Origin of the sequence: Streptomyces sp. NPDC006512, assembly GCF_040611935.1 — a bacterium.
In the GTDB taxonomy this organism is placed as follows: domain Bacteria; phylum Actinomycetota; class Actinomycetes; order Streptomycetales; family Streptomycetaceae; genus Streptomyces.
The window spans coordinates 56,853-112,784 of the sequence record NZ_JBEXPG010000005.1; the positions used below are offsets into that span (position 1 = coordinate 56,853).

The window sequence follows — 55,932 nt, forward strand, 5'->3', positions numbered from 1 at the left end:
ATGTACGCGCTCAGCAGCAGGGCGGGCACTGCGGGCGCCCACAGGTACTGGAGTCCGCCGACGGCGGCGACGATCGCGCCGGCGCTGAAGGCGAGGAAGAGCAGCGCGGTGGTGCGCCGGCGGCGCGCGAGCACCTGGAGGCGCTGCTGGCGCCGCACCCGTTCGGCCTCGGCGAACCTCGGCTCGGTCCTGGTCGGGGGCACGCCGAAGGCCCGGGCGTCGGCGTCCACGGAATTCACCGTTTCCGTCGCGGCGTCCGGGTCCGCGTGGGGCTGGGGCTCCGCCTGTTCGTCACCGCGCTCACGCAGCCCCTTGGCGTAACGGCGCTCCATTCCCGCCCGGCCGGAAAGCAGCCGGATGGCAGTGGAGAAGCGTTCCGTCGGACGGGCTTCGTTCAGCTCGTCCTGCCTCCGGAGCCACATGGGCACCAAGTAGGCGGCCCAGGCCCCGACAATGACTGCGTAGATGAGGCCGCTGCTGCTCACACCCCACACCGTAGAGGGGCGCGGGCGGGGGGATCAGCCAATTGAGCCGGTGTGTCGCACGATCAGGCTGATATCACGGACTTTTTTTCCGATTCTTCGGATCAGGTTATGGGCGAATCGGCAAGAATTCGAACGCCTTTGCGATAACCGGGTTTCAGGCGTTCGCCGGGGGGCTTTCCTGCGGCCTCGTGCGGTGCCAGCGGCGCAGCAGTCCCTCCGGGACCTCCTCCAGGGTCAGCGCGTAGACGAGGTGGTCCCGCCAGGCGCCGTCGATGTGCAGGTACCGCGGCCGCAGGCCCTCCTCGCGGAAACCGAGCTTTTCCACGACGCGGCGGCTCGGACCGTTCTCCGGGCGGATGCACACCTCGATGCGGTGCAGCCCGACCTTCCCGAAGCAGTGGTCCACGGCGAGCGCGACGGCCGTCGGCATCACCCCGCGCCCGGCCACGTCCCGGTCCACCCAGTAGCCCACGTGGGCGGCGCACATCGAGCCCCAGGTGATCCCGGCGACCGTCAGCTGGCCGACGAGGCGCCCCTCGTACTCGATGACGAAGGGCAGCATCCGGCCCGCGTTGGCCTCCGCCCGCAGGTGGCGGACCATCTGCCGGTACGTCGGCCGGTGGATGACCGGGCCCCACGGCGCGGGCGGCGGGATCGTCGCCTCCCACGGCCGCAGCCATTCGCGGTTCCGCCGGTTGACCTCGCGCCAGGCGCGCTGGTCCCGGAGCTTTATCGGCCGGAGCGTGACATCGCCGTCCGCCAGTGCCACCGGCCAGGACGGGCCGTTCAGCTCGGGCTCCCGGGAGCCGGCGCGGGTCTGGGGTGGTCGCCGCCGCGGATCTGGTCGACGGCGTGCGGCAGGATCCGCGCCAGCACGGCGAGGCCGTCCTTCACCCCGCCCGTCGAGCCGGGCAGGTTCACGATCAGGGTGCGGCCGGCGACGCCCGCCAGGCCCCGGGACAGCGCGGCGGTCGGCACCTTCGCGAGGCCCTCGGCGCGGATGGCCTGCGGGATGCCGGGGATCTCGTAGTCCAGTACGCGGGCGGTGGCGTCCGGGGTCCGGTCGGTCGGCGAGATGCCCGTGCCGCCCGTGGTCAGGACGACGTCGTACCCGGCGGCCACGCCCTCGCGCAGCGCCTGTTCGACGGGATCGCCGTCCGGGACCACGCGCGGGCCGTCCACTTCGAAGCCGAGCCCCTCCAGCGCCTCGGCGAGCAGCGGGCCGCCCCGGTCGGCGTAGACGCCCTGGGAGGCACGGTTGGAGGCGGTGACCACCAGGGCGCGCGGCGCGGGCGCCGGGGCGGCGGGCCGACCCGCCGCGGTCCAGGCCTCGCCGGCCACCGGCGGCACGTGGCTGTGCACCTCGCCGCCGCGGGGGGCGTTCATCCCCGGCTCCAGTCGCCGGACTTGCCGCCGGTCTTCTCCTCCACCCGGACGTCGGTGATGACCGCGCCCTTGTCGACCGCCTTCACCATGTCGATCACGGTGAGTCCGGCGACCGCGACGGCGGTCAGCGCCTCCATCTCGACGCCCGTGCGGTCGGTCGTCTTCACGGTGGCGAGGATCTCGACGGCGTCGTCGGCGACCGAGAGGTCGACCTTCACCCCGGAGACCGCCAGCGGGTGGCACAGCGGGATCAGGTCGGGGGTCTTCTTGGCCCCCATGATCCCGGCGATCCGCGCGGTGGCGAGGGCGTCGCCCTTCGGCACGCCCTCGCCGCGCAGCAGCTCGATCACCCGGGGCGAGACGAGGACGCGTCCGCTGGCGCGGGCCGTCCGGGTGGTGACGTCCTTCGCCGAGACGTCGACCATCCGGGCCGCGCCGGCCTCGTCGATGTGGGTGAGCCTGCTCTCGGTACTCATGCTGTGCCGCTCCGCTCTGGGTCCCGGGGGACCTGTGTGGTGCGACACACGCTACCCGCCCGGGCGGGTGGTCAGCCGAGCAGGATCACTTCCAGCTCGGTGCCCGGCTCGACCGAGGTGACGTCCTCCGGTACGACGATCAGGGAGTCGGCGTGCGCCAGCGCGGCGATCAGGTGCGAGCCCGATCCGCCGACCGGGGAGACCGTGCCGGTGCCGGCGTCGTACGTGCCGCGCAGGAACTGCCTGCGGCCGGACGGGGAGCCGATCGCCTTGTCGCTGCGGAGCCCGGCGCGCACGCTCGGCCGGCTGACCTCGGAGGCGGGCAGGCCCATCAGCGCCCGGATCGCGGGGCGCACGAACAGCTCGAAGGAGACGTACGAGGACACGGGGTTGCCGGGAAGCGCGAGCAGCGGGGTGTGGTCGGGGCCGACGGTGCCGAAGCCCTGGGGCTTGCCGGGCTGCATGGCGAGCTTGCGGAAGTCGACGTTCCCGGCCTCCACGGCCGCGTCGCCGGCCGAGACGGAGGTCAGGGCCTCCTTGACGACGTCGTACGCGCCGACGCTGACGCCGCCGGTGGTGACCAGCAGGTCGGCGCGGATCAGCTGGTCCTCGATGGTGGACCGCAGGGTGTCGGCGTCGTCCGCGACGGCACCGACCCGGTAGGCGATGGCCCCGGCGTCGCGCGCGGCCGCGGCCAGCGCGAAGCTGTTGGAGTCGTAGATCGTCCCGGCGGTCAGCGCCTCACCCGGCTGGACCAGTTCGCTGCCGGTGGACAGGACGACCACCCGGGGCCGCGGCCGGACCCGGACCGTGCCGCGTCCGATGGCGGCCAGCAGGGCGATCTGCGGCGGGCCGAGGACGGTCCCGGCGGCCAGCGCCAGGTCTCCGGCCTGTACGTCGCTGCCGCGGGCCCGGACGTGCGCCCTCGCCTCGGCCGCGCGGTGGACCCGTACCTCGCCGCCCGCGCCCTCGGGAGCGGTGCTGGCCGGGGTCATCCCGGAGGCCGCGCCGCCCCCCGTGCCGCCGTCGGTCCACTCGACCGGTACGACGGCTTCCGCGCCGGGGGGCAGCGGGGCGCCGGTCATGATGCGGGCGGCCTGGCCGGGGCCGACGGTGGGCAGGTCACCGCTGCCGGCCGCCACGTCCCCGATGACCGCGAGCACCGCGGGGAACTCCTCGCTCGCACCCTGGACGTCGGCCGTGCGGACGGCGTAGCCGTCCATGGAGCTGTTGTCGAAGGGCGGGAGGGCGACGGGCACGGTGACGTCCTCGACCAGGACACAGCCCTGGGCGTCGAGCAGCTGGAGCTCGATGGGCTCCAGCGGCCGGACGGCGGCGAGTACGTCCGCGAGGTGCTCGTCCACCGACCACAGACGCTGGTGGCCGGTGTCCTGCGGTGCGGGACTGCTCAAGGTGCTACATCTCCTCCGTGACGTAACGGTGAAGCCAGGTGCGGAACTCCGGGCCGAGGTCCTCGCGCTCGCAGGCGAGTCGGACGATGGCCCGCAGGTAGTCCCCTCGGTCCCCGGTGTCGTAGCGGCGGCCGCGGAAGACCACGCCGTGCACCGGACCGCCCACGCTCTCGTCGGCGGCCAGCTTCTGCAGGGCGTCGGTGAGCTGGATCTCCCCACCGCGGCCCGGCTCGGTCTCCCGCAGTATGCCGAAGATCGCCGGGTTCAGGACGTACCGTCCGATGACCGCGTAGTTGCTGGGCGCCTCGGAGGCGTCCGGCTTCTCGACGAGACCGGTCACGCGGACGACGTCGGTGTCGTCCGTCGGCTCGACGGCGGCGCAGCCGTAGAGGTGGACGCTGGCCGGGTCGACCTCCATCAGCGCGACGACGGTGCCGCCGGTGCGTGCCTGGATGTCGACCATCTGGCGCAGCAGCGGGTCACGCGGGTCGATGAGGTCGTCGCCGAGCAGGACGGCGAAGGGTTCGCTGCCCACGTGGGGCTCGGCGCAGAGCACGGCGTGACCCAGGCCCCGCGGGTCGCCCTGGCGGACGTAGTGCATGGTCGCCAGGTCGCTGGACTCCTGGACCTTCTTCAGCCGGTCGTCGTCGCCCTTGGCGATGAGCGCCGACTCCAGCTCGTAGTTCCGGTCGAAATGGTCTTCGAGGGCCCGCTTGTTACGTCCTGTGATCATGAGTACGTCGTCCAGGCCGGCCGACACGGCCTCCTCCACGACGTACTGGATGGCCGGCTTGTCCACGACCGGGAGCATTTCCTTGGGGGTCGCCTTGGTCGCCGGGAGGAACCGAGTGCCGAGGCCCGCGGCCGGAATGACGGCCTTTTTGATCACGGGGTGCGACTGAGTCATGGGCAGAACGATAGTGGGTCCGGCCGAACACCTCGTGAGATTACGGTGAATACCTCCCGTTATGCCCGAATGAGCAAGGAATTGAGACTCAACTGTGGTAGAAAATCCGCCCGAAAACGGACCCCGGACGCCCGAGAAGGCCTCCCTGCGCCGGGAACTGCTCGCCGCCCGTCGTGCCTTGTCCCCCGAGGCGCGCCGGACGGCCGCCCGCGCGCTCGCCCGCACCGCCCTCGCGCTGCCCGAACTGGCCGGTGCGCGCACGGTGGCCGCGTACGTCTCCGTGGGCGGCGAGCCGGGCACGCGTGACCTGCTCGACGCGCTGCGGGCCGCCGGGAAGCGGGTGCTGCTGCCCCTGCTGCTGCCCGACAACGACCTCGACTGGGCGCGGTACGAGGGGCCGGACGGCCTCGCCGAGACCGCGCACCCCGGCAAGATGCGGCTGCTGGAGCCCGCCGGGCCGCGGCTCGGGCCGGACGCGGTGACCGGGGCGGACGCCGTCCTGCTGCCCGGGCTCGCGGTGGACGGGCGCGGCATGCGGCTCGGGCGCGGGGGCGGCTCGTACGACCGGGTGCTGGCGCGGCTGGAGCGGGCCGGGGTCCATCCGGCGCTGGTGGTGCTCCTCTACGACGAAGAGGTGGTCGCGCGGGTCCCGGAGGAACCGCACGACCACCCCGTCCAGGCGGTCGCCACCCCGTCGGGGGTGGTGCGCTTCGGCTAGTTCGGCTTCAGCGTCAGGGTCTCGACCGTCGCCTTGTCGACGGCCGCCTTCCCGAAGGGCCAGTCCAGGAGCTCGCCCTTGGCCCAGAGGGTCGTCTGGTCCGTGTAGTTGGAGTGGTACGCGTGGCCGGAGGCGCCGGTGAGGTTGATCCAGCGGGACTTGTCCAGGTCGTTGAGGTTCACGACCATGCGCATCGACGGGACCCAGGTGACCCCGTACCCGCTGGAGGCGTTCCAGCCGGTGGCGTTGACGGTGGCCTCGCCGCCGCCCAGGTTCCACGGGCCGCGGTTGAGGAGCCACTGCATGAAGCCGGGGCCCTCGGTGCCGATGGTCTGGTTCTTCAGCGTCAGCTGGTGCAGCCGGCCCCAGCTCCAGGTCGACTGGTCCTTGCCGAGCTTGGCGGTCAGCTCCCAGCGGGCGTCCTCCATGGCCCGCGCGAACAGCTCGTCGCGGGTGGTGGTCGCCTTGTCGGCGCGGACCGCGGGGCTCTGCCACCACGCCGACTTCTCGTCCTTGACCAGCCTGCGGACCACCTCGAACCAGCGGTCGCCGCCGTCGGGCTGCGCCGAGTCGGGGCCGCGGGTGCCGCATTCGCGGACCAGCTCGGCGAGGTCGTCGGCGGGGCCGCGGGTCTCGTCACGGACGTTCACGCAGCTGCCCTCGACCCGCAGCTCCTTGGGCATCTTGTCGCCGAAGGCCAGCTTGAGGATGTTGCGCCAGACCGCGTTGAAGTACGCGGCGGCGGCCGAGTCGGGCTCCTGGGTGTAGTTCCAGCCCTCCAGCAGCTTCTGCGCCGAGCGCACGTCCGGGTCCGAGACCTGGATCTTCGCCAGCATCGGGGTCAGCAGCGCGGCGATCTCACTGCTGTTGTCCATCTGCATGGTGCGCATGTCGTCGGTGGAGATCTTGCCGCTGTCCTTGATCTTCGCCTCGATGAGGTCGTTGATCCGCTGGCTGCGGGCGCCGTAGCCCCAGTCGGTGGTCAGCAGGTGCGGGTACTTGCCCGCGCCGGTGCCGCTCTCCGTGACCGCCTGGTTCGCGGTGACGACGTAGCCGCGCGCCGGGTTGAGCTCCCACGGCATCTCGTTCTGCGGGATGTAGCCCGCGTTGCCGTCCTTGCCGCCCTTCCAGGCGTACTTGGGGTCCCAGCCGGGGGCGGGCATGCGGCCGTCGCCCTGGGTGCGGATCGGGATGCGGCCCGGGGCCTGGTAGCCGATGTTGCCGTTGGCGCCCTTGTTGTCGGCGTAGATCAGGTTCTGGGACGGGACCTCGAAGTCCGCGGCGGCCGCCCGGAAGCTGTTGAAGTCCTTGGCCCGGTTGAGCTTGAAGACCGCGTCCATCGACTTGCCGGGGTCCAGGGCGGTCCAGCGCAGGGCGATCGCGTAGCCGTCGCCCCGGTCGGGGGCGGAGCTGGGCACGGGGGCGCGGGAGCCGACGGTGCCGAGTTCGTCGCTGCGGTCGGAGATCAGCGGTCCGTTGTTGGTGGAGCGGACGGTGATCTTCTTGCTGGGGCCGCCCGCGACCTTGATGACCTCGTCGCGGACGGTGAAGGGCTGCGTCTTGTTGTCGAAGACGTAGCCGTCGGTCCGCACCTGCTCCAGGTAGAGGTCGGTGACGTCGGCGCCCAGGTTGGTCATGCCCCAGGCGATGTCGGCGTTGTGGCCGATGACCACGCCCGGCATGCCGGAGAAGGTGTAGCCCGCCACGTCGTACTGGCACTGGGGCGAGGCCGCCCGGCAGTGCAGGCCCATCTGGTACCAGACCGAGGGCAGCTGCGGGGAGAGGTGCGGGTCGTTCGCGAGGAGGGGCTTGCCGGTGGTCGTGTACTTGCCCGAGATGACCCAGGAGTTCGAACCGATGCCGCTGCCGTTGGGGCCGAGGATGGCCGGGATCTCGTCCAGGGTCTTGGAGAGGGCGGTCAGCTGCGTGCGCAGGCCGACGCTCGCGCCCTGGGCGGTGGCGTTGCCGGCGAGCCCGGTGGGGGTGCCGCCGTGGGGGGCGGCCTGCGAGCCGGTGCCGGTACCCGTGCCGGTTCCGGTGCCGGTACCCGTGCCGGCGCCGTTGGACGTGCCGGTTCCGGTGCCCGTCCCGGTGCCGGTGCCCGTACCCGTGCCGGTGCCCGTACCCCCGGTTCCCGTGCCCGTGCCCGTGGCCGGGGTGCCCTGGGGGGCGAACTTGCCGCCCGCGACCGTGCCGCCCTCGACGATCGGCTTGTTCCGGTCGAAGGGGTACGGCGGGTAGAGCTCGTCGATCTGCGCCTGCGACAGCTTGTTCGCCATCAGCGAGCGGTCGATCTCGTCCTGCATGTTGCCGCGCAGGTCCCAGGCCATCGCCTTGAGCCAGGCCACCGAGTCCACCGGCGACCACTGCTCCGGCGCGTAGCCCTCGCTCAGCTTGAGGGTCGCGTGCTCGACGGAGAGGTCCTTGCCGGACTTCCCCTTCAGGTACGCGTTGACCCCGTCGGCGTAGGCCTGGAGGTACTTCTTCGTCTCGGGCGAGAGCTTGGTGTCGTACTCGGCCTGCGCGACCTGCCGCCAGCCCAGCGTGCGCAGGAAGGCGTCCGTCTCCACCTGCCCGGAGCCGAACATCTCGGAGAGACGGCCGGAGGTCATGTGGCGGCGTACGTCCATCTCCCAGAACCGGTCCTGGGCGTGCACGAAGCCCTGGGCGCGGAAGAGGTCCTCGTCGTTGTCGGCGTAGAGCTGGGGGATCCCGTGCTCGTCGCGCTTCACGTCGACGGTCCCGGTCAGGCCTGGAACCTTCAGGGAGCCGGTCGTCTGCGGGAACGAGGCGCGCACGGTGTCCGCGCTCCAGTACGCGCCGTAGCCGAGGCCCGCCAAGAGCGCCAGGACCATGACGAGCACGAGCAGGCGTGCGCGTCGTCCCTTCTTCTTGACGGAAGGTCCGGATTCGTTGGCGGGCATCGCTGTCCTTAGAGGGGCAGGGTGGTCCTGGGAGTACTGGGAGCAACCATAGGCGCAGACCCGGGTGCGTTGATCCGCCAGGGGTCGAGGGGCTGCCCGGCCCGACCGGGATGTCCGGTCCCGGGTGCCGAGGACAAGGCCGGTGCGGCGTTTCACAATGTGAGGAGCGCGTTAAGGAAGCGTCAAAGATTAGGTAAGGTAACGAAGTACTTGCCGAACGCGCCCTCGGGAGGAACGATCCGCCGGGCGGCGCCTTGAGGAAGGGCCGCCCGCTGACTGTCCACACGCTCAATGAGCTCCTGCTGGTCTGCTCGCTCGTGCTGCTCGTCGCGGTCGCGGCGGTACGCGTCTCCTCGCGAAGCGGTCTCCCCAGCCTGCTCATCTACCTCGGCATAGGCGTCGCGATAGGCCAGGACGGCATCGGCAACGTCGTTTTCGACAACGCCGAGCTGACGCAGGTCATCGGCTACGCCGCGCTCGTCGTGATCCTCGCCGAGGGCGGTCTGGGCACCAAGTGGAAAGAGATCAAACCCGCGCTGCCGGCCGCGGTCATGCTGTCGCTCGTGGGCGTCGCGATCAGCGTGGGCGTCACGGCGGCGGGCGCGCACTACCTGGTCGGGCTGGAGTGGCGCCAGGCCCTGCTGATCGGCGCGGTCGTCTCCTCGACCGACGCGGCGGCCGTCTTCTCCGTCCTGCGGAAGGTCCCCCTCCCCTCCCGGATCACGGGTGTGCTGGAGGCCGAGTCCGGCTTCAACGACGCTCCCGTCGTCATCCTGGTGGTGGCCTTCGCGACGGTCGGGCCCGTGGACGAGTGGTACGTCCTGATCGGCAAGATCGCGCTGGAGCTGGCGATCGGCGCCGCCATCGGCCTCACGGTGGGCTTCCTCGGCTCGTACGGGCTGCGGCACGTGGCCCTGCCCGCCTCGGGCCTCTACCCGATCGCGGTGATGGCCATCGCGATCACGGCGTACGCGGCCGGCGCGATGGCCCACGGCTCCGGCTTCCTCGCGGTGTACCTGGCCGCGATGGTGCTCGGGAACTCCAAGCTGCCGCACTGGCCGGCGACGCGGGGGTTCGCGGACGGACTCGGCTGGATCGCGCAGATCGGCATGTTCGTGCTGCTGGGCCTGCTGGTCACCCCGCACGAGCTGGTCCACGACTTCTGGCCCGCCGTGATCATCGGCCTGGTGCTGACGATGGTGGCGCGGCCCCTGGAGGTCTTCGTCAGCCTGCTGCCCTTCCGGATCCCCTGGCAGGAGCAGGCCCTGATGTCGTGGGCGGGGCTGCGCGGTGCGGTCCCCATCATCCTGGCGACCATTCCCATGGTGTCCGGGATCGAGGGCAGCGACCGGGTCTTCAACATCGTCTTCGTCCTCGTCGTCGTCTACACCCTGGTGCAGGGACCGACGCTGCCGTGGCTGGCGCGCAAGCTGGAGCTCGGCGACACCGACGAGGCCGCCTCGGACCTCGGGATCGAGTCGGCGCCGCTGGAGAAGCTGCGCGGGCACCTGCTGTCCTTCTCGATCCCGCCCGCCTCGCGCATGCACGGCGTGGAGGTCGGCGAGCTGCGACTGCCCGCGGGGGCCTCCGTGACCCTCGTGGTCCGGGACGCGAAGAGCTTCGTACCGGCGCCGTCGACCGTGCTGCGGCGCGGGGACGACCTGCTGGTGGTCGCCACGGACCCGGTGCGGGACGCGGCGGAGGCGCGGCTGCGGGCGGTCGCGCGCGGGGGCAAGCTCGCGGGGTGGCTCGGAACCGGCGGCGCGACGTCACTCTAGGTGGCGGAGGGTGTCCGGAGCGGCCGCGCGCGTGACCGTTTTGACTTAGAGTGACGTTCTAATTCACACGGTTTCGGTGGCGTGTGCCCGCCCTTGCCCCCATATCGGTGGCAGGGGAATGCGAAATTCCAGTTAATCGCAGGTGAAGACACGAGTTGTCACCGTAATCACAGGGCGTGGTAGCGGATTCCCCTGTACGATGAAGGCACAACAGATCGAACCAACTCTGCCTGACGCAGAGCTGGCGCGACCGCAAAGCGGCCGTGGCTCCCTCCCGCAGTGGGCGCCCAGGTATCACTCGGTTCTGCGCAAGAGGACAGCTCTCGGGGCTCCCACATGTACGGGTGCGGCCGCTCACAAAGCGGCCCATCGTCCGCAGACGGGGAGTTCTACCAGGCAGCGGAAAGGCCAGGCCGTGACATCCGCGGTCACGACCGACAAGTCCGCACGACCCGGCTACGGGCAGCTCCTTCGCACGCCCGGTGCCCTCTCCTTCGTCCTCCCCGGCTTCGCCGCGCGCCTGCCCTTCGGCATGCTGACCATCAGCATCCTGCTGCTCGTCCAGCACGCCACCGGCTCCTACGGCTCCGCGGGCATCGTCGCCGCCGTCACCGGCGTCTCCATGGCCCTGTTCGCCCCGGTCATGGGCAAGTTCACCGACCGCCGCGGCCAGAGCGCCGTCCTCGTGCCGGTCGTGCTCCTGCACGCCGCCGCCGTGAGCGCGCTGACCGCGCTGGCCCTGATCGGCACCCCGCTGTGGGTGCTCGCGCTGGCCGCCGTCCCGGCCGGCGCCTCCGTCCCGCAGGTCGGACCCATGGTCCGGGCCCGCTGGGCGGCCAAGCTGGAGGGCTCCCCGCTGCTGCCGACCGCGGCCGCGTTCGAGTCCGTCACCGACGAGTTCACCTTCGTCGTCGGACCCGTCCTCGCCACCGCGCTGTGCACCGGCGTCCACCCGGCGGCCGGTCTGGCCACCGAGGCGGCCCTGACCCTGCTCGGCGGCCTGTTCTTCGCCGCCCAGCGCTCCACCGAGCCGAAGGCGGCCCCCGCCCTCGCGAACGGCGAGAAGCACGCCTCCGCGCTGTCGTTCCCGGGCCTGCGCGTCCTGATCGTCGCGTTCATCGGCATCGGCGCCGTCTTCGGCGGCATGCAGGTCTCCCTCGCCGCCTTCTCCAACGAGATCGGCAACCCCGGCGCCAACGGCCTGCTCTACGGCGTCTTCGCCGCCGGCAACATGACCGCCGGCATCGCGATGGGCGCCATCGCCTGGAAGATCGGCCCGCGCCGCCGCCTGATCCTCGGCTACATCGGCCTGACCGCCGCCGCCTCCGTCCTGTGGGCCGCCCACTCGGTGATCCTGCTGGGCGCGCTCGGCCTGGTCGTCGGCCTGTGCATCGCCCCCGCGCTGATCACCGGCTACACCATGATCGAGCAGCTCATCCCGGCCGCCTCGCGCACCGAGGCCTTCACCTGGCTGACCGGCGCGGTCGCCTTCGGCCAGGCCGGCGCCGTGACCCTGGCCGGCCGCCTGACGGACGCGCACGGGTCCTCGTACGGCTTCCTCGTGCCGCTCGTGGCCACCGCGCTCGCGCTGGCGACGCTGCTGGCGCTGCGTGCGAAGCTGGCCCCGCAGGCCCCGAGCCGGATCGTGAACTCGTCCTCGGCCGCCGTGCCGGCGGCCGCCGCGCCCGTCACCCGTAATCGGGTGAACGAGCGTGGGATCGGTCACCGCACGCCGGTGACGGTGGACTGATCCGCCGGAATACGTCACCATGGAGCGTCGTTAGCACTCATTGAGTGAGAGTGCCAGGAGGAAATTCGTGCCGACCTACCAGTACCAGTGCACCGAGTGCGGTGAGGGCCTTGAGGCCGTGCAGAAGTTCACCGATGACGCGCTGACCGTGTGCCCGAGCTGTGACGGACGCCTGAAGAAGGTGTTCTCCGCGGTCGGCATCGTCTTCAAGGGCTCCGGTTTCTACCGGAACGACAGCCGCGGCGCCTCGTCGAGCAGCACCCCTGCCTCGAAGCCGGCGTCCACGTCGTCCACGACGACGTCCACCGCTGCCGCCGCCCCTGCCGCTTCGTCCTCCTCGACGTCGTCCAGCACGGGCAGCAGCTCCAGCTCGGCTGCCTGACCCCGTACGTTCCGCCGCAAGGCCCCGCCGCCCACCACGGGCGGCGGGGCCTTGCGCGTACCCGGTTAGGGTGACGGCATGGCGAACGCAGAGATCGGTGTAATCGGCGGATCGGGCTTCTACTCCTTCCTGGAGGACGTCTCCGAGATCCAGGTGGAGACCCCGTACGGGCCCCCGAGCGACTCCCTGTACCTGGGCGAGCTGGGCGGCCGCCAGGTGGCGTTCCTGCCCCGGCACGGGCGCAGCCACACCGTGCCCCCGCACAAGATCAACTACCGGGCCAACCTGTGGGCCCTGCGCTCGGTCGGCGTCCGCCAGGTACTGGGCCCCTGCGCGGTGGGCGGCCTGCGGGCGGAGTACGGGCCGGGCACGCTGCTCGTCCCCGACCAGCTGGTGGACCGTACGAAGTCCCGCGCCCAGACCTTCTTCGACGGGGAGCCGCTGCCCGACGGGTCCGTCCCCAACGTCGTGCACACCACCTTCGCCGACCCGTACTGCCCCGTCGGGCGCTCCGTGGCCCTGGCGGCGGCGCGGGGACGGGACTGGGAGCCGGTGGACGGCGGCACCATGGTCGTCGTCGAGGGGCCGCGGTTCTCGACGCGCGCCGAGTCCCGGTGGCACGCGGCGGCCGGCTGGTCGGTGGTCGGCATGACCGGGCACCCCGAGGCGGTCCTCGCCCGCGAGCTGGGGCTCTGCTACACGTCGATGGCGCTGGTCACGGACCTGGACGCGGGCGCCGAGACGGGCGAGGGCGTGTCCCACACCGAGGTCCTGAGGGTGTTCGGCGAGAACGTGGGACGGCTCCGCGAGGTCCTCTTCGACGCGGTGGCGGCGCTGCCGGCGACCGAGTCCCGGGACTGCCTGTGCACCCACGCCCACGACGGGTGGGACCTGGGCATCGAACTGCCGTAGGGCGGGGCGGGAGACCCGGTCGAGGGCCGGTCGAGACCCGGCACGGGACCGCCCGGCGGCCGGCTCCGGCGGGCTCCGGGGTGACCGGCCGGGCGGGATCGCGCGTCCCGTGCGGAGGAATTCCGCGGGAGGTGTCACGTTCCGCGGGGCTCGCTTGTCCCTCTGGCGAAGGGGGCACCAAGCCCCCCCCCGACCGGAAGAGGCCGATCATGCCGCGCATCTCGCTCACCCCGCCGCGCACGCTCCTCGTGCGGATCGCCGCCTGGTACTCCCGCCGCACCTACGGCAAGGAGCTCGACCCCGGCCTGGCGTACGGCCACAACCCGCGCGTGCTGTTCGCGTACGTCCGCCTCGAACAGCGGGCGGCGAAGTGGAACAAGCTCGACGCAGGGCTGAAGCACCTCGCGGTGATGGCCGCCGCCGCGCGGGTCAACTGCTCCTGGTGCATGGACTTCGGCTACTGGGAGGGCCGGGAGCTGGGCCTGTCGCCGGAGAAGATCGAACGGGTGCCGCGCTGGCGGGAGGCCGGCGCCCGCGAGGCGTTCACCGGGGTGGAGCTGCTCGTCATGGAGTACGCCGAGGCCATGACCGAGACCGAGCCGACGGTCACCGACGGGCTGGCGGCGCAGCTGATCGCCCGGCTCGGTGAGGAGGCGTTCGTAGAACTGACCGCCGTGGTCGCCCTGGAGAACTTCCGCTCGCGGGTGAACAGCGCCTTCGGGCTGACCAGCCAGGGATTCGCCGAGGCCTGCACGGTGCCGTCCAGGCCCTGACGCCCCGGGCTCCGGTGGCCGGACGGTTCGGGGCCACTCGTGCGGGTGACCGCGTTGTCCACAACCTGGGGACGGTCCACAGGCGGGAGCGGGATCCGGGGCGGCGGCGGATCGTGAGGGGTGTCCGGGCACCGGCCCGGACTGCGGAACACGACCAGTTCGGCGGTGCCCACCATGTCCAGGACCTCTCCTCCTTCTCCTTCGGCTCCTTCCTCTCGGCTCTCTCCCTCGTTCCCTGATTCGCCCTCCGCGTGTCCCCCCGCGCGCCCCGTTCCCCTCTTCCCCCCGCTGCGGGTGGGGCGGAGCGGGGGCCGGCTGCGCCGCGCGGTACGGCGCCGGCGGCGTGCCGCGTCGGCCGCACTGGCCGTGGTGGCGGCCGCCCTGGCGGTCGGCGGGACGGAGGCGCGGGCCGCCCGGGGAGCACCTCCTCCCGAGGTGAAACCGCCTCCGGCGGTGGTGCGCATGGTGTCGGCTCCGGTGCGCATCGCGGACGGGGCCACGGTGGGGCTGCTGCGGCCCGGGGACCGGGTGGACGTGGTCGCCGCGGAACGCACGGGGCCGCCGCGGCTGGTGGCGGCCGGGGCGCGGGTGGCCGAAGTCCCGCGTACGGAAGGGGAGGTGGGGGAAGGCGGGGCCCTGGTGGTGCTGTCCGTGCCCCGGGAGACCGCGCGGGAACTCGTCGGTGCGGGCACGGTGACGAAGCTGGCGGTGACGTTGTGCTGAATCGCACGGACGAGCAGTCAAGTCACCGCGAGGAGGGCAGCGATTGGACACGCCCGGCCTTGACTGCCGTAGCTTTCGGAACCGTTGGCTCCGTGTTCCGTAGATGCGAAGAAAGGCTCAGTGGTGAGCGAGAAGAAGAAGGAGAGCGTCCTGGCGGGCTTCAAGGCCTTCCTGATGCGCGGCAACGTGGTCGACCTGGCGGTGGCCGTCGTCATCGGCGCCGCGTTCACGAACATCGTGAACTCACTGGTGAAGGGCATCATCAGCCCGGTGATCGGTGCCATCGGCACGAAGAACCTGGACGTCTACAAGTCCTGCATCAAGAACCCGTGCGGCGTCGGGGCGGACGGCCAGCCGACGGGGGTGGAGATCCTCTGGGGTTCGGTCCTCAACGCCACGCTGACCTTCCTGATCACCGCGGCCGTCGTGTACTTCCTGATGGTGCTGCCGATGGCGAAGTACCTCGCCAAGCAGGAGGCGCGCCGCAAGGCCAAGGAGGGCGTGCAGGAGACCATGGAGATCACCGAGCTGGAGGTCCTCAAGGAGATCCGGGACACCCTGGTCGCGCAGCGCGCGGCGAACGGCGGGGGCGCCCCCGGGGCGCCGGGGTCGCGCGACGCCTTCTGACCGCCCCGGCGGATCAGATGTGGTGCGGGGGCTTCTCGTCGAGGAAGCGGGCCAGGTCGGCCGCGCTTCCGCCGGCGGGGGCCCGCTCTCCCCAGCCGCGGTCCGTGTCGTCCGAGGACTGCTGGTCCAGCGGGTCGTCGAAGACCAGCCGGGGCCTGGGCTTGGCCGGCAGCGCCCCGGTTTCGGGCTGCGGGGGCTGCGGTTCGGAGGCGGGGGCGGTGCTCATGCCTCAAGGGTACGGCCGTCCCGGCTGCGGGCCCCGCTCCTGCCCCCGCCTCCCGCGCCGGTCAGCTGGGGGCTTCCGCGCCCTTGCGGGCGTAGAACCACCAGCACACGGCGAGGCAGGTGGCGTAGAAGCCGATGAACAGCCACAGCGCGTGCGGGACCGCCATGGCGGCGAACATCGCGGGGATGAAGAAGAAGCCGTAGGCGGCGATGGCGGAGGAGAAGCCGGTCACGGCTCCCGACTCCATCTCGGACTGCTTCAGCGCGGCCGCCTGCGCTTCGGGGCCCTTCCCCTCGGCCTCGCGCATGTGCTGGTCACGGAAGATCACCGGGATCTGCCGGAAGGTGGAGCCGTTGCCCAGCCCGGAGAAGGCGAAGGCCGCCAGGAAGCCGATGAAGAAGGCCCAGAAGCTGCCCTGGTCGCCGCCGGCCGGAAGCGCGAAGACCACGACGACCAGGGACGCCGCCATGCCGACGAAGGACAGCATGGTCACCCTGGCGCCGCCCATCTTGTCGGAGAGCCAGCCGCCGGCCCAGCGCATGAGCGCGCCGATGAAGGGGCCGATCCAGGCATAGGTGGTGGCCTGGTAGCCCTGGGACTCGAAGTTGTTCTTGATCAGCAGGGGCAGGCCCGCGGCGAACCCGATGAAGGAACCGAAGGTGCCCACGTAGAGCCAGGTCATCAGCCAGTTGTGCTTGCGCTTGAAGATGATCTTCTGCTGGCTGAAGGGGGCCGAGGCCACCCTGAGGTCGTTCATCAGGAACCAGGCGAGCAGCGCCATGATCACCAGAAGGGGCACCCAGAGGAAGGCGCCGTTCTGGAGCCAGATGTCGGTGTCCTTCTTCGCGTCGTGCTGCGGGCCGCCCGCCGGGGCGCCCAGTACGGCGGCGGTGACCACCAGCGGGGCCACCAGCTGGACCACGCTGACGCCCAGGTTGCCGAGGCCTCCGTTGAGGCCGTTGGCGCTGCCCTTCTCCCGTTTGGGGAAGAAGAAGCCGATGTTCGCCATCGAAGAGGCGAAGTTCGCGCCGCCGATGCCGCAGACGGCCGCGATGAGCACCAGCTCCCAGTAGGGGGTGCCGCTGTCCTGGAGCGCGAAGCCCAGCCACAGCATGGGGGCGACCAGGATGACCGTGCTGAAGGCGGTGAACCTGCGCTCGCCGAAGATCGGTCCGATGAAGGTGTACAGGATCCGGAAGGTGCCGCCGGTGATGCCGGGGATGGCGGTCAGCCAGAACAACTGCGACTTGGAGAAGGCGAAGCCGACGTCGTTCAGCTTGACCACGGTCACCGACCAGACCTGCCAGACCACGAAGCCGAGCATCAGCGCCGGGATCGACACCCACAGGTTGCGCTGGGCGACCTTGCGGCCGGTGGACTGCCAGAAGCCTTCGTCCTCGGGACGCCAGTCCCCGATGGTGGCACCCGGCTTGTAGGTCTCCGCGCGGTGCGAACGCACCGCGGACGGGGTGGGCGTGGGTATGGACATGGTCATCGGTCCTTCGGGTCGAGGAGCCACAGGCCGATCACGACCAGGAAGGACAGGACGAGGAATCCCGCCCCCCACCAGGCCGTGCCGGTGTTTCCCTTCATCCACTCGTTGACGGTCACGGTCAGCGCCCAGAGCTGTCCGATCACGACGGTGAGTGCCAGGGCCAGCCGTGCGTTGAGCTTCGAGGAGCGCTCCGGCTCCTGTTCGGTGCCGGCCCCGGGGCCGGGGCCGGTGTGCCGGATCCGCGGGTCTCCGTATCCGCTGGTGGAGCGGATCTGCGGATACCGCTCGCGCACGGGCCGGTTCAGCCGGGGCTCGGCGCTGCCGGGCCGGTACGCGGGACGGGGAGGCAGCTGCGCGTCGCTCACGTCCGCCTGCTCTCGGTCGAGGTGGCACGGTCCGCCACGGGACAGCCCAGGCGCTGGGCCATCTCCGGACGGGACTCGCCGATCTGCCGGCACAGGGCTTCCTGGGCCTGTTCCCCCGACCGGACGGTGGCGACGGCCCAGACGCTGCCGTCGGCCTGCTCGGTCAGGAGGATCCTGGGGAGGGGGCGTGGCGGCGGTCCGGCCGTCACCTCGCCGGTGCGGGCGTCGAAGACGCCTTCGTGGCAGGGGCAGTACAGCTCCCCGGCGGGGCCGCGGTCCTCGCGCCAGAGGACGCCGCAGGCCAGGTGGGTGCAGACGGCGGAGTAGCCGACGAGGCTGCCGTCGGACAGCCGGACGGCCAGGGCTCGGTCCTCCTCGCCGGGGAACCGGAAGGCCACGGACTGTCCCGGGGGCAGGTCGTCGGCGACCTTCTTGGCCTCGGGCAGCCGCTCGCTGTCCCCGTGCCGGTGCAGGATGCCGGCGGCGACGCCGACCCCGCCGATGGCCAGGCCCCCGGAGACGGTGGCGACGATGCGCAGGTAGTCGCGGCGGGTGGTGAGGGAGTCGGCGCTGATCCGGTCGCGCAGCCGGTCGGCCGCGGCGTCGCCGTCCGAGTCGGGACCCGTTCCGGGTGCGGGCTGTTCGGTCACGCTCATCGGACATCCACTCCGTTGATCTCGACGACGGGCAGGCCGCCGGGAACGGGCCACTGGACCTTGTCGGCGGGTACGACCATCGCGACGCCCGTGCTGACCATGACGTCGCCGAAGACGAAGGAGTCGGCGACCTGCACGCCGGGACGCTCGGCCTGGAGCTCCTCGAGGGTTCCGTAGAAGAGGGCCCCGGTCGGGCAGACGGTGGCGCACATGGGGGCCAGGCCGTAGGCGGTGCGGTCGTAGCAGAGGTTGCACTTCATCTGGAGCTTCGCCTGGAGGTCGATCTTCGGAACTCCGAAGGGGCAGGCGTTGACGCAGTTGGCGCAGCCGATGCAGCGGGTGGTGTCGGCCTGCTGGACCACACCGTCGGCGGTGACCAGGATCGCGTCGGCCGGGCAGACCTCGGCGCAGGGGGCGACCGGATCCTCGCAGTGCATGCAGACGGTCGGGAGGGAGGCGACGGACATGCCGGGGTCGGTGTAGTCCAGGTGGATCATCGACTTGCCTCGGTGCGAATCGCATTCGCGGCAGGCGGAGACGCAGGCCTGGCACCCGATGCAGCGGCCCGGGTCGATGAAGATCGTGCGGCCCATCATGGCGCGTCAGCTCCTCTCGCCCGTGCCACGGCCCTGGGAGGACGTGGGGGGCTGGGCGTCGGTGCGTGAGACCTGCGTTTCCGGATAGGCCTGGTGGCCGGGGGCCGTGGGCGGCGCCGGAACCTCGTCGACCCGCTCCGCGGCCTCGATCCGGGCGGCGCACACCTTGTACTCGGGGATCTTGGACCGGGGATCGAGGGCGTCGATGGTCAGGGCGTTCGCGGCCGTCGGGACGGGCCAGTGATAGGGGATGAAGACCGTGTCGGGGCGGATGGCCTCGGTGACCAGGGCCGGGAAGACCTCGCTGCCCCGCCGGGTGACGACCCGGACCGGGTCGCCGTTGCGGAAGCCGTGCGAGGGGTGGACCTCCACCCAGGGCCGCGGGGTCTGTTCCACCAGGGCGCCCAGGCGGCGCGTCTGGTTCCCGGAGAGGAAGTGCGCGACGGTACGGCCGGTGGTCAGGGAGAGGGGGTACTCCTCGGTGTAGGGGTCCATCGGCGCGTGCCACTCGACGACCTGGAGGTGGACCTTGCCGTCGGGGTGGTAGGTCTTGCCGCCCTCGAACAGCCGGGGCGTGCCCGGGTGGTCGGTGGAGGGGCAGGGCCACATGATGCCGCCGGTCTCCTCCAGGCGCTCGTAGGTGATGCCGTAGTAGTCGTTGACGGTGCCGGCGGAGGCGACGCGCAGTTCCTCGAACACCTCGCGGGAGCCGGCGAAGTCGAACTTGTCGCCGACGCCGAGGCGGCGGGCGAGTTCGCACATCACCCAGGTGTCGGTGCGCACTCCGGCGGGGGGCTCCTGCGCCTTGTTGTGCTTGACGACGCGGGCCTCGGTGTTGGCCATGACGCCCTCGTCCTCCGCCCAGACGGTGACGGGGAAGACGACGTGGGCGTTGGTGGCGGTCTCGGAGAGGAAGAAGTCGAACTGGGCGTGGAATTCGAGGGTGTCGTAGCCGTCCTTGACCGCGCCGTAGTTGGGCAGGGACACGAACGGGTTGTTGCAGATCCCGATCAGGCCCCGGATCTCCTGGCGCTGCATCTGCCAGACCATTTCCATCATGGAGGTTCCGGCGGGCGGCAGTTCGGACTCCTCGATGCCCCAGATCGCGCAGATCTGGCGGCGGTGCTCCTCGTTCATGATGGAGCGGCCGCCGGGCAGCAGGTCGGACTTCTGGCCGTGCTCGCGGCCGCCCTGGCCGTTGCCCTGGCCGGTGATGGTTCCGTAGCCGGCGCCCGGCTTGCCGAGGTTCCCGGTGGCGACGCACAGGTTGATGATGGAGAGGCAGTTCTCGACGCCCTGCGAGTGGTGTTCGACGCCCCGCGCGTGGAAGGCCATGGCGCTCGCCGCCCGGCCGAACGTGCGGGCGACCTGGACGATCTGCTCTTCGGGGATCCCGCAGATCGCGGCGGACCGGGCGGGCGGGTAGTCCTGGACGTTCTCGCGGACCTCCTCCCAGCCGGTGGTGTGGGCGGCGAGGTAGTCCTCGTCGGCGAGTCCCTCGGCGACGATGACGTGCAGGACGGCGTTGAAGAAGGCGGAGTCGGTGCCGGGCTTGAGGGCGACGTGGATGTCGGCGGTGCGGGCGATGGCGGTCTCGCGCGGGTCGACGACGATCAGCGAGGCGCCCCGGTCCCGGGCGCCCCACACGTACTGGGTCATCACGGGGAAGCACTCCCCCACGTTGGACCCCGCGATCAGCAGGCAGTCGGTGAGGAGGATGTCCGAGAAGGGGTTTGCGGCCCGGTCGATGCCGAAGGCGAGCTTGTTGGCTCCGGCCGCGCTGACCATGCAGAGACGGCCGTTGTAGTCGACGTGCCGGGTCTTGAGGGCGACCCGGCCGAACTTGCCGACGAGGTAGGTCTTCTCGGAGTAGAGGCTGGCGCCGCCGAGGAGCCCGAAGGCGTCGTTGCCGTGGGCGCCCTGGATCCGGCGGACCTCGGAGACGGTGAAGTCGAGGGCCTCGTCCCAGGAGCACTCGCGGAACTCCTCGTCGCGGGAGCGGCGCATGAGCGGGGCCGTCAGCCGGTCGGGGTGGTTGACCTGCTGGTAGGCGTTGATGCCCTTGGGGCACAGCCGCATCCGGTTGATGTCGTGGTTGCGGGGCTCCACGCCGAAGACCTTGCCGCCCCTGTCCACGCGCAGGTACATGCCGCACTGCACGCCGCAGAAGCAGCAGTGGGTGGGGACGAGCGTCTCGCCGTTCTGGTCGGCGTGCCACTGGTCGGCGGGGATGCCGCCGGCGTCGCGGAAGTTGCGGGTGCCGGGCGGGGCGATGGACGGGTCGAGCGGCAGCGGCGCCGTCTTGGCGGGGTCCGTCGCGGTCACTTGAAGCCCTTCTTGACGTGGGTCAGGTAGGCGTTGCCGCGCAGCACCCGCTTGCAGCGCGGGCAGTACTCGGCCCAGGCGTCGAAGCCGAGCTTCAGGTCCTGCATCGTGCCGCGCAGGTTCTCCACGTACGGGGTGGTGTCGATGGGCTCGCCGCAGCGCTTGCAGGCGAAGACCTGCTCGTCCTGGCGGGCGGTGTACTTGAAGAGCTGCATGCCGACGGCGGCCGGCCGCTGCACGATGTGGAAGAACTTGCCGAAGGGGATGTAGATGAGGGTGAAGACCACCGACACCATGTGCAGGATCGCCAGGAACTCGTAGCCGCCGCCGTGCAGGAAGATCGACGAGAAGGTCAGCAGCAGCCCGGTCACCGAGATGACGATCAGGCAGATCAGCGGGAGCAGGTCGTAGGCGAAGCGCTGGCCGGTGATGGCCCCGCGGTCCTTCATGCGGCGCCACAGGAAGTACGAGGCCCCGGGGATGACGAGGACGGCGGCGATGTCCAGGCCGTGGAACATCAGCCAGCCCAGGACGTTCAGCGAGTCGAAGCCGAGGACCTTGAACCCCCAGACCCGCATCTCGTACCCGGGCCCGGAGCCGCTGTCGGCGGTGAAGGTGAACCAGCCCCAGGTCAGGGGGAAGGTGATCGCGGCGGCCAGCAGGCAGCCCCAGAAGATCAGCTGGTGTGCGGCCCAGCGGCCGCGCGAGCGGGCGCCGAGGAACTTCTGGAAGCCGAGGTAGGTGGCGATCATCTTCGGCAGGGCCGTGGGCGCCTTCTTGAAGTTGGCCGCCGAGAAGAAGCTGCCGAAGCCCTTCTTGAAGAGGCGCCGCGCGCCGGGCGCCGAGACCCAGACCGTGTACCGGTAGGCCACGCCGAAGGCCAGGAACACGGTCGCGACGGCGTACGGCAGCAGGGCGGAGTCGAAGTCCCGCAGGAGGCGGCTGCCGAGCACGATCGCGGCGATGAGCAGCAGCGAGACGACGACTCCGGCCAGGGTGGCCCGTGCGGTGACGGGCCGTCCGGCCGGAGGCGGGGGCTCCGGGGGGCCGGGCGGGGGTGGCGGGGCGTCGGCGAGTACTTCCGTGGGCTCGGACACAGCACCACGCTAGGCGGTTCGTACCGTTTCAGCCCGTTGTGCCGGATCTTCGGCTACTCCGAACGGGGTCACACGGCCGTCAGGCCGTGCGCGGCGAAGACGGCCTTCGCCCCGGCGACCTGCCCGGCGGTCGGCGAGGGGGTGTCGTGCAGGGTGAACGGCATGCCCAGGGCGTCCCACTTGCCCTCGCCCAGCTTGTGGAAGGGCAGGACGTCGACCCGCGACACGTTGCCGAGCGTCGCGGCGAAGGCGGCGACGCCCTCGATGTTCTCCCGCGCGTCGGTGAGCCCGGGCACCAGGACGAACCGCAGGTGGACCTCCTTGCCGAGGTCGGCGAGTCGGCGGGCGAAGTCCAGGGTGGGCTCCAGCGGGCGTCCGGTGACCTTGCGGTACGTCTCGCGGTCCCAGGACTTGATGTCGAGCAGGACCAGGTCGACGTCGCGCAGGAGGGCGTCGGTGGCGCGGGCTCCGAGGAAGCCGGAGGTGTCGAGGGCGGTGTGGAGGCCGAGGTCGTTCTTCATCCGGTGCAGCAGCTCGCCGGCGAAGACGGGCTGGAGCAGGGGTTCGCCGCCGGAGACGGTGGCGCCGCCCCCGGAGGCCGAGATGAACCGTGTGTACTTGCGGGCCTCGGCGATGATCTCGTCGGCCGAGGTGCGCTTGCCGTTGCGCATCCGCATGGTGTCGGGGTTGTGGCAGTACAGGCAGGTGAGCGGGCAGCCGGAGAGGAAGGTCACGAAGCGGGTCCCGGGGCCGTCGACGCCGGTGGACAGGTCCCAGGAGTGCACCGATCCCTCGCTCGGCCGCCGGGTCGCGGCGGCGGCCGGGGTGCGGCCGGCGCCGGCGAATGCGGCGGCGGCCGGGCCGACGGGGATGCTCGTACCGAAGAGGACGCTCATGGCAGGTGCTCCAGTGATCCGGTGTCTGTACGTGGGACGGCGCGGTCGGCCTAGAGGGAGCCGTGGAAGGTGCGGTTCAGCACGTCGAGCTGCTGGTCCCGCGTGAGGCGGACGAAGTTCACCGCGTAGCCGCTGACGCGGATGGTCAGCTGCGGGTAGTTCTCCGGGTGCTCCATCGCGTCCATGAGCGTGTCGCGGTTGAGGACGTTCACGTTCATGTGGAAGCCGTCGCTGGCCATGTAGCCGTCGAGGACGCCCGCCAGGTTCCTGATCCGCTCCTCGGGGGTGCGGCCGAGGCCGTCGGGGGTGACGGTGTTGGTCAGCGAGATGCCGTCCTCGGCGTCCTCGTAGGGGAGCTTGGCGACCGACAGTGCCGAGGTGACGTAGCCGTGGGTGTCGCGGCCGTTCATCGGGTTGGCGCCCGGGGAGAAGGGTTCGCCGGCGCGGCGTCCGTCCGGTGTGTTGCCGGTCTTCTTGCCGTAGACGACGTTCGAGGTGATCGTCAGCACGGACTGGGTGTGCTCGGCGCCCCGGTACGTCTCGTGCTTGCGCACCTTCTTCATGAACTCCTCGACGAGCCAGACGGCGATGTCGTCGACGCGGTCGTCGTTGTTGCCATAGGCGGGGTAGGCGCCGTCGACGACGTAGTCGGTGGCCAGGCCGGTCTCGTCGCGGACGGCCGTGACCCGGGCGTGCTTGATCGCGGAGAGGGAGTCGGCCGCGACCGACAGTCCGGCGATGCCGCAGGCCATGGTGCGGCGGACGTCGCGGTCGTGGAGGGCCATCTCGATGCGCTCGTAGGCGTACCGGTCGTGCATGTAGTGGATGACGTTCAGGGCGTGGACGTAGGTGGCGGCGAGCCATTCCATCTGCTCGTCGAACTTCGCCATGACCTGGTCGTAGTCCAGTACCTCGGAGGTGAGGGCGCCGGTCTCGGGGCCCACCTGGGCGCCGGACTTCTCGTCCCGGCCGCCGTTGATGGCGTAGAGCAGGGTCTTGGCGAGGTTCACGCGGGCACCGAAGAACTGCATCTGCTTGCCGACGGGCATCGCCGAGACGCAGCAGGCGATGGCGGTGTCGTCGCCGAAGCGCGGGAGCATCAGCTCGTCGGACTCGTACTGCACCGAGGAGGTGTCGATCGAGACGCGGGCGCAGAACTCCTTGAAGCCCTGCGGCAGTCGCGGGGACCAGAAGACCGTCATGTTCGGCTCGGGGGCCGGGCCGAGGTTGTAGAGGGTCTGGAGGTAGCGGAAGGAGGTCTTCGTGACCAGCGGACGGCCGTCCTCGCCCATGCCGGCGATCGACTCGGTGACCCAGGTGGGGTCCCCGCTGAACAGCTCGTCGTACTCCGGGGTGCGCAGGAAGCGGACGATGCGGAGCTTGATGATGAAGTCGTCGACCAGTTCCTGGGCCTGCTCCTCGGTGAGGAGGCCGGAGTTGATGTCGCGCTGGAGGTAGACGTCGACGAAGGTGGAGGTGCGGCCCAGCGACATGGCCGCGCCGTTCTGCTCCTTCACGGCGGACAGGTAGGCGAAGTACAGCCACTGGATGGCCTCACGGCCGGTGGAGGCGGGGCGGGAGACGTCGTATCCGTAGGCGGCGGCCATCGCCTTGAGTTCGGCGAGCGCGCGGATCTGCTCGGAGAGCTCCTCGCGCAGGCGGATCGTCTCCTCCAGTGAACGGGGGCCCGCCGGGAGGGCGTTCAGCTCCTCCTTCTCCTCCTTCTTGAAGGCGATGAGGCGGTCGACGCCGTACAGGGCCACGCGGCGGTAGTCGCCGATGATGCGGCCCCGGCCGTAGGCGTCCGGGAGTCCCGTGACGATGCCGGCCTTGCGGGCGGCGCGGATCTCGGGGGTGTAGGCGTCGAAGACACCGGCGTTGTGGGTCTTGCGGTATTCGGTGAAGACCTTCTCCAGGTCCTCGGAGACCGGGTAGCCGTAGGTCTCCAGCGCGCCGGCGACCATGCGCCAGCCTCCGTACGGCATGATCGCGCGCTTGAGCGGGGCGTCCGTCTGGAGGCCGACGATCAGGTCCTTGTCGCGGTCGATCCAGCCGGGGGCGTGCGCGGTGATCGACGACGGGATGTCGTGCGCGATGTCGTAGACGCCCCTCTCGCGCTCCTCGGGGAACTTGTCCGTGATGGCCTTCCACACGGCGGTGGTGCGCTCGGTGGGGCCGGCGAGGAAGCTGTCGTCACCCTCGTACGGCGTGTAGTTCTGCTGGATGAAGTCGCGGACGTCTATGGCGTCGCGCCACAGACCGCCCTTGAAGCCGTCCCAGGCCTCGGCGTTCTTCGTGGTTTCCGCAGGGGTGGCAGTCATGGCCGGCACCTTCTTGAGTCGCCTCGTTGCTTGTGTCCATTGCACGCCTTTTGATCGATCATTTGGCGCCGCGTTGGTCCCGAGCTGGGGCCCGAAGGTCCCTCCCTGGGGGGCGGCCGGGCCTACACATGTGGCTTGACCTGGTGTTTCCGTAGGGTCGAAGGTCCGTCGTGCGCTTGTGAACGTATTCACAAGAATCTTCTGACCGGGTCGCCGGAGGCCCGATAAGTCAGATGATCCGCACCAGGGCGAAGCCTGTGGATACGGCGACGCACGTCGTGACGAGCCCCGGCAGCATGAAGGAGCCGTTCACCGCGGGCCACGCGGCGATCAGGGGGTCCGGGATGCCGAGGGCCGGACCCGGCGGCATCAGGGCCTTGGCGGTGGTGGCCTGGCCGAAGGGCAGGGCGGAGAGGAGGAGCAGCATGACCGGGGAGAACCAGGGGTGGGTCCGCGCCACGCCGCCGAGGGCGCCGGTGATCCGGGCCTTGTCGGCCCCGATGAAGGACAGGACGACGACGGCCGCGGTCCCGCCGAGGAAGAGGTACGCGGACCAGCGCGCCCGCGGCGGCGCCGGCCGCGGGCCGGTTCCGGCGGGGGCGGGGGGCTCGATCTCGCCCGAGGCCGGCATCCGCAGGCACCCGGGATCCTGGTGGAGGTCCCGGCCGGTCCGGGCCTGCACAGTGGCCGCCACGAGGACGCCCGGCAGGGTCGCGGGCGGGCGCGACGAAGCCGACGCGGCGGGGGTTGCGCCGGAGCGTGCGATCGGCCCGGCCGACCAGGAAGTCGATGGCGCCCGCCGCTTCCCTCGCGGCGGGCGCCATGATCACCGCCAGGATGATCGGCATGGCGTCGACGATGCCGGGGGTGCCGGCGGGCGCCACCCCCGGAGCAGGTGGCCGGGACGAACACCCCGACGGCCTCCCACAGCCCCATGGCGACCCTTCCCTTGCGGGAGCCGCGCTCTAGCTGGGGGCTTCCGCACCCTTGCGGGCGTAGAACCACCAGGCGACGACCACGCAGCTGGCGTAGAAGGCCACGAAGCCCCACATCGCGCTGGTGACCGCGAAGTTGGCGAACATCGCCGGGATGAAGAAGAAGCCGTAGGCCGCGATGGCGGCGGTGAAGCCGGTCACCGCACCCGACTCGATCTCCGCCTGCTTCAGGGCCGCCGCGTACTGCTCCGTGCCCTCCGTCAGGCCCTTCAGGTGCTGGCTCCGGAAGATCACCGGGATCTGGCGGAAGGTCGACCCGTTGCCGATGCCCGAGAAGAAGAACGCCGCCAGGAAGCAGAGGAAGAAGCCGGGGAAGGAGCCCGGACCGGAGCCGGCCGGCAGGAAGGTGATCACTCCGATGATCGAGGCGGCCATGCCGACGAAGGAAAGGATCGTCACCCGGGCGCCGCCCAGCTTGTCGGCGATCCAGCCCCCCGCCCAGCGTGCCAGGGCGCCCAGGGCCGGGCCCATCCAGGCGTAGGTCGCGACCGAGTAGTCCGGGAAGGTGGTCTTGATGAGCAGCGGCAGCGCGGCGGCGAAGCCGATGAAGGAGCCGAAGGTGCCGACGTAGAGCCAGGTCATCAGCCAGTTGTGCTTGCGCTTGAAGATGATCTTCTGCTGGCTGAAGGGGGTGGAGGCGACCTTCAGGTCGTTCTGACCGAACCAGGCGACCGCCGCGAGCACGATGAGGACCGGGACCCACACGAACGCGGCGTTCTGGAGGTACAGCTCCGAGCCGTCGGCCTTCTTCTGGCCCGCGCCGATCGCCAGGACCGAGGAGGTGATCAGGATCGGCGTGAGCAGCTGCACCACCGAAACGCCCAGGTTGCCCAGGCCGCCGTTGATGCCGGTGGCGTTGCCCTTCTCCCGCTTCGGGTAGAAGAAGCCGATGTTGGCCAGCGAGGAGGAGAAGTTGGCGCCTCCGATGCCGCAGAGCGCGGCGATCGCGACCATCGTGGTGTAGGAGGTGTCCGGGTTCTGCACCGCGAAGCCGAGCCACAGCAGCGGGACGATCAGCACCACCGTCGAGAGCGCCGTGAAGCGGCGCTGCCCGATCATCGGGCCGAGGAAGGTGTAGAAGATGCGGGCGGTACCTCCGGTGATGCCCGGGACGGCGGTCAGCCAGAACAGCTGCGACTGGGAGAAGCCGAAGCCGACGTCCTTCAGGTTCGTCGCGGTGATGCTCCACACCTGCCAGACCACGAAGGCCACCAGCAGCGCCGGCACGGCGATCCAGAGGTTGCGCGTCGCGACCTTCTTGCCGGTGGTGCGCCAGAAGGAGGGATCCTCCGGCGTCCACTCGGTGATGGTGCGGCCCGGGCGGTACTGCGCCGGATCGGCCGACACCTCTGGCGCTTGCTGCGTGGCGGAGCTCATGGCGTGGTCCTGAACGTCGAGAAGGGTCCTGACCTATCCAGGTTCATCCGCCGGGCGCGTCCCGCGTCAGGGGCGAACGTCGTGTGGGCGACAGGACAAGGTCCCGCCGCCCCCAGTGCGTTCGTCGCCCTCCGGGAGGCCGGGCACGACCGGGTCGCGGTGACCGCGCACCCGCCGCCCGGCCGGCCGCGGATCGCCCGGCCGGTGCCGGACCGGTACGGGCCCCAGGAGTCCGCCCGGGGTACCCGCGTGCCGCGGGCCGCGCGCCTCGCCTGCCAGGGCGCCCGGCTTTGCTGTCCTGGGCGGTATGACGACGTACGTACCGATGACCGCCCGCAGCCGCCACGAGGACCATCGGGCGGCGACCCCGCTGGAGCTGTTCTTCGACCTGTGCTTCGTCGTCGCGATCGCCCAGGCCGGGGCGCGACTGGTACACGCCCTCGCGGAGGGGCATCCGGGGACCGGCGTGATCGGCTACTTCTTCGTCTTCTTCGGCGTGTGGTGGGCGTGGATGAACTTCACGTGGTTCGCCTCCGCCTACGACTGCGACGACGTGCCGTACCGGATCGCCACGCTCGTGCAGATCGCCGGTGTCCTCGTCTACGCGGCGGGCGTGAGCCGCGCCTTCGACGACAACGACTGGGTGGTGGCCGTCGTCGGCTACCTCATCATGCGCGTCGCGCTCACCGCCCAGTGGCTGCGGGCCGGGGCGGGCGAGAGCGGCCCGGCACGGACGGCGGCGTTCACGTACGCGGCGGGACTGGTGGTGTGCCAGGCGGGCTGGGTGGGGCTGCTGTTCGCCCCGGACGACTCGAAGCGCTGGCTGTTCGTGGTGCTGCTGTTCGCCGAGCTGCTCGTCCCGGTGGTGGCGGAGCGCCACCACCAGACGCCCTGGCACGCCCACCACATCGTGGAGCGGTACGGCCTGTTCACCATCATCGTGCTCGGCGAGACCATCGCCGCGAGCACCGTGGCCGTGAAGTCGGCGCTCGACGAGCACGAGGCCCTGGGCGAGCTGCTGCCCATCGCCGCGGGCGGACTACTGATCGTCTTCGCCGCCTGGTGGATCTACTTCGCGGTGCCGATGCACACGCGGCTGAACTCCAACCGCCAGGCGATCCCGTGGGGCTACGGCCACCTGCTGGTCTTCGGCGCGGGTGCGGCGATCGGCGCGGGCATCGAGGTCGCGGTCGAGCACGCCGTCGGCAAGGCGCACATCTCGCAGGTGGCGGCCAACGCCGCCGTCACCGTCCCGTCCGCGCTGTTCCTGATGATGGTGTGGGCGCTGCACTCGCGGCACTTCAAGCGCGGCCTCGCCCAGCAGCTGGTGCTGCCGCTCTCCGCCGTCGCACTCCTCGCCTGCACCTGGGCGGGCCCGTACGCGGTCCTCTACGCGGGCCTGGTCGCGACGCTCACGGTGGCGGTCGGCCAGACCCTGGCAGTCCACGGCCCGGGAGCCCGTACCGCGACCGGGTGAACGGCGCCCGACCCGTCACTCCCGCGCCCCCGGACCCGTTCAGCAGCTCAGCGCAACGGCGACAGGAAGAGACGGACCATGACACTCCCCCCACAACGCCACGCGGACGGCACCGGCCCCGGAGCGGAGCTCGCCGACCCGGGGTTCTGGCAGCTCCCACCGGAGCGGCGGCTGGCGGCCTTCGCCCGGCTGCGCGCCCTGGAATCGCCGGTGTTCGTGCCCGAAGGGGCCGGCCACTGGGCCCTCGTACGGCACGCGGACGTGCAGGAGGCGAGCCGCCTGCCCAAGGTGTTCGCGAGCGCGCCCGGAGTCACGACGCCCGAGCCCGCCCGGTGGGTGCGGGCCCTGTTCGGGGACTCCATGGTCAACCTGGACGGGCCGGACCACGCGCAGCTGCGGAAGATCGTGCAGCGGGCCTTCACGCCCCGGCTGCTGGCGGCCGCGGAGGAGGACATCCATGCGGTGGCGGCCCGCATCGTGGACGACGTACTGGCCGAAGAGCCGGACGAGTTCGTCTCGGCGGTGGCCTCGCGGCTCCCGCTGGAGGTCATCTGCAACATGATGGGGATCCCGGAGCGCTACCGGGCGGAGATCGCCGACCGGGTCAACCACGCCTCGGAGAACATCGGTGTGGAGCGCGGCCTGGCGGCCCGGCTGCGGATGCCCGGGCGCGGCCTCCGCGCCCTGGCGCGGATGCAGCGGATGGTCGCGGGCATCGGCCGGGAGCGGCGCAGGCACCCGACGGACGACCTGATCTCGGCGCTGGTCACCGCGAACGTGGACGGCCAGGCGCTCGGCGCCCGCCAGCTCGGCGCGTTCTTCTCGCTGTTGATGGTGGCCGGGGTGGAGACCACCCGCAACGCCATCACCCACGGCCTGACCCTGCTGACCGACTTCCCGGAGCAACGGGACCTGCTGCTCTCGGACTTCGAGAAGTACGCCGACGGCGCGGTGGACGAGATGATCCGGCACTCGACGCCCATCATCCAGTTCCGCCGGACGGTCGCCGCCGAACACACGCTGGGCGGGCACCTGTTCACGCCCGGCGACAAGGTGGTGCTGTACTACGCGGCCGCCAACCGCGACGAGGCGGTCTTCCCGGACCCCGACGCCTTCGACATCACCCGCTCCCCCAACCCCCACCTGGGCTTCGGCGGCGGCGGACCGCACTTCTGCCTGGGCGCGCACCTGGCGCGGGTGGAGATGAAGGCACTGTTCCGCGAGCTGCTCACCCGCCCCGTGGGCCTGCGGGCGGTGGGCCTCCCCGATCTGGCGGGGTCCAGCTTCGACAACCGGGTCCGTTCGCTGCGGTTCGCCTTCGAACGGCCCTGACCGGCGGCCCTGACCTCCGGCGGGCCGGGACCGGCGGCCCGGAGCGGCGGAACCGGCCACCGGGCAGGCTGGGAGCCCGGCGGCCGGAGCGGGTGGCGGCGCCGCCGTCCCCGCGGGCACCACCGCCCCCGCGGGCGGCGCTGCTGCGAGTGGCCGCCGCGGGCGCTACTTCTGCAGGCTCTGCACGGTGACGACGCAGTGGGCGCTGCTGGTGAGCACCTCCTCGTCACCGGCGAACGCCTGGAGGACCTCCGCGGTGACGGGCTTGCCGGGGACCGCCTCGGGCCAGGCGCGGGTGGCGAAGAGGAAGTACGCCTGCCCGCTCTCGTTGGCCGCGTCCACCCACTCCGGCGGGGCGGTGCAGGTCGCGTTCAGCCCCGGCATGGTCAGCGCGATCTGGTTGTCCGCGAGGAGGACCTTGACGTCGAACTTGTGCGGGTTGCGGGTGCCGTCCATGACCACGTCCCCGATGGGCAGGCCGATCTCCTCCAGCAGCCCGCGGGCGGCCGCCTCGCCGGCCTCCCGGCCCTGGGGGCCGTCGCCCAGCGTGTAGGCGAGGAGGTACGGGATGTCGTGCCCTTCGGAGGGGTCGCCGATCCAGGCGAGCACCGAAAGGGTGCCGAGGTGGGACCGGTCGATTTCGGCTTGCGTTGAAGTCATGCGCCGCACCTTAGTGCTCCGCCACCCGGCCCTTTCACGGCCTTTCACCCGGGCGGGCTAGACCGCCCAGAAACCCCCTCCGGAATTCGGCAGCATGTTCGCGTCCTGGTACTGGACCCGTACGACGCGCGCGTTTTCCGGGATTTCGAACACGACCCATCCCTCGGCCCGCTCACCGACCGAGAGGGAATCGAAGACGAGGGGTTTGCCGGTCGTCAGTTCACCGGTGCGCACCACCGGGTAACGCTTTCCCGCGCTGTCGTGCGCCCACATGCGCCCGAGCGCCCCGTACGAGGCTCCGCCGACGTTGACGAACGACATCGAGGCGGCCACCCAGCGCTTCCCCGCGGGCGGCACGAAGTTCGGCTCGACGCTGACCGCCGGGTCGACGTACGCGGCGAGGACCACCTGGAGGTGGCGGCCCACCTCGCGCCCTTGCACCCGTACGGGGTCACCCACATGGGCTTCCTTCACGGCGGCCGGCACCGCCCCCTGCGCGGGTGCGGCCGGGTCTTCGTCGGCGCCGGGCGCGCCGTCGTCGACCGGGACGGCGGGCGCCGCGGCGGGGGCCAGCACGGGCGCCTCGGCGGTGCCGGAGCAGGCCGTGGCACCGAGGAGCAGGAGCGGGAGGAGGGCGGCGGCCGCGAGGGCGGGAGCGGAATGGCTGCGCATACGGGATCCCTTCGGGGATCTTCGGGGGACTTATTCCGGTCAGTCTCACGCGCCCGAGCGGGCAATTGCACACACCGACACGGGCGCGGGGAGCGAGTTGCCCGCCAACTGCCAGCACAATACGTTCCGACGGAATGCCAACACCCTCGTCCACCTGGAGGAAGAATGCGTACGATCGGCAGCCGGCTGGCCCTCACGGCCTTCTCCGCACTGGCCGTCACGGCCGTCATGGCCGTGCCCGCGGAGGCCACCGTTTTCCATCAGGAGATTTCCGTACGGTCGGATGCTCACATCGCCGAGGACGGCCGGGTCATCCTTTCCGGGTCCTACCGCTGCGAGGCCGCGTCACCCGTGGGGGCGGTCCAGATCAAGGCCACGGTGATCCAGGAGGGCGTCCGCCTGACGATGGGCGGCGGCGAGGCCCTGTGCGACGGCCACGAGCACCCGTGGCGGGCCGAGAGCAAGCCGGGCCGCACCTGGGGCGTGCACGGGGGCGGGGCACGGGCGGAGGGCCGCCTGGAGGAGATCCACTTCGGCGGCGGGATGCTGCCGCGGGCCGTCGACACGGTCGCCGAGGACGCCCGCGACGTCACGGTGTACGACCACCGCCGCTAGCGCCGTGGGGGCCCTCCGGTCCGGTAGCTGCCGCTGCCGGCCTCCGGGCGCCCCGGGCAGGTGCTCCCGTACCGCGGCGGGCCCGCGCCTACCTGCATTCGGGCGCGACGCCCGTCATCGACATGAACGCCACCGTCTGGCACCCGGGGTCCGCGTGCGGACGCCCCGTCGTCCAGTCCACGACCGTGGGGACCCCGGCCGCCAGGAGCAGCGCCGCCAGGAGCGCGGTGACCGCGCCCCGGTTCAGGCGGCGCACAGCGGGTTCCGTCGGGAAGCCTTCAAGACCGTCCGTTCCATGGCCGCATCATCACCCCGCACCCCGCCCGCCACAACCCGGGGTAGGCGGCCGGTCACCCTCCGGCGCGACGCACCCCTCCCACGTCGAACTCGCACCAGACGGCCTTGCCGTCCCCGCGGGACTCCACCCCCCAGTGCGTGGCCAGCGCGTCCACCAGCAGCAGCCCGCGCCCCGTGGTGGCCGCCTCGCCCGGGCTGCGCCGGCGCGGCCACACGCTGGAGCGGTCCTTGACCCAGAGCCGGATCCGCCGGACCGGCTCCGGCAGCACCTCCATCGTCAGCACCGCGCCGCCGTCCGTGTGCAGCAGGGCGTTGACCAGCAGTTCCCCCGCCGCGAGTTCCACGTCGTCGGCGAGCTCGGCCATGCCCCAGTCCCGCAGGGCCTGCCGCAGGGCGTAGCGGGCCTCCGAGAGCCCTTCGGGGTCGGCCTGGTGGACGTACTGGTGAATGCGGGGCGCGCGGTGCGTGCCCGGGTCCGGGGCGCGCCGCAGCACGAGCAGGGCCACGTCGTCCCCGGAGCCCCAGCGCTCCCAGAGCCGGTCCGAGAGGTGGTCGGCGAGCGCCCCCGCCCCCTGCGGGCCGCTGCGCACCGCGTGGGCGAGGGCCTCCATGCCCTGGGTGATGGCGGTACCGGGCTCCTCGACCAGGCCGTCCGTGCACAGCACGAGGGTCTCCCCGGGGACCAGGTCGAGACGCGTCTCGGGGAACTCCTCCTGCGCGAAGACCGAGGCGAGCCCGAGCGGCAGGCCGCCGCGCACGTTGGGCCAGCCGGTACGCCCGTCCGTGTGCCGGATCAGCGGGCCGAGGTGGCCCGCGCGCACGGCCCGTACGCCACCGGTCTCCAGGTCCACCTGTGCGTACATGCAGGTGGCGAAGCGTTCGGTGTCGAGCTCGGCGAGGAAGCGCGAGGCCCGCGCCAGCACGGTCGACGGCGAATGCCCCTCGCCCGCGTAGGCGCGCAGCGCGATCCGCAGCTGGCCCATGATGGCCGCCGCGTGCGTGTCGTGGCCCTGGACGTCACCCACGACGATCCCGACGCGGTCGCGGGGCAGCGCGATCACGTCGTACCAGTCCCCGCCGACCTCCCGCCCGCTCCAGGCGGAGTGGTAGCGGACCGCGATCTCCCCGCCGGTGATCTCCGGGATCCGGCGGGGCAGCATGGCGGCCTGGAGGCCCGTCGCGAACTCCCGCTCCTGGTCGAAGAGCAGCGCCCGCTGGAGGGACTGGGCGACGATGCCGGCCAGGCCGAGGCACAGGTTGCGCTCCTCGGGACTGAACTCGCTGCGCCGCCGGTAGAAGAGCACGAGTCCGCCGATGGCCTTGGCCTGGGCGATCAGGGGGAGGTAGGCGGCCGCGTCGTAGCGGATCCGGTTCAGGTAGTCGGCCAGCAGCGGGAACTCGTCGGCGAGCTCGGTGAGCGAGGTGACGAAACGCGCCGTGCGGGTGATCACCGCCCGGGACAGCGGAAGCGATCCGTCCAGCCGGGTGAAGCGCCGCTCGCTGAGGATCTCCAGCGTTTCCCCGCTCAACGCGATGATCTTGATGGCGCCGTTCTCGACCAGCCCCAGGGCCAGCCCGTCGGCGCCGAGCCGCTCCAGCGCGCCCGCGCCGGTCAGCGCGGCCGTGACGTCGTCGACCGTCACCGCCCGCGACAGTGCCTCCGTGGTGCGCTGCACGATGGTGGCCTGCTGGGCGCGCGCCGTCTCCAGCTTGCGCAGCACCGTGGCGTGGGCGAGCTCGGCCGTCGCGTCCCGGACGATGCCGACGATCCGCCGGGGGCGGCCGTCCGGGTCGCGCAGTACCCGGCCCTGGGTGTGCGTCCACTGGTCGACGCCGTCGCGCCGCTGCACCGTGAAGTAGGAGCCGTACGTCTCCCCGCCGCCGTCCAGGACCCCGAGCACGGTGTCCCCGAGGCGCGCCGCTTCGTCGGGCGGGATCCTCAGCCCGAGGCCCTCCGGGGTCCGGTCGAACTCCTCCGGCTCCAGGTCGAAGACGACCAGTCCGGCCTCGTCGAGCGTCAGCGTCCCGGTGCCCAGGTCCCACTCGAAGCTGCCCATGCCGTTCAGGGCGAGCCGCTCGCCCGGCCCGGTCAGGGGACTCTCCCGGCCCTGCTCGGATCTGTCGCGCTCCGCCGCTGCCAAGAGACACACCACCTAACGGCCGGGCCAGCACGGCTGGGAGATCAGCCGCTCCCATTCCTCGTCAGGATGCCCCGGAAGGGTGCGTCCGGCCTCCCGCCACCGCTTGACGAGGGAGAGGTAGATCGCGCACGGGTCCCCGGCCGGAAAGGCTCCGGATCCGCGGGGCTGCGGCTGGGGCGCGGCGGCCGTGGACCCGTACGCCGGAGCCCCGTAGGCCGGTGCCCCGTACGCCGGAGCCCCGTACGCCGGAGCCCCGTAGGGGCCGGGCGCGGCCGTCCTGGCCGGGGGCTGTTCGCCGCGGCTGGCGGGGATGCGCACCCAGCCACGGCCGCCCTGTGCTCGCTCCGCTCCCATCGCGGACCCCTCTCAGGTGGATCTCAGCGCAGATACGTCTTCGGATGACCGGCGGCCGCCCGGTCGGACCGGGCGCCGCCCGTGGAGCCCGGCAGCGGACCCCGGGCGCCGAGACGCCTGCGGACTCCTTTCACCAGTCTCCCCGCCGTGAACCCCGCACCGTGCACGAATCGCATGGAAGGGCCGAATGAGGGAGCCGTCAGCAGTCCCGCGAAGAACAGTCCGGGCCAGGAGGACTCGAAGCCGGCGCTCAGCTCCGGCGTCCCGCCGTCCGCCACGGTCTCCAGCGCGGCCCGCAGCCGGGCGTCGAGGAGCTCCAGCCGCCGCAGGTCCGGCGCGAACCCGGTCGCCGCGATGACGTGCGCCGCGTCCAGTACGACGGACTCCCCCGCGGCGGTGGTCAGACCGAGCCGGGTCCGCCCGCCGACCGCCGCGGCCGCCCGCTGCAACCGGTGTCCCAGCAGCGCCGGCACCCGCCGCTCGAAGCGCTCCCGCAGCCACCAGGCCCCGGCGGGCCCGAGCGCCGTGGCCGCGATCCGCTCCCGCGTCGGCGCGGGCAGCCGCCGCACGGCCCAGGGCAGCTCCGACCACACCCAGCTGCGCCAGCCCGTGCCGAGTCCGCTGTGCGGTTCGCGCAGGGCCCGCAGCAGCGGCCGCTCCAGCGGCTGCGGGACGGTGTTCCAGTTCAGCCGGGCGCGCCGGGCCACCAGACACGGCCGGGCGCCCGCCTCCGCGAGCAGCGCGGCCGTCTCCAGGGCGGCCTGCCCGGCCCCGAGCACGGCCACGTCGAGGCCGGCGAAGCGCGCCAGGTCGCGGTGGTCGCTGCTGTGCGACACGTGCCCGGGCGGCAGCTCCCGCAGGATCTCGGGGTACCGGGTGAAGGGCATCACCCCGACCGCTACGGCCACCGTCCGGGCCAGCAGCGGGGGCCCCTCGGCCGTGCGGATCAGGAAGCCCTCCCCCTGCGGGGTGACCTCGGTGACGGTCACCTCCTCCACCTCGGGCGCGGCCTGCCGGGCGAACCAGAGCCCGTACGCGCTGAAGGTGCCGATCGGCAGCGGGCCGCCGTGCTCGGCCGTCACGCCGAGCCCGGCGCAGTAGTCGGCCAGGGTGTGGCGCCCGCCGGGCGCGGAGAGGTTGGAGGACCAGGGCTCCGACTTGAGGAACATCCCCTCGGGCATGTGGTCCCGCCAGGACGCCATGGGCCGCCCCAGCACGCGCACCCCGAGCCCGGCCGCGGCCGCGTGCGCGGCGATCGACAGCCCGTACGGTCCCGCGCCGACCACCACGAGGTCGTCCACCCGCGTCACGGCCCCTCCTCCGATCCGATCGTCACCAACCCGGCCCGGCCCCCCGTGGGGGCGGACCCTCCCCTCACCGGGTCACCAGCTCGTCCGGCTCCGCCGAGGTCTCGGGCGGGGCCGGCCGGGACGTACCGGACGCCGGGGGCTGCGCCCGCTGCCGGGGGGCCCGGACGGCGGCGCGGGCCGTACGCCGGCCCTGGGCCGGGACGCCCCGCAGGGCGCGGGCGCCCTTGCCGATCCCGCGTCCCAGGAAGGCGCCGAGCATCGCCAGGAACGGCCCGAGGTCGTCGGCGGCGAACCAGGCCGCCTCTGTCCGCCCCCGCTCCCCCTTCGGCGCCACCCGCACCGGCCCGCGCCGCGCGGCCCCGCCGACGGGAGCCCGTACGGGAGCCCGCCGCCCGGCGCCTTCGGCCGGCCCGGCCGGGGTGCCGGCCCCGGGGTCCGCCACCGGGGCCTCCGCCGCCGCCTCCGGACGCCGCCCGCCCGGCAGCAGCGGCGCCTCCGCGGCCCCGACGGCCGCCCCGGAGCCGCCGACACCGCCGGAATCCCTGCCTCCGCGCCGTCGCGGCAGCGACCGCCCCCGTACGGCCGCGAGCAGCGCGTAGTTCTCCGCGACGAAGACCCGGCCCGGGCCGCCGACGGGCTCCGGTACCCGCTGGCCCGTCAGGTCCAGGTACATCGCCTGGACCACGTCGAGCCCGGAGTCGTCCGTGAAGAGCCTGAACTGCGCGCCGGGGCGCGGGTTGAAGTCCACGAGCCGGAAGCAGCCCCCCTCGTCCCGCCGGAAGTCGAGGTCGAGGATGCCCTGGTAGCCGAGCCGGTCCGCGAGCCGCAGCCCCGCCTCCTCGACGGCCGGGTCCGGCAGCCAGCGGCCCACCGCCGTCAGCCCCGTGCGCACCGGCCACGACAGCTCCTTGCGGCCCGACCCCGCGATGAGCGGGTGCCCGCCCCGGGCGAAGGCGCCGTGGAAGAACCAGTCGGTGTCCGGTCCGGCCGGCAGGAACCGCTGGAGCAGCAGCCGGCTCCCCGCCTCCGCCGACCGCTCGTACAGCCCCCGCGCCTCGGCGGTGGTGTGCACGAGCGTGGTGCTGCGCAGCCCGGCGCCCGCGGGCAGCAGCCACGGCCGGCTCCACTTCGCCACCACCGGCAGGCCGAGCCGCCAGGTGGCCTCCGCCGCCTCGGCCCCGCTCGCCGGGATCACGGTCTCCGGGTGCGGGACGTCCCAGCGCGCGCACAGCCGCGACAGTTCGGCCTTGTCGGCCACCCGCGCTGGCAGGCCGTCGGGCTGATGGGGGATCCGGAAACGGTCCGTCAGCACCGGGGCCAGCCGCGACACCGCGATGGCGCTCAGGTCGTCCATGGCGACGAGCACGGCGGGCCTGCCGATCCGCTCCGACACCCCGGCGAGGCATTCCAGCAACGCGTCCGGCGCCTCGGGGTCGACGCCCCCGTCCGGACCGGGATGGGTGGCGCGCAGGTAACGCGAACGCCCCATGGGACCTCCCCCGGCCTCGACGACTGCATGGACCTCCACGCCCTTGCGCCCCAGGGATCTGACGGCGCCGAGGGTTCCGTGGTGGAACGGATTCCGATCGAGTCTGAGCAGAACTGCGGGCACATGGTTGGCGAACGCGTGCATGGAAACGGTGTCTTTCACCTAGTCGGACCAAGCGGGATGGATGCGCACCTGCGAATGGCCTACGCAGCGGCCACCGGACAGGCCATTCGTCAGATGTGATGCCTAACGTCTTTGGTAAGCACACCGGTTCAGGAAAGCTCGGGAGACGCCATGCCCAGACCACGCCGCCGACTGGCGAGCACCTGCATCGGTACGGTCACGGCCGGACTGCTCGCCACCGGAGCCGCCCTGGCGGCACCTGACGAGGAGTCGGCCAACGGCTCCGACATCGCGATGGGCGCCTATCTCGACTACGGGCCGCCGGGAGTGGCCAGGATCCCGTTCCTGTCGCGCTGGCTGGGCGGCAAGGAGATCCGGGTCGGTCACACCTATCTGCCCGGTGACGTGTGGGCGGGCATCGAGGGCAACGTGAGCTTCCTGGACGACTGGGCCGACTGGCGCAAGGCCGAGGACGACCGGATGTTCGTGCTGAACGTGCCCATGCAGGCGCGCAACGAGAGCCGGGTGCCCGACTCCCAGGTGGCCCGGCTGATCCGGGCGGGCGCGGCCGGCGAGTACGACGGCCACTTCCACAAGCTCGCCGAGCGGCTGGTGGCCCTGGGCGTACCGGACACGGTCATCGTCCTCGGCTGGGAGATGAACGGCACCACCTACACGCACCGCTGCGGACCCGACCCGGAGAACTGGAAGGCGTACTGGCAGCGCGTCGTCAAGACGATGCGCGCCGTGCCCGGGCAGGAGTTCAAGTTCGACTTCGCCCCCAACCGGGGCACGGACGCGATCGGCTGGACCAAGTGCTACCCGGGCGACGACTGGGTCGACGTCATCGGGATGGACTCGTACGACCAGGGTCCCGGCCGGAACTTCGACGAGCAGATCACCCAGCCCTACGGGCTCCAGCAGCACGTCGACTTCGCGAAAGCACACGGCAAGGAGATCTCGTACCCGGAATGGGGCCTGTTCCGCAACGGGGACAACCCGGAGTACGTGCGGCGCATGCTGAAGTGGATCGAGCAGCACAAGCCGCTCTACCACACCATCACCGACTACTGCCCGCACGGCGTGTGGCAGTGCAAGGCGAACCCGGAGTCCTCCCGGGTGTTCCGCGAGGCACTGACCCCCGAAGTGCCGGGCCCGGTGATCCCGACGCCTGTGGTCCCCACGCCGGTGGTCCCGACCCCGGTCGTACCCACCCCGCAGGTGCCGACTCCCGAGGTCCCGACCCCGCAGGTGCCCACGCCCCAGGTCCCGACCCCCGAGGTCCCGACCCCGGCCGTACCCACCCCCGCCGTGCCCACGCCCGCCGTACCCGCGCCGGAAGTCCCGACTCCGGTCCCGAGCCCCGACGTCCCGAGCCCGGCGGTCCCGAGCCCGGCGGTCCCGAGTCCGGTCCCGGGCCCCGTGGAGCCGTCGCCCGTCGACCCCGCTCCCGTGGAGCCGAGCCCCGCGGTCCCGAGCCCGGCGGTCCCGAGCCCCGTGGACCCCGGCCCCGTCGTGCCCAGCCCCGTCGTGCCGAAGCCGGACGTCTCCGTCCCGCCGGTGCTGCCCCCGGTCCCCTCCCCGGAGGTCCCGTCCCCGGACGTCTCGGTGCCGCCCGTGCTCCCGCCGGTGCCGTCCCCCGAGGTCTCCGTGCCCGTGCCCGTACCCTCGCCGCTGACGCCCAGTCCGCAGGCGCCCCGGCCCCAGCCCCAGCCGCCGAGGCCGCCCGTCAACAGCAGCCAGTGGTGCGTGCCGCTCAACTTCGGCGAGTGGCTGTCCAAGCTGGTCGGCGGCCAGGCGGTCTGCATCAAGCTGGACTGGGGCAAGGACAACGGCTTCTGGCCCTTCTAGCCCCCGCCCCCGTCCCCCGCGCGGCGAGCGCACCGGCACGGTCACCGGACCCGGAGTTCGTTGATCCGTGCCCGCCAGTCCCGCGCGGCCGGCAGGGCCTCCCGCAGCGCGTCCACCGCCCGCTCGCGCCCCGTCACCTGCGACTCGTGCAGCCGCAGCAGGGGGGCGAGCGCGGCCGTGGCCATCAGGAGCCGCTGGTTGACCACCGTGTCGGGGCGCCAGTGGTTCTTGTACGGCTCGCTGCCGCGCAGGAAACTCACCACGGACCGGCCCTCGGCGAGGGCCCGGCCGGTCTCGTAGCGCAGCAGCAGCGTCGCCACGTCGACCTTCCGCTCGCGCAGGTCCGGATCGGCCCCGTACAGGTAGCCGCCGCTCAGCCCGGCGGACAGCAGCGTGACGTTCGCCGCCACCACCTTCCCGTCCAGCCGGAACTCGGTCAGCCGGCCTTCCCCGGTCCGCACCATGCGCCGCGTGGCCCGGGTCAGGTGCTCGGCGAACCGCGGCTTCACGTGCTCGGGGGTCACCCCGCGGCCGCGCCACTGCTTCTCGTGCAGCCGCAGCAGCGTGCGTACGGCCTGCGGCACCTCCGGCTCGGTGACCTCGTGCTCCTCGATCCCGGCGGCGTCGGTCTTGCGGAGCTTCGCCCGCACCCGCTGGGCGCCGGAGGCCGGCATCCGCTTGACCAGTTCGTCGAAGGGCAGCGCCGGCAGCTCCATGCAGGTCGAGTCGGCGAGCTTGCTGCGCACCCCCGGCCACGCCTCGTACAGCGCCTCGGCTGCGGCCCCGGGCCGGACCTCGCGCAGGTCGACGACCGCTGCCCGGGCGGCCCGGTGCAGCCCGCGGGCCAGCGCCGGGACGACCTGCCCGGCGTGCCCGGCGGCCACGAGGACGTCCGAGTAGTCGGTGATCGGACCGCCGAGCGGCACCAGCCGCGGCAGCGGCCGGTGCACGAGCATCAGCGGGGCCGCCCCCACCAGTTCCTCGCCGCGCCGCACGAGCACGGTCCGTAGCCGGCCCTCCTTCCCGTACGACAGCCACCACGAGTGCAGCCAGGCGTGGCTCTGGAAGGGGGTGGCGGTGGGACAGTCCCGGAAGAGCCGGTTCCACGGCTCTTCCAGGGCGGCGAACTGCCGGGGGTCGCGGCACAGCGTCACCGACAGGGCCCCCGCGGAGCCCTCCTTCATCGCGCGGGCTCCTTCTCCTTGGTCTCGGTGTGCTCGCCCTGCGCGGGCAGGGAGGCGTACTCCTCCACGACCGGCTGCGTCTCCAGGCCCTCCTCGCCCCGGGCCCGCCGGGCGGGACGGGCGGGCCGGGCCAGCAGCCACAGGCCGCCCAGCAGACCGCCCGCGCACAGCCCGACGGCGCCACTGACCGGGGCGGACGGCGAGGCCGGGTCGGCGGGGGCGACGGCCTGGTTGAACAGCAGCAGCTGCACGCCGGTGTTCTTGGCGGCCTGGTTGCTGCTCAGCGACAGCGCGTCGGCGACGGCGTTGGCGATGTCGGCGGCCTCGCTCGGGCTCTTGGAGGTCCCGGTGATGGCGATCATCGGGGACTCGGGGGAGGTCTCCGCCCGCACCTGGGTCCGCAGCCGCGCGGCGTCGATGCCCGCGCGGGGCTGGGCGTAGGCGAGGGTGGAGCTGCTGGTGGCGATGCGGGCGTACGCCTGGGCGAAGCCGAGCGCGGTGGCCGGTTCGGTGGTGTCGTCCGGGACGGCGACGACGTAGCTGGTGGCGGCGTACTCGGGGGCCTTCAGCACCCCGTACGCCCCGCCGGCGGCCAGCCCGAGCAGGGCGCAGGCGGGCAACGGCCACCACGCGGGCGGCCGCAGGGTGCGGCGCTTCTTCTCCGAGCGGTGGTCGGACTTCTTCTGGTCGGCGGTGTCGGCCATGTGCGGTGCTCACTTCCTGGGTGGAGGGGAGTGCGACGGTCCCGGCCGTTCCCCTGGCCGGGGGTGTGGGGTCGGATCAGCCGTTGCCGGCGGGCGCGGAGCCCGGTACGGCGGTGGTGGCGGCGCCGGGGACGGGTGCCGCCAGGGCCAGGGCGTAGACGTCGAGCAGGCGGCTCGCGCTGCCGGCGATGTCGTAGCGGCGCACGACGGGCGGCGGCGGCAGCCGGCGCGCGCCCGCCTCCATGTGCCCGCGCAGGGCGGCGACCAGTTCCTCGGTGCCCGGGCCGATGCGCCGCGCGCCCGGGGCCTGGGTGGCGGGGAGGTCGTCGATGGCCGGGCAGGTGACGTGCAGGACCGGGAGTCCGGCGGCGAGCGCCTCGACCACGGCGAGCCCGAACGCCTCCTCCCGCGAGGGCGACACGAAGACGTCCATGGCGGCCAGCAGGGCGGGGATGCCGGGGGTGCGTCCGTCGGGGCTGTCGCCCAGCGGGTCCCGCTCCCCCAGCAGGTGGATCCGGCTCTGCGCGCCCAGTTCGGCGGCCAGCGTCCGCAGCGCGGCCCGCTCCGGCCCGTCCCCGGCCAGCAGCAGGTGCGCCCCGGGCAGTGCGGCGACGGCCCGTACGAGGACGTCGAACCGCTTTCCCGGCACCAGCCGGCCGACCCCGCCGACGACGAAGGCCCGTTCGGGCAGCCCGGTCCGGGCCCGGGTGGAGCGGCGTACACCGGCGTCGAAGCGGAAGCGGACGGCCTCGATGCCGTTCGGTACGACGTGGATCCGGGGCGCGGGCACCCCCCACCCCTCCAGCCGGGCCGCCACCGTGTCGGAGACGGCCACGGTGGCCGCGCCGAGCCGCTCGCTGGCCAGGTACAGGGCCCGTACCCCGGCGGACAGCGGCCGGCCCTCGATCTCGGCCTCGCCGAGGGAGTGTTCGGTGGCCACCGTGGCCCGCACGCCCGCGAGCCGGGCCGCGAGGCGCCCGTAGACGCAGGCCCGGTAGAGGTGGGTGTGGACCAGGTCGTAGCGGCCGCGCCGGATGAACTTCACCAGCCTCGGCAGCGCGCCGAGGTCGCGGTTGCCGCTCATCCCCAGGTGAACGACCCGGACCCCGTCGGCGCGCAGCCCCTCGGCGACCTGTCCGGGGTTGGTCAGCGTCAGCACGTCGCAGTGCATCGGCATGTGCCGCAGCAGCAGCCGCAGTTGCTGTTCGGCCCCGCCGACGCCGAGCCCGGTGATGATGTGGAGCGCCTTGACGGTGTTCACGGGAGCACCACCCGGCGCAGCTCGCGCAGCCGGTGGCGGAGCTGCTTGACGCGCAGCCGGGCGCCGCCGTCGGCCTGGCTGACGTGGGTGCGGGGCAGGGCGTGCGGGCCGGTGAGCCGCCCGGGGACGATGGCGCAGGCGTACGCGTAGCCGGCGGCCCGGGCCGCTTCGGCGACGCGGGCGTCGACGTGCCCGTACGGGTAGCAGAACCCGGCGGGGAGGGTGCCGGTCAGCTCGCGCAGCAGGTCGCGGCTGCCCCGGAGTTCCTGCTGGAGGACGTCGTCGGGGGCGGCGGTGAGGTCCTGGTGGAGCAGCCCGTGGGAGCCGATCTCCTGTCCGGCGGCGGCCGCTTCGCGGATGCCCTCGGCGGTGAGGAGGGCCTTGCGCGGGCCGAGCGGGTCCCACACGTTGTCCACGCCGAGCCGGCCCGGCAGGACGAACAGGGTGGCGGTGCAGTCGTAGCGGCGCAGCAGTGGCAGGGCCCGGGTCAGGAAGTCGGTGTACCCGTCGTCGAAGGTGAGGCCGACCAGTCCGCGCCCGCGCCCGGCGGCGCGGGCCCTCAGCAGCTCGCCCACGGACACCCCGCGCAGCCCGCGGGCGCGCAGCCACAGCAGCTGCGCTTCCAGGGCGGCGGGGGTGACGGTGATGCCGTACGGGTCCTCGGCGGGGTCGGTGAACTCGGCGACCGAGTGGTACATCAGGACCCACGGCGATGCGGTCCTGCGGGTGGGGCCCACCACGGCGGGGGGCGCCGTGTCGGTGTCAGCGGACATTGCGGAACCTCTGGGTGAGCTGGGAGGAGAGCTGGGAGAGCTGTGCGGGCAGGGCGGTGACCTCGAGGGCCCGTATGGCCATCCCGGTCGCCCCGAACATGGCCGGGACCAGCAGGCAGCCGAGTGCGGCGCTCAGCAGCGGGTCGGGGATCATCGGCCCGGCGAGCCAGCCGGTGCCGCACGCCGCGGCGGCCGCGACCGCGAGCCGGCCGATGCTGACGGCGACGCGGCGGAAGTGGATGGAGATGATCCGGGAGCCGAGTCCGGTGAGGAGCAGGGCGGCGGTGGTGGTGATCCCGGCGGCGTTGGCGGCGGCGATGCCGTAGGTGCCCCACCAGCCGACGGCGAGGGCTCCGGCGACGACGTTGACGAGCAGCCCGGCGCCCATCGCGAGCGCCGGGAACCAGGTGGGCCGGGCGGTCGAGAAGAAGGGCCGGGACAGGGCTCCGACGAGGCAGTGGCCGAGGAGTCCGAGGCCGTAGACCCGCATGACGGACGCGGTGGCGAGGGTGTCCTGGTGGGTGAAGGCGCCGCGTTCGAACAGGACCTGGATGATCTGCGGGGCGTAGCCGATGACGAGCGCGGTTCCCATGAGGACGGCGAGGGAGGCCAGGGCTAGGTCCTGTTCCACGCGGCGCCGGGCCTTCTCCCGTTCGCCGCCGGCCATGGCCTGGGCGACGACCGGGAAGGTGACGGTGCAGATCATCAGGGACAGCACCATCGGCATCTGCGCGACCTTCTGCGCGTAGTTGAGGTGCGAGATGGCGCCGGAGGGCAGGGAGGCGGCGAGGAACCGTTCGACGAGGACCTGGGACTGCCGGAACACCGCGAAGAAGATCACGGGCGCGATGACCCCGAAGGCGATGAGGGTGGGGCGGTCGCGGTCGCGCTGGCTGCGGGGCGCGGACTTGGTCCGGCGCGGCCCGAAGCCCACGTTCCGGATGAACGCGGGCAGTTGGACGAGCACCATCAGCAGTCCGCCGACGGCGACCCCGGCGGCGGCGGCCCGCACCCCCCACAGGGCGTGCAGGGCGACCATGGTGCCGATGATCCCGACGTTGTACGAGACGTAGATCGCGGCGGGTGGCAGGAAGGAGCGGTGGGCGCGCAGGGCGGCGCTGAAGTACCCGGCGATGCCGAAGGAGATGACGGTGAGCGCGGTCAGCCGGGTGCATTCGACGGCCAGTCCGGGGTCGGGCAGGCCGGGGGCGAGCAGCCCGACGACGAGCGGCGCGGCCACGACGAGGACGGAGGCCACGGCCGCCAGGAGCACGACGAGGCGCGGCAGGGTCGCTCCGACGAGCAGCCGTACGGGGTCCTGGTCGCGGGCCTCCCTGCGGGTCAGGCCGGCCCGGCTGGCCGCGCGCCGGGCCAGGGCGTGGCTGAAGGCGGGCACCATGAGCAGGGCCATGGCGTCCTCGATGAGCAGCGTCGAGGCCATCTCGGGGACGGTCCAGGCGATCAGGAAGGCGTCGCTGTCGTGTCCGGCGCCGAAGAGGTGCGCGATGGTCTGGTCCCGTACGAGGCCGAAGACGGCCCCGGCGGCGGTGAGTCCGGCGGTGACCGCGGCGGCCTTGGCGAGGAACCGGCCGAGCGGGGCGGGCGCGGGCCCGCCGCCGGGTGTCCCGCCGCCGGGTGTCCCGGGTCCGGACGGGCCCGGACCGGACGGACCGGGGCCGGGCGCGCCACCGCCGGGCGGGCCGGCGTCCGTGCCGCCGGTCCCGCCCCCGCCGCGCCGGGTCATCGCGGGCCGGGAGTCCGCGGCGCGTGCGGGGCCGGCGAGCACCGGCCTGCGGGGAGCGGGACCGGCGGCGCGCAGGCGCGCGTCGGCCGGACCGCCGCGCGGGTCCGCGGGAGCGCCCTGGCCCCGGACCCGGCCCGCCCCGGCGGGGCCGGTGCCGGGCGCGGCGGGATCCGGGGCGGGGGTGTCGCGCCCGCCCCGGGTGTCGGCGGGTCCGGCGAGCACGGGCCCGCGGGCCGGGCCGCCGCGCGGGGCTCCCGCCACGAACCCGGGGTCGGGCGGGGCCGGTCCGGGGTCCGGTTCCGGCCCGGCCGGAGCGTCGGGAGGTCCGGGCGGGGCGGGCGGCGCCGGGCGCGGCGGACGGCCCGAAGCCGCGGCGACTTCGGTCGCCGCGGCCGCGGGCCGCCGCCAGGGCGTCGTGTCCGTCACCGGGTGGCCGAACCCTCGGGGATCCGCCCGGCGGGGGTGTCCGCCCGGTCGCCCGGGGAGGGCAGCGCCCACCAGGCGGCGAGTCCGATGATCACTCCGGTCAGGACGGTGGAGGGGCCGCCGATGTCCGCGTAGAGGAAGTCGGTCAGCTGCCAGAAGAGGAGGCCGACCGCGACGAGCCCGCAGTCGCGGATCCGGCTGCCGGAGGCGCACCGGCGCAGGCCCGCGACGAGCAGCACGGCCCAGCCGCCCGCGAGCGCGGTGAGCCCGATCAGCCCCTGTTCGCTGAGGATCAGCAGGTACATGTTGTGCGGGGACAGCAGTGGCTGGCGGATGTACGCCTGCCCGGCGCCGGCGGTGTCGCTGCCGGAGGACAGTCCCAGCGAGGAGTGTCCGTCGCGGTGGGCGGGGAAGCCCTTGAGGCCCACGCCGGCGGCGGGCCGTTCGCGCCACATCGAACCGGCGGCCGCCCACATCGTGTAGCGGTCGGTCACCGACTGGTCGGGGGCGCTGGAGACCTGGGTGATCGAGGTCAGCCGCTCGGCCACCATCTCGGAGCCGACCCCGAGGCCGCCGACCAGCACGACTCCGGCGGCGGCCAGCGCCACCAGCACCTTCAGCGCCCGCCGGATCCCGGCCAGCACCATCACCAGTACGGCCGCGCCGAGGGTGGCGATCCACGCGCCCCGGCTGAACGACAGCACCAGCGGCACCACGAGCACCAGCGCCGAGGCCCCGGCGATCCGCCGCACCCGCCTCGGGAGCCCGGGCGCGAGGGCGGCGGCGGTCGCGACGACCAGCCCGTAGGCGACCACCGTGGCCATGCCCATGACGTCACCGGGGCCGAAGGTGCCGACGGCGCGGACGTCCTCGCCCTGGTACGAGGCACCGGTGTGGGTCGCGTACTGCACGACCCCCACCGCGCCCTGCACCAGCGCGAGGACGACGAAGCAGCCGGCGGCGAGCCGGAACTCCCGCGCGTCGCGCACCAGCAGCACCACGGCCGCCGGGACCAGTACGAACACCTGGAGGTAGCGGACGAAGCCCGGCAGGGCCGCGTACGGGTCACCGGCGGTCACCGTCGCCACCGCCAGCCCCACCGCCGGGATGCCGAGGACGAGCACGCCCAGCGGGCTCAGCGCCCGCACCCGGCCGCGCAGGGCCTGCACCCCGCAGACGAGGGCGAGGAGCAGCGAGGCGGCGTCGGCGGGGCCGACCTTCCCGGAGGCGGTCGCGTCGCCGGCCGGGAGGGGGGCGAGGAGGAACAGCACGGTCGCGGCGAGCGGCAGCAGCGGCCAGTGCCGGCGCAGGGTGCCCGGCAGGCCGGGGACCCTGAGGGCGGCGGTTGCGGCGAGGCTCATGTTCAGCTCCCTCCGAGCCGGAAGCGGAAGAAGGAGGCGGCGGTGCGGGCCAGGATCCACAGGTCCTGCCACAGCGACCAGGTGTCGATGTAGTGGTTGTCGAAGCGGGCCCGGTCCTCGATGGAGGTGTCGCCGCGCAGGCCGTTGATCTGGGCGAGCCCGGTGATCCCGACGGGCATCCGGTGGCGGGCCTCGTAGCCGGGGTGGACGCTGCTGAACTTGGCGACGAAGAAGGGCCGTTCGGGCCGCGGACCGACCAGGCTCATGTCACCCCGTACGACGTTCCACAGCTGCGGGAGCTCGTCCAGGGAGGACTTGCGCAGGAAGGAGCCGACGGGGCTCATGCCGCGGTCCCCGGCGACGGTCCAGCGGGTCGCGGACTCGTGCTCGTCGGCACGCAGGGTGCGGAACTTCAGCAGGGTGAAGGGGCGCCCGTACAGGCCGACCCGTTCCTGACGGAAGATCACGCCGGGTCCGTCGGAGAGCCGTACGGCCAGCGCGCAGGCACCCATGACGGGGGCGGCCGCCAGGAGCGCGAGGGCGGCGAGGGAGGAGTCGATGGCGCGCTTGGCGTGGCGCTCCAGCGGCCGGGAGGGGCGCGGCAGCAACGGCTGTACGGCGTACCCCCACAGCTGGTCGGCGGGCTGCGCGACCCGCATGCCGGTGACCTTGGCGGTCCCGGCGGGGTCGGCGAGCCAGAGCCGGCAGCCGTGGTCGTGGAAGAGCCGGACCAGGGAGGCGGTGCGCTCGTCGGCCTCGGGGGGCCGGGTGAACACGGCGTGCCGGACCGAGTTCTGGATGACGGCGCGGCGGATGTCCTCGTGGGTGGCGAGCAGCGGCAGCGCACCGTTGTCCGCGTCCGCGGCGGGGCCGGTGTCGGCGATGCCGACGGGCCGCAGCCCGTACTCGGGACGGCCGTGCAGGGCGGCGGCGACCGCTCCGGCTCCCGCGCCGGGGCCGACGACGAGCGCGGAGACGGGCCGTCGTACGGCGGTGCGGCGGCGGAGCTGGTTGACGAATCCGCGTCCCGCGCAGGCCAGGACGACCTGGAGGCAGACGGCGCCGAGGAGGGCGCTCCAGCCGAGGGCGCGCCCCGGCAGGGCGGCGGCGAGGACGGCGGCGGCCCCGCACCACAGCACGGCGGCCCGCCCGGCCAGCGCGGGCAGTTCGAGCAGGGCGGAGGGGGCGAGCCGGGGCCGGTAGAGCCCGGCCTGCGCGTGCAGGGCGGTGTGGGCGGCGGCGAGCAGGACGACGGCGGGGACTGCCGCGCCGGAGGGCAGTTCGAGCGCGGGGGCGGCGGCCGCGGTGGCCACGACGGCCAGCGCGTCCACGGTCACCAGCGGGACGACCCCCTGGCGGCGGCGGACCCGCTGCGGGCGGACGGCGGGCCGCGCCCGTTCGGCCCGGGGTCCGCGCGGAGGGTGGATGGCGGTCACGGAACGGCGGGCTTCCGCCGGCGGCGCGGGCGCGAAGGCGCTGCCGCCGGCGGGCCCCGTGCCGCCCTGCCCGCTGTGCCGGGCGGGTGCGCTGTCCATCGTCATCGGCTGATGCGCTCCTGGTTCAAGGGCCGGGGCCTGCCCAGCAGTTCGTGGTACAGGCCGGTGACCGCGTCCGTGGTCCGCCGCACGTCGAAGCCGGTCCGGGCGTGCTGCCGGGCCTGCTCCCCGAGTTCGGCGAGCAGCCGCGGTTCGGCGAGGAGCCGTCCCAGGGCCTTGGCCAGCGCCGTCGGGTCCTCCGGCGGCACCAGGCAGAGCCGTCCCTGGCCGGACGGCAGGCTCTCCCGTGCACCGCTGACGTCGGAGACCAGGACCGGGCGGCCACAGGCCATGGCTTCGAGCGGGGCGAGCGCCATGCCTTCCCACCGCGACGGCAGTACAACGAGATCGGCGGCCCGAAGCCACGGTCGGATGTCGGAGGCGGCCCCCGCGAAGAACACCCCGGGCGGGGCCGCGCGGCGCAGCCGCTCGGTGTCGGGGCCGTCCCCGACGAGGGCCAGCCGGGCGTCCGGAACGGTGCCCAGCAGCTCCGGCCAGGCCCGGAGCAGGACGTCCTGGCCCTTCTGCGGGCAGAGCCGGCCGACGCAGACGGCGAGCGGCCCGTCCCCGCGGAAGGCGGCGGGCAGCGGGAGCCCGGCCCGCGCCTCGGCCCGGTCGTGTTCCGGGTCGGGGTGGCCGGGGCCGAAGTGGCCGAGGTCGACGCCGTTGCGGATCACCGACCAGTGGGCGGCGATGCCCTCGGACTCCCCCGCCCGGCGCTCGGACTCGCTGACGCAGAGCACCCGGTCGGCCCAGCGGGCCCCGAAGCGTTCCCAGCGCAGCGCGAGCGCGGCGGTGGCGCCGCCGACGGCGTCGAAGGACCAGGCGTGCGGCTGGAACACCGTGGGCAGGGAGCCCCGTACGGCGAGCCGGCCGGCGAGCCCCGCCTTGGCGCTGTGGGCATGCAGCAGGTCGGGGCGGACGTGGCGGATCAGCCGGGCGGCGCCGAGGACTTCGGCGGGCAGTCCGGGGCCGGGGGCCCGCCCGGCACGCCAGGTGAGCACCTCGGCCCCGGCTCCGCGGGCGTCGTCGGCGAGCCGCCCGCCGCGCGGGCAGGCCACGACGACGCGCAGCCCGGCGGCGGCCTGCGCCCGTACGAGGTCGGTGACGACCCGGGCGACGCCGCCGTCGACGGGCTGCACGAGGTGCAGGACGGTGAAGGCAGAACCGGAAGGTGCTGGTGAAGACGGTGCTGATGGCACGTGGAGTGGTCTCCTGCGTTCAGCGGCGCGCGTCTGTCTGAACGAAGAGCACACCGAGGAATTGACCCTGGCTTTCGCCTGTGAACTTGAAACTCAGGCTGCGGGCACCACCGGACAGGGCGGGGCTCAGATCGAACACGTCCGCGTCGTATCCGAGATTGTTGATGTGTTCGGGCTGTCGCACGAACGAGGGACGTCCGAATTCCGTGATCGTGGAATTCATAACATCATTAAAAGGATTTTCTGCATCACTGAGACTGACCCGACGGCCACTGTCGGCCGTCACCGTGAGTGAGTCCCCCAGTGTCCCGCGGTCCCCGTCGTACGCGACCACCCCGGCCCGCCCGGCGGACCCGGCCGGCGCGTCCAGCCCGGTGATCTCCACCGTCTCCCCGGCCGCCTCGCCGCCCCCGGCCAGCAGCCCCTCGAAGCCGTCCCACAGCGAGATCCGCCGGAGCGGCTCCTGCGGGTGCTCGTAGGCGACCACCAGCGTCCACCCGCCCCAGGCGCCCACCTCCGAGTGCCCCATGGCGATGTTCAGCTGGGCGACGGTCCACAGGCCCGCGCCGCCCTTGCGCACCAGCGGGGTCACGTCGGCCGAGGCCTGGTAGGCGTCACTGCCGTCGTCGCTGCGGTGCCCGATCACGGTGTCGGCGAGCACCGCCTTGTACGCGCCGCCCGGCTCGGCGACGAGCACCCGGCCGTTGTCCTGCGGCGGCTTCTGCTCGCCGACCCGCAGGTTCCCGCCCCAGTAGAGGCGGGCGTACGAGACCTTCGCGCCCTGCGGGACCTTGAGCTCGGCGCGGGTGGAGTTGTAGGTGTCGGGGTCCTTGTCGACCTCGCTGTAGAACATCTCGAAGTCGCTGTTGACCCCGGCCGCGCCCCGCTTGACCTCGGCGCACGGTTCGGCCTGCGGAGCCTCCTCCCGACGGCAGCTGATGCCCGAGTTCGAGGCCCGGACGAGCCCGCCGTGCTGGACGGCCTGATAACGCTGGGTGAAGGGGACCCGGGGCAATTCGCGCGGTCCGGCGGGAGCCACCGCCTCCGCCGCGGGGGCGTAAGCGGAAAGTGTGAGGCAGGACAGCAGGCCGAGTGTGCCGAGGATTCTGCGGGAGGAACCCATGTCCCTGTCTCCATTTTCGATCAAGGGGACAAAACAGGAGTGAACTTTGTCAGAAATCAGGCTGGAAATCACGTCGGACTCGCTCGTACGGCCTTTTGGGCGATGGCACGCACCCTCGTCGCGGGCGGGTCGTTATGGCCGTGCGCCGTCGTTCGAACGGATAAGGAAATCGCGCCCCCGGACCGCCGCGCGGCCCGCCCCCCGGACCGTCCCGCGGACCGCCGCGGCGCCCCGTCCGGCGGCCCGCGCGGGAACGCCTGAGCGTCAACCGTCCGGCCCGAAACGTCGGCATCCGGGTGAAGTCACGCAACCCGGGCCGGGGCGGGCCCGTTGTTCCGGGTGCTCCAGTACCGGGCAATCCTGCAAAAAAGGGACGAAAATGATCAAGAAGTTTGTGGCTGGCGCAGCGGTTGCCGCCTCCGTCGTGGGTCTGGGTGCCGCGATGGCCCCGCAGGCGATGGCGATCGGGAACGACAACGGCATCAACACCGTCAACGGCAACGGCGCCTCGCAGATCTACGGCAACCAGGCCACGTACGGCAACATGAGCCCGCAGATGGCGCTCATCCAGGGCTCGTTCAACAAGCCCTGCATCGCCCTGCCGGCCAAGGCCAACGTGCAGTCGGTCCTCGCCCTCGTCAACGTCGGCGTCCAGGACATCCCGGTCCTGTCCAGCCCGCAGAACCAGCAGTGCACCGAGAACTCCACCCAGGCCAAGGGCGACGAGGCTCTCTCGCACATCCTCGACAACATCCCGATCCTCTCGGGCAACGTCTCCAACGGCAGCTGACCACAGCCGGAGCCCCGCCCCGGCGAGGCCGTCGCACCCTCGGGTCGCGGCGGCCTCGCCGCGTGTCAGGGCCATCGAATTCCGGAAGAAATCGGCCCGGAATTCCGCCCACGAACACCGGGGGCAACGGAGTGAATTCCCCGACGCCCCCCGCATATCTCCGGTTTCTTTTCCCGGAGCCGCTCGTTGTTATTTGTGCAGTGGATACGCCCCTGCGGGAAGGATTGAAATCAAATGAAGTACAAGAAGGCAGTGGTGCTGGCCGCCGGCGCGCTGATGGCCGCAGGTGTCGCCTCGCCCGCCATGGCCGACGCGGGGGCCGCGGGCCAGGCCGTCGGTTCCCCCGGTGTCCTCTCCGGCAACCTGGTCCAGGTCCCGGTGCACGTCCCGGTGAACGTCTGCGGCAACACCGTCAACGTGATCGCGCTGCTGAACCCGGCGTTCGGCAACACCTGCGTCAACGCCTGACGAAGCGCCTGAGCCCGCGAGGGCGAACCTCCTCGGAGTGGCCTCGGAGTGCACGGCGGTGCACTCCGGGGCCACCTTCGATTCAGCACCGGCCCCAGCGCCGGTAGACAGGGAAGGACCCATGCGACAGGTACTGAGCCGACAGGTACTGGGCAAGGGGATGCTCACGGCGGCGGCCGCCTCCAGCCTGCTGTCGATCGCGACCGGCGCGGCCTACGCGCATCCCGGGTCGACGGCCGAGGCCTCGCATTCACCGGGCGTGCTGTCCGGCAACAGCGTCTCGGTACCGGTCACCTTCGCCCCGAACGTGTGCGGCAACAGCGTGGACGGGGGCGCCGCCCTCAACCCCGCGATGGGCAACACCTGCGCCACCACGACCGGCTCCGGCGTCGACCACGACTACGAGCGCTACCTGAGCCCCGAGCACGCCGAGGCCTTCGAGCGCTACCTCGACGGGCGCGGCGGCGGCCGGCACGCGCTGCCCGCCCAGCGCCAGGAGGAGGAACGCCGCTACGAGGTCCCCCGCGCGCACGCCCCCCGGCACGCGGCGCCCCGGCACGAGGAGCCCCCCCGCCACGACGGCTACGGCGATTCCGGCGAGGAGGAGCAGCAGCAGCCGGTCGAGGAGGAGTGCGACGACCACCCCGCGGGTCCCCCGCCGCCGCACGCCGAGCAGCCGGTCCCCCACCCGGCGCCCCCGGCACCGAAGCCCGAGCCCAAGCCGGAGCCCCTGCCCGAGCCCTTGCCCGAGGTTCCCGAGGCGGAGGTCCCCGAGCCGCAGCCGGTGCCGCTCCCCGCTCCGGAGCCCGTCCCGGCCCCGGAACAGGAGGCCCCGCAGCCCGAGCCGCAGCCCCAGCCGCTCCCGGCCCCGGAGCCCGCGCCCGAGCCCGTCCAGGAGCCGGCTCCCGCGCCGCCCGTCGCGGAGGAGGGCCCCGGCGGACCGCCGCACGGCAGCCAGCCCGTGGAGCACCCCGCTCCGGCGCCCGTCCCCGTACCGGAGGAGGTACGGCCCGGCGACCAGCCCCCTGCCGCCCCCGACGGTGACGTCCCGGTGCACCTGCCGCCCGTACCGGCGCCGGCGCCCGCTCCGGCGCCCGTCCCCGCACCGGACCGGCCGGCTCCGGCGCCCGCCGTCCCCGCGCCGGCCCACGCGGCCGCGCCGGAGCTGGCCGCCACCGGCGCCGGTCAGCCGGCCGCCGCTGCGGCCCTCGCCTCGGCCCTGATCCTGGGCGGCGCGATTCTGTACCGGAGGTCCCGGGTCTCCTGACCGGGAATGACGGTAATCAGAAGAAATATCGGCCGGAGAATCCCTCGTCGGATTCTCCGGCCGTCGTCATGCCGCGAAGCCCGGCGTTTCCGCAGCGGCCGGTAATCGTTACCCAGGTCGAAAGCGGCGCGACGGTCGCCGCCGGCCCCTCCGCCCACGAAAAGAAGAGGATTTCGATAATGAAGCTCAAGCAGGTCGCCGCTGTCGTCGTCGGCTCCGTCGCCGCCCTCGGCGCCGCGGCTCCCGCCTTCGCCGCCGACGCCCCGGCGTCGATGCCCCCCATGAGCGCGACGAGCGGACTGTCGGACGCGCTGAACGCCGTCGGCCCCGTCACCGAGGCGCTCCCCCAGACAGTGGGCAACGGCCTCGCCGAGCAGGGCCAGTCCGTCGACAAGGTCTTCGGGACCGTCCAGACGCTCAACAAGGCCCGCAACGACCTGCCCGGCCAGGTGCTGGAGGTCGCGAACGTCGCCCCCCAGGCGTCCCCGGAACTGCTCGGCGGTGTGAAGCTCAACGGCGGCGCCCACTGAGCGGCCGCCGACACGACTGTGGGCGCCACCGGCGAGGCCGGGGGCGCCCACAGTCATGTGTGCCGACTGCGACGAACGTCAGTCGTTGACGCAGATGTTGCCGAACGCCGGGTTCAGCAGGCCGATCACGTTGACGGAGTTACCGCAGACGTTGACCGGGATGTGGACCGGAACCTGAGCCAGGTTGCCCGAGAGGACACCGGGGGAACCCACGGCCGCGCCCTCGGCCGACGAGTCGGCGACGGCGGAGCCGGCGGCACCGGCCGCGGCGAGACCAGCGGTGGCCAGGACCAGGGCGGCCTTCTTGGCAGCAGCAGAGTTCATGGGAAGTGCACCTTCTGTTCGATGTCCTGCCCCGATGCCGGGGCTCACACCGAGCGAAACGGTCCAGCGGCCCGGACGACACGGCTGCGCAGCCGATCAGACCTGTTCAGCCCAATAGTCGTAACTGCTAGTGGATCGGAATGTCGGGGATCGCCGGAATCTCCGGGATCGCCGGGACCAGTCCGTCCGTCGGGGGGACGGCCGGGGTGGTGACGGGGAGCTGCGGAAGCTGGGGGAGCTGCGGGATCGCCGGGAGGCCGGGGATCGCGGGGATCTCCGGGAGGGCGGGGAGCTTCGGCAGCTCGATCGGCGGCAGTGTCACCCCGGGCAGGAGCGCCTGGAGGGACTTGAGGAGATCGGCCAGGGTCGTGCCGATACCGGCCAGGAGGTCGTCGATCGGGCCGGCCGCGGCACGCGACTCCAGGCTTTCGATCTGTTCCTGCACGGCCTCCACCTTCTTCGTGAGGCCGGCAGCGCCCTCGCCGTCCGCGGCGACCGCGGGGGCAGCCGCGCCGGACAGTATGACGAGGGCGAGGGCCGACGGGACGAGGACGCGGAAGCGGGACGGCTTGGTGCGCTGCATGGAGATTCCTTCGGAGTGGTCGCAGAAGCGGACCCGAGCGATCCGCCTCCTCCTCACCCACCGTGCGAACACCTTCTACGGTCCGCAACCGGACGGCGGGCACCCGGGTGGGCCCGGTGGCTGCGTACGGGCTTCGCGCAGGCGTCCGGGACGGCCTCACCCGCCTCGGGGAAAAGCGGCGCCCGAACGGGCCGTTTGAGTGAAGGAGCGGAACCAAGCCCGCGAGCGGGAGTTGACCAGGGAGCTCCGCTAACGGGCACTCGTGCGACAAAAGGACCAATGATGCTCAAGAAGATCATGACCGCCGCCGCGGTCTCCGCCGTTGCCGTCGGCGCTGGCGCTGCGGCCGCGGCCCCGGCCATGGCCATCGGCAACGACAACGGGATCAACACCGTCAACGGCAACGGTGCCTCCCAGATCTACGGCAACCAGAAGACCCACGGCGACCAGAGCCCGCAGCTCGGCCTCGTCCAGGGCACGCTGAACAAGCCCTGCATCGGCCTGCCGGCCAAGGTCAACGCCCAGTCGATCCTGGCCCTGATCAACGTCGGCGTCCAGGACATCAACGTCCTGTCCAACCCGCAGAACCAGCAGTGCACCGAGAACTCCACCCAGGCCAAGGGTGACGAGCCGCTCTCGCACATCCTCAGCAACATCCCGGTCCTCTCGGGCAACCTCTCGGCCGGCAGCTGATCCACACCCCTCCGGCCGGGCCCCCCGGTGCCCGTGGAGCA

General features: G+C 72.7%; 53 protein-coding genes and 2 pseudogenes (1 of these 55 cut by a window edge). 17 read left to right on the top strand and 38 right to left on the bottom strand.

Going from position 1 to position 55,932, the window contains the following annotated elements; all coding sequences use genetic code 11:
• The 6 genes from ABZZ17_RS05090 to galU form a co-directional block, all read right to left on the bottom strand.
• A protein-coding gene (locus ABZZ17_RS05090) for a hypothetical protein (RefSeq protein ID WP_356872120.1) crosses the window boundary here: on the bottom strand, positions 1-485 show its 5' end (the start). It extends 589 nt beyond the left edge of the window; only the first 485 of its 1,074 coding nucleotides appear in the window; the start codon lies at positions 483-485; its stop codon lies beyond the left edge, outside the window.
• Between the two features lie 154 nt (positions 486-639).
• On the bottom strand, positions 640-1,254 hold the full coding sequence (locus ABZZ17_RS05095) for a GNAT family protein (protein WP_356872122.1): 615 nt from the start codon (positions 1,252-1,254) through the stop codon (positions 640-642).
• Between the two features lie 17 nt (positions 1,255-1,271).
• Positions 1,272-1,871 (bottom strand): MogA/MoaB family molybdenum cofactor biosynthesis protein, encoded by a 600-nt coding sequence (locus ABZZ17_RS05100; protein ID WP_356872124.1) that lies wholly within the window; start codon positions 1,869-1,871, stop codon positions 1,272-1,274.
• Positions 1,868-2,347 (bottom strand): cyclic pyranopterin monophosphate synthase MoaC, encoded by a 480-nt coding sequence (gene moaC / locus ABZZ17_RS05105; protein WP_281207673.1) that lies wholly within the window; start codon positions 2,345-2,347, stop codon positions 1,868-1,870. Before moaC ends, ABZZ17_RS05100 begins: the two co-directional genes overlap by 4 nt.
• 71 nt (positions 2,348-2,418) lie before the next feature.
• Positions 2,419-3,759: a gephyrin-like molybdotransferase Glp gene (gene glp / locus ABZZ17_RS05110; protein ID WP_356872126.1), complete on the bottom strand. Its 1,341-nt coding sequence runs from the start codon at positions 3,757-3,759 to the stop codon at positions 2,419-2,421.
• A 4-nt stretch (positions 3,760-3,763) separates the two neighbouring features.
• Complete coding sequence (gene galU, locus ABZZ17_RS05115) at positions 3,764-4,666, bottom strand: UTP--glucose-1-phosphate uridylyltransferase GalU (RefSeq protein WP_356872128.1); 903 nt, start codon at positions 4,664-4,666, stop codon at positions 3,764-3,766.
• 94 nt (positions 4,667-4,760) lie between these two features.
• Between galU and ABZZ17_RS05120 the strand changes: the two genes are divergently transcribed.
• Entirely contained in the window at positions 4,761-5,384 is a 624-nt protein-coding gene (locus ABZZ17_RS05120) for a 5-formyltetrahydrofolate cyclo-ligase (RefSeq protein WP_356872130.1), read from the top strand.
• On the opposite strand, the gene ABZZ17_RS05125 is transcribed toward ABZZ17_RS05120, so the two are convergent.
• Positions 5,381-8,308, bottom strand: coding sequence for a penicillin acylase family protein (locus ABZZ17_RS05125; protein ID WP_356872132.1), 2,928 nt, complete (start codon positions 8,306-8,308; stop codon positions 5,381-5,383). The genes ABZZ17_RS05120 and ABZZ17_RS05125 overlap by 4 nt on opposite strands.
• Before the next feature lie 317 nt (positions 8,309-8,625).
• On the opposite strand from ABZZ17_RS05125, the gene ABZZ17_RS05130 reads away from it, so the two are divergent.
• From ABZZ17_RS05130 to mscL, 7 genes are all read left to right on the top strand, one after another.
• Positions 8,626-10,086, top strand: coding sequence for a potassium/proton antiporter (locus tag ABZZ17_RS05130; protein ID WP_356872450.1), 1,461 nt, complete (start codon positions 8,626-8,628; stop codon positions 10,084-10,086).
• Between the two features lie 415 nt (positions 10,087-10,501).
• Positions 10,502-11,836 carry an MFS transporter gene (locus ABZZ17_RS05135; protein ID WP_356872134.1) on the top strand — a complete coding sequence of 445 codons (1,335 nt, stop codon included), beginning with the start codon at positions 10,502-10,504 and terminating at the stop codon, positions 11,834-11,836.
• Positions 11,837-11,903: 67 nt separating this feature from the next.
• A complete protein-coding gene (locus tag ABZZ17_RS05140; protein ID WP_356872136.1) occupies positions 11,904-12,218 on the top strand; it encodes an FmdB family zinc ribbon protein in 315 nt (104 codons plus the stop codon).
• 78 nt (positions 12,219-12,296) lie between these two features.
• Positions 12,297-13,130: an S-methyl-5'-thioadenosine phosphorylase gene (locus ABZZ17_RS05145; RefSeq protein ID WP_356872138.1), complete on the top strand. Its 834-nt coding sequence runs from the start codon at positions 12,297-12,299 to the stop codon at positions 13,128-13,130.
• 209 nt (positions 13,131-13,339) lie between these two features.
• Positions 13,340-13,903 carry a carboxymuconolactone decarboxylase family protein gene (locus ABZZ17_RS05150; protein ID WP_356872140.1) on the top strand — a complete coding sequence of 188 codons (564 nt, stop codon included), beginning with the start codon at positions 13,340-13,342 and terminating at the stop codon, positions 13,901-13,903.
• Between the two features lie 462 nt (positions 13,904-14,365).
• Positions 14,366-14,626, top strand: coding sequence for a hypothetical protein (locus ABZZ17_RS05155; protein ID WP_356872142.1), 261 nt, complete (start codon positions 14,366-14,368; stop codon positions 14,624-14,626).
• Between the two features lie 120 nt (positions 14,627-14,746).
• A complete protein-coding gene (gene mscL / locus ABZZ17_RS05160) occupies positions 14,747-15,253 on the top strand; it encodes a large conductance mechanosensitive channel protein MscL (protein WP_356872144.1) in 507 nt (168 codons plus the stop codon).
• A 13-nt stretch (positions 15,254-15,266) separates the two neighbouring features.
• On the opposite strand, the gene ABZZ17_RS05165 is transcribed toward mscL, so the two are convergent.
• From ABZZ17_RS05165 to ABZZ17_RS05220, 12 genes and pseudogenes are all read right to left on the bottom strand, one after another.
• A complete protein-coding gene (locus ABZZ17_RS05165) occupies positions 15,267-15,479 on the bottom strand; it encodes a hypothetical protein (RefSeq protein WP_356872146.1) in 213 nt (70 codons plus the stop codon).
• A gap of 61 nt (positions 15,480-15,540) precedes the next feature.
• Positions 15,541-16,968 (bottom strand): NarK family nitrate/nitrite MFS transporter, encoded by a 1,428-nt coding sequence (locus ABZZ17_RS05170; protein ID WP_356872148.1) that lies wholly within the window; start codon positions 16,966-16,968, stop codon positions 15,541-15,543.
• A 2-nt stretch (positions 16,969-16,970) separates the two neighbouring features.
• Positions 16,971-17,339, bottom strand: a complete 369-nt coding sequence (locus ABZZ17_RS05175) for a hypothetical protein (protein WP_356872150.1) — start codon at positions 17,337-17,339, stop codon at positions 16,971-16,973.
• Positions 17,336-17,995, bottom strand: coding sequence for a Rieske (2Fe-2S) protein (locus ABZZ17_RS05180; protein WP_356872151.1), 660 nt, complete (start codon positions 17,993-17,995; stop codon positions 17,336-17,338). The genes ABZZ17_RS05175 and ABZZ17_RS05180 overlap by 4 nt, the downstream gene beginning before the upstream one ends.
• Positions 17,992-18,591, bottom strand: a complete 600-nt coding sequence (locus ABZZ17_RS05185) for a 4Fe-4S dicluster domain-containing protein (protein ID WP_356872153.1) — start codon at positions 18,589-18,591, stop codon at positions 17,992-17,994. Before ABZZ17_RS05185 ends, ABZZ17_RS05180 begins: the two co-directional genes overlap by 4 nt.
• 6 nt (positions 18,592-18,597) lie before the next feature.
• Positions 18,598-20,916, bottom strand: coding sequence for a molybdopterin oxidoreductase family protein (locus ABZZ17_RS05190; RefSeq protein ID WP_356872155.1), 2,319 nt, complete (start codon positions 20,914-20,916; stop codon positions 18,598-18,600).
• Positions 20,913-22,013, bottom strand: a complete 1,101-nt coding sequence (locus ABZZ17_RS05195) for an MFS transporter (protein WP_356872157.1) — start codon at positions 22,011-22,013, stop codon at positions 20,913-20,915. Before ABZZ17_RS05195 ends, ABZZ17_RS05190 begins: the two co-directional genes overlap by 4 nt.
• A gap of 68 nt (positions 22,014-22,081) precedes the next feature.
• The gene (pflA, locus tag ABZZ17_RS05200) at positions 22,082-22,909 is read right to left on the bottom strand and encodes a pyruvate formate-lyase-activating protein (protein ID WP_356872159.1); all 828 of its coding nucleotides are present in this window, start codon (positions 22,907-22,909) and stop codon (positions 22,082-22,084) included.
• A gap of 50 nt (positions 22,910-22,959) precedes the next feature.
• The gene (gene pflB, locus ABZZ17_RS05205) at positions 22,960-25,230 is read right to left on the bottom strand and encodes a formate C-acetyltransferase (RefSeq protein WP_356872161.1); all 2,271 of its coding nucleotides are present in this window, start codon (positions 25,228-25,230) and stop codon (positions 22,960-22,962) included.
• A 229-nt stretch (positions 25,231-25,459) separates the two neighbouring features.
• Entirely contained in the window at positions 25,460-25,924 is a 465-nt protein-coding gene (locus tag ABZZ17_RS05210) for an anaerobic C4-dicarboxylate transporter family protein (protein WP_356872163.1), read from the bottom strand.
• Positions 25,925-25,958: 34 nt separating this feature from the next.
• Positions 25,959-26,078 (bottom strand): annotated as a pseudogene (locus tag ABZZ17_RS05215) (anaerobic C4-dicarboxylate transporter family protein); the annotation flags it as partial.
• Positions 26,079-26,195: 117 nt separating this feature from the next.
• Complete coding sequence (locus ABZZ17_RS05220; RefSeq protein ID WP_356872165.1) at positions 26,196-27,602, bottom strand: NarK family nitrate/nitrite MFS transporter; 1,407 nt, start codon at positions 27,600-27,602, stop codon at positions 26,196-26,198.
• A 307-nt stretch (positions 27,603-27,909) separates the two neighbouring features.
• On the opposite strand from ABZZ17_RS05220, the gene ABZZ17_RS05225 reads away from it, so the two are divergent.
• The gene (locus ABZZ17_RS05225; protein WP_356872167.1) at positions 27,910-29,079 is read left to right on the top strand and encodes a low temperature requirement protein A; all 1,170 of its coding nucleotides are present in this window, start codon (positions 27,910-27,912) and stop codon (positions 29,077-29,079) included.
• Positions 29,080-29,157: 78 nt separating this feature from the next.
• Positions 29,158-30,411: a cytochrome P450 gene (locus ABZZ17_RS05230; protein ID WP_356872169.1), complete on the top strand. Its 1,254-nt coding sequence runs from the start codon at positions 29,158-29,160 to the stop codon at positions 30,409-30,411.
• A gap of 165 nt (positions 30,412-30,576) precedes the next feature.
• Here the strand turns inward: ABZZ17_RS05230 and ABZZ17_RS05235 are convergent, their stop codons facing one another.
• Both ABZZ17_RS05235 and ABZZ17_RS05240 read right to left on the bottom strand, forming a co-directional pair.
• The gene (locus ABZZ17_RS05235; protein ID WP_356872171.1) at positions 30,577-31,071 is read right to left on the bottom strand and encodes a DUF5949 family protein; all 495 of its coding nucleotides are present in this window, start codon (positions 31,069-31,071) and stop codon (positions 30,577-30,579) included.
• A 57-nt stretch (positions 31,072-31,128) separates the two neighbouring features.
• The gene (locus tag ABZZ17_RS05240) at positions 31,129-31,743 is read right to left on the bottom strand and encodes a hypothetical protein (RefSeq protein WP_356872173.1); all 615 of its coding nucleotides are present in this window, start codon (positions 31,741-31,743) and stop codon (positions 31,129-31,131) included.
• 165 nt (positions 31,744-31,908) lie between these two features.
• Here ABZZ17_RS05240 and ABZZ17_RS05245 point away from each other — a divergent pair, with 165 nt between their 5' ends.
• Positions 31,909-32,358 carry a DUF6299 family protein gene (locus tag ABZZ17_RS05245; protein WP_356872175.1) on the top strand — a complete coding sequence of 150 codons (450 nt, stop codon included), beginning with the start codon at positions 31,909-31,911 and terminating at the stop codon, positions 32,356-32,358.
• Positions 32,359-32,446: 88 nt separating this feature from the next.
• Here the strand turns inward: ABZZ17_RS05245 and ABZZ17_RS05250 are convergent, their stop codons facing one another.
• From ABZZ17_RS05250 to ABZZ17_RS05270, 5 genes are all read right to left on the bottom strand, one after another.
• On the bottom strand, positions 32,447-32,614 hold the full coding sequence (locus tag ABZZ17_RS05250) for a hypothetical protein (RefSeq protein ID WP_356872177.1): 168 nt from the start codon (positions 32,612-32,614) through the stop codon (positions 32,447-32,449).
• A 94-nt stretch (positions 32,615-32,708) separates the two neighbouring features.
• A complete protein-coding gene (locus ABZZ17_RS05255) occupies positions 32,709-34,796 on the bottom strand; it encodes a SpoIIE family protein phosphatase (protein WP_356872179.1) in 2,088 nt (695 codons plus the stop codon).
• A gap of 12 nt (positions 34,797-34,808) precedes the next feature.
• Positions 34,809-35,150 (bottom strand): hypothetical protein, encoded by a 342-nt coding sequence (locus tag ABZZ17_RS05260; protein WP_356872181.1) that lies wholly within the window; start codon positions 35,148-35,150, stop codon positions 34,809-34,811.
• A 23-nt stretch (positions 35,151-35,173) separates the two neighbouring features.
• Complete coding sequence (locus ABZZ17_RS05265) at positions 35,174-36,451, bottom strand: NAD(P)-binding domain-containing protein (RefSeq protein WP_356872452.1); 1,278 nt, start codon at positions 36,449-36,451, stop codon at positions 35,174-35,176.
• 73 nt (positions 36,452-36,524) lie between these two features.
• Complete coding sequence (locus ABZZ17_RS05270; protein WP_356872183.1) at positions 36,525-38,093, bottom strand: ATP-grasp domain-containing protein; 1,569 nt, start codon at positions 38,091-38,093, stop codon at positions 36,525-36,527.
• A gap of 150 nt (positions 38,094-38,243) precedes the next feature.
• Here ABZZ17_RS05270 and ABZZ17_RS05275 point away from each other — a divergent pair.
• Positions 38,244-39,275 (top strand): annotated as a pseudogene (locus tag ABZZ17_RS05275) (glycosyl hydrolase); the annotation flags it as partial.
• 689 nt (positions 39,276-39,964) lie between these two features.
• Here the strand turns inward: ABZZ17_RS05275 and ABZZ17_RS05280 are convergent.
• The 9 genes from ABZZ17_RS05280 to ABZZ17_RS05320 all read right to left on the bottom strand — a co-directional run bounded on the left by ABZZ17_RS05280 (position 39,965) and on the right by ABZZ17_RS05320 (position 51,308).
• Positions 39,965-41,107, bottom strand: coding sequence for a GNAT family N-acetyltransferase (locus tag ABZZ17_RS05280; RefSeq protein WP_356872185.1), 1,143 nt, complete (start codon positions 41,105-41,107; stop codon positions 39,965-39,967).
• Positions 41,104-41,811 (bottom strand): lipopolysaccharide biosynthesis protein, encoded by a 708-nt coding sequence (locus ABZZ17_RS05285; RefSeq protein ID WP_356872187.1) that lies wholly within the window; start codon positions 41,809-41,811, stop codon positions 41,104-41,106. The genes ABZZ17_RS05280 and ABZZ17_RS05285 overlap by 4 nt, the downstream gene beginning before the upstream one ends.
• Positions 41,812-41,887: 76 nt before the next feature.
• Complete coding sequence (locus tag ABZZ17_RS05290) at positions 41,888-43,072, bottom strand: glycosyltransferase (protein ID WP_356872189.1); 1,185 nt, start codon at positions 43,070-43,072, stop codon at positions 41,888-41,890.
• Complete coding sequence (locus tag ABZZ17_RS05295) at positions 43,069-43,845, bottom strand: polysaccharide deacetylase family protein (RefSeq protein WP_356872191.1); 777 nt, start codon at positions 43,843-43,845, stop codon at positions 43,069-43,071. Before ABZZ17_RS05295 ends, ABZZ17_RS05290 begins: the two co-directional genes overlap by 4 nt.
• Positions 43,835-45,589, bottom strand: a complete 1,755-nt coding sequence (locus ABZZ17_RS05300) for a lipid II flippase MurJ (RefSeq protein ID WP_356872454.1) — start codon at positions 45,587-45,589, stop codon at positions 43,835-43,837. The genes ABZZ17_RS05295 and ABZZ17_RS05300 overlap by 11 nt, the downstream gene beginning before the upstream one ends.
• Before the next feature lie 422 nt (positions 45,590-46,011).
• Positions 46,012-47,376 carry an O-antigen ligase family protein gene (locus ABZZ17_RS05305; protein ID WP_356872193.1) on the bottom strand — a complete coding sequence of 455 codons (1,365 nt, stop codon included), beginning with the start codon at positions 47,374-47,376 and terminating at the stop codon, positions 46,012-46,014.
• Between the two features lie 2 nt (positions 47,377-47,378).
• A complete protein-coding gene (locus tag ABZZ17_RS05310; protein WP_356872195.1) occupies positions 47,379-48,917 on the bottom strand; it encodes an exopolysaccharide biosynthesis polyprenyl glycosylphosphotransferase in 1,539 nt (512 codons plus the stop codon).
• The gene (locus tag ABZZ17_RS05315; RefSeq protein ID WP_356872197.1) at positions 48,914-50,113 is read right to left on the bottom strand and encodes a glycosyltransferase; all 1,200 of its coding nucleotides are present in this window, start codon (positions 50,111-50,113) and stop codon (positions 48,914-48,916) included. The genes ABZZ17_RS05310 and ABZZ17_RS05315 overlap by 4 nt, the downstream gene beginning before the upstream one ends.
• A 19-nt stretch (positions 50,114-50,132) precedes the next feature.
• Positions 50,133-51,308 (bottom strand): DUF3344 domain-containing protein, encoded by a 1,176-nt coding sequence (locus tag ABZZ17_RS05320; protein WP_356872199.1) that lies wholly within the window; start codon positions 51,306-51,308, stop codon positions 50,133-50,135.
• Between the two features lie 307 nt (positions 51,309-51,615).
• Here ABZZ17_RS05320 and ABZZ17_RS05325 point away from each other — a divergent pair, with 307 nt between their 5' ends.
• From ABZZ17_RS05325 to ABZZ17_RS05335, 3 genes are all read left to right on the top strand, one after another.
• Positions 51,616-52,026, top strand: a complete 411-nt coding sequence (locus tag ABZZ17_RS05325; RefSeq protein WP_356872201.1) for a rodlin — start codon at positions 51,616-51,618, stop codon at positions 52,024-52,026.
• Between the two features lie 276 nt (positions 52,027-52,302).
• Positions 52,303-52,494 (top strand): chaplin, encoded by a 192-nt coding sequence (locus ABZZ17_RS05330; protein ID WP_356872456.1) that lies wholly within the window; start codon positions 52,303-52,305, stop codon positions 52,492-52,494.
• 121 nt (positions 52,495-52,615) lie between these two features.
• The gene (locus ABZZ17_RS05335) at positions 52,616-53,761 is read left to right on the top strand and encodes a chaplin (protein ID WP_356872203.1); all 1,146 of its coding nucleotides are present in this window, start codon (positions 52,616-52,618) and stop codon (positions 53,759-53,761) included.
• A 16-nt stretch (positions 53,762-53,777) separates the two neighbouring features.
• Here ABZZ17_RS05335 and ABZZ17_RS05340 read toward each other — a convergent pair whose 3' ends face one another.
• A complete protein-coding gene (locus ABZZ17_RS05340; RefSeq protein ID WP_356872205.1) occupies positions 53,778-53,951 on the bottom strand; it encodes a hypothetical protein in 174 nt (57 codons plus the stop codon).
• On the opposite strand from ABZZ17_RS05340, the gene ABZZ17_RS05345 reads away from it, so the two are divergent.
• Entirely contained in the window at positions 53,941-54,291 is a 351-nt protein-coding gene (locus tag ABZZ17_RS05345) for a hypothetical protein (protein WP_356872207.1), read from the top strand. The two genes, ABZZ17_RS05340 and ABZZ17_RS05345, sit on opposite strands and share 11 nt — an antisense overlap.
• 78 nt (positions 54,292-54,369) lie before the next feature.
• Here the strand turns inward: ABZZ17_RS05345 and ABZZ17_RS05350 are convergent, their stop codons facing one another.
• Positions 54,370-54,615 (bottom strand): chaplin, encoded by a 246-nt coding sequence (locus ABZZ17_RS05350; protein WP_356872209.1) that lies wholly within the window; start codon positions 54,613-54,615, stop codon positions 54,370-54,372.
• 127 nt (positions 54,616-54,742) lie between these two features.
• Entirely contained in the window at positions 54,743-55,198 is a 456-nt protein-coding gene (locus ABZZ17_RS05355) for a hypothetical protein (protein WP_356872211.1), read from the bottom strand.
• Positions 55,199-55,480: 282 nt separating this feature from the next.
• Between ABZZ17_RS05355 and ABZZ17_RS05360 the strand changes: the two genes are divergently transcribed.
• Positions 55,481-55,891 carry a rodlin gene (locus tag ABZZ17_RS05360; protein WP_356872213.1) on the top strand — a complete coding sequence of 137 codons (411 nt, stop codon included), beginning with the start codon at positions 55,481-55,483 and terminating at the stop codon, positions 55,889-55,891.
• Positions 55,892-55,932: the final 41 nt, after the last annotated feature.

Excerpts from the sequence above, each read along its gene's own strand:
- ABZZ17_RS05335 (WP_356872203.1), top strand. The coding sequence starts at position 52,616 with ATGCGACAGGTACTGAGCCGACAGGTACTGGGCAAGGGGATGCTCACG.
- ABZZ17_RS05225 (WP_356872167.1), top strand. The coding sequence starts at position 27,910 with ATGACGACGTACGTACCGATGACCGCCCGCAGCCGCCACGAGGACCAT.
- ABZZ17_RS05295 (WP_356872191.1), bottom strand. The coding sequence starts at position 43,845 with ATGTCCGCTGACACCGACACGGCGCCCCCCGCCGTGGTGGGCCCCACC.
- ABZZ17_RS05330 (WP_356872456.1), top strand. The coding sequence starts at position 52,303 with ATGGCCGCAGGTGTCGCCTCGCCCGCCATGGCCGACGCGGGGGCCGCG.
- ABZZ17_RS05260 (WP_356872181.1), bottom strand. The coding sequence starts at position 35,150 with ATGGGAGCGGAGCGAGCACAGGGCGGCCGTGGCTGGGTGCGCATCCCC.
- ABZZ17_RS05220 (WP_356872165.1), bottom strand. The coding sequence starts at position 27,602 with ATGAGCTCCGCCACGCAGCAAGCGCCAGAGGTGTCGGCCGATCCGGCG.
- ABZZ17_RS05305 (WP_356872193.1), bottom strand. The coding sequence starts at position 47,376 with ATGAGCCTCGCCGCAACCGCCGCCCTCAGGGTCCCCGGCCTGCCGGGC.
- ABZZ17_RS05360 (WP_356872213.1), top strand. The coding sequence starts at position 55,481 with ATGCTCAAGAAGATCATGACCGCCGCCGCGGTCTCCGCCGTTGCCGTC.
- ABZZ17_RS05230 (WP_356872169.1), top strand. The coding sequence starts at position 29,158 with ATGACACTCCCCCCACAACGCCACGCGGACGGCACCGGCCCCGGAGCG.
- ABZZ17_RS05235 (WP_356872171.1), bottom strand. The coding sequence starts at position 31,071 with ATGACTTCAACGCAAGCCGAAATCGACCGGTCCCACCTCGGCACCCTT.
- ABZZ17_RS05300 (WP_356872454.1), bottom strand. The coding sequence starts at position 45,589 with ATGACCCGGCGCGGCGGGGGCGGGACCGGCGGCACGGACGCCGGCCCG.
- ABZZ17_RS05185 (WP_356872153.1), bottom strand. The coding sequence starts at position 18,591 with ATGATGGGCCGCACGATCTTCATCGACCCGGGCCGCTGCATCGGGTGC.
- ABZZ17_RS05170 (WP_356872148.1), bottom strand. The coding sequence starts at position 16,968 with ATGTCCATACCCACGCCCACCCCGTCCGCGGTGCGTTCGCACCGCGCG.
- ABZZ17_RS05100 (WP_356872124.1), bottom strand. The coding sequence starts at position 1,871 with ATGAACGCCCCCCGCGGCGGCGAGGTGCACAGCCACGTGCCGCCGGTG.
- ABZZ17_RS05345 (WP_356872207.1), top strand. The coding sequence starts at position 53,941 with ATGAAGCTCAAGCAGGTCGCCGCTGTCGTCGTCGGCTCCGTCGCCGCC.
- ABZZ17_RS05180 (WP_356872151.1), bottom strand. The coding sequence starts at position 17,995 with ATGAGCGTGACCGAACAGCCCGCACCCGGAACGGGTCCCGACTCGGAC.
- ABZZ17_RS05245 (WP_356872175.1), top strand. The coding sequence starts at position 31,909 with ATGCGTACGATCGGCAGCCGGCTGGCCCTCACGGCCTTCTCCGCACTG.
- ABZZ17_RS05165 (WP_356872146.1), bottom strand. The coding sequence starts at position 15,479 with ATGAGCACCGCCCCCGCCTCCGAACCGCAGCCCCCGCAGCCCGAAACC.
- moaC (WP_281207673.1), bottom strand. The coding sequence starts at position 2,347 with ATGAGTACCGAGAGCAGGCTCACCCACATCGACGAGGCCGGCGCGGCC.
- ABZZ17_RS05125 (WP_356872132.1), bottom strand. The coding sequence starts at position 8,308 with ATGCCCGCCAACGAATCCGGACCTTCCGTCAAGAAGAAGGGACGACGC.
- ABZZ17_RS05325 (WP_356872201.1), top strand. The coding sequence starts at position 51,616 with ATGATCAAGAAGTTTGTGGCTGGCGCAGCGGTTGCCGCCTCCGTCGTG.
- pflB (WP_356872161.1), bottom strand. The coding sequence starts at position 25,230 with ATGACTGCCACCCCTGCGGAAACCACGAAGAACGCCGAGGCCTGGGAC.
- ABZZ17_RS05350 (WP_356872209.1), bottom strand. The coding sequence starts at position 54,615 with ATGAACTCTGCTGCTGCCAAGAAGGCCGCCCTGGTCCTGGCCACCGCT.
- ABZZ17_RS05155 (WP_356872142.1), top strand. The coding sequence starts at position 14,366 with ATGGTGTCGGCTCCGGTGCGCATCGCGGACGGGGCCACGGTGGGGCTG.
- ABZZ17_RS05240 (WP_356872173.1), bottom strand. The coding sequence starts at position 31,743 with ATGCGCAGCCATTCCGCTCCCGCCCTCGCGGCCGCCGCCCTCCTCCCG.
- pflA (WP_356872159.1), bottom strand. The coding sequence starts at position 22,909 with ATGAGCGTCCTCTTCGGTACGAGCATCCCCGTCGGCCCGGCCGCCGCC.
- ABZZ17_RS05310 (WP_356872195.1), bottom strand. The coding sequence starts at position 48,917 with ATGACGATGGACAGCGCACCCGCCCGGCACAGCGGGCAGGGCGGCACG.
- ABZZ17_RS05280 (WP_356872185.1), bottom strand. The coding sequence starts at position 41,107 with ATGAAGGAGGGCTCCGCGGGGGCCCTGTCGGTGACGCTGTGCCGCGAC.
- ABZZ17_RS05270 (WP_356872183.1), bottom strand. The coding sequence starts at position 38,093 with ATGCACGCGTTCGCCAACCATGTGCCCGCAGTTCTGCTCAGACTCGAT.
- ABZZ17_RS05150 (WP_356872140.1), top strand. The coding sequence starts at position 13,340 with ATGCCGCGCATCTCGCTCACCCCGCCGCGCACGCTCCTCGTGCGGATC.
- ABZZ17_RS05145 (WP_356872138.1), top strand. The coding sequence starts at position 12,297 with ATGGCGAACGCAGAGATCGGTGTAATCGGCGGATCGGGCTTCTACTCC.
- galU (WP_356872128.1), bottom strand. The coding sequence starts at position 4,666 with ATGACTCAGTCGCACCCCGTGATCAAAAAGGCCGTCATTCCGGCCGCG.
- ABZZ17_RS05355 (WP_356872211.1), bottom strand. The coding sequence starts at position 55,198 with ATGCAGCGCACCAAGCCGTCCCGCTTCCGCGTCCTCGTCCCGTCGGCC.
- ABZZ17_RS05285 (WP_356872187.1), bottom strand. The coding sequence starts at position 41,811 with ATGGCCGACACCGCCGACCAGAAGAAGTCCGACCACCGCTCGGAGAAG.